The organism is uncultured Psychroserpens sp., assembly GCF_947501425.1.
In the GTDB taxonomy this organism is placed as follows: domain Bacteria; phylum Bacteroidota; class Bacteroidia; order Flavobacteriales; family Flavobacteriaceae; genus Psychroserpens.
Genome location: NZ_CANMVN010000003.1, coordinates 57,672 through 115,342 on the forward strand (window position 1 = coordinate 57,672; position 57,671 = coordinate 115,342).

Annotated in this window: 57 protein-coding genes (2 of these 57 cut by a window edge); 24 read left to right on the forward strand and 33 right to left on the reverse strand. The window is 33.7% G+C overall.

All coding sequences use genetic code 11. The features are described 5' to 3' along the window. Both Q0951_RS05175 and Q0951_RS05180 read left to right on the forward strand, forming a co-directional pair. A protein-coding gene (locus Q0951_RS05175; protein ID WP_299335113.1) for a cupin-like domain-containing protein crosses the window boundary here: on the forward strand, positions 1-147 show its 3' portion. 726 nt of this gene lie to the left of the window's left edge; only the last 147 of its 873 coding nucleotides appear in the window; the start codon falls outside the window, past its left edge; its stop codon occupies positions 145-147. Positions 148-229: 82 nt separating this feature from the next. Beyond that, the gene (locus Q0951_RS05180) at positions 230-2,398 is read left to right on the forward strand and encodes a DNA mismatch repair protein MutS (RefSeq protein WP_299335115.1); all 2,169 of its coding nucleotides are present in this window, start codon (positions 230-232) and stop codon (positions 2,396-2,398) included. On the opposite strand, the gene Q0951_RS05185 is transcribed toward Q0951_RS05180, so the two are convergent. Both Q0951_RS05185 and Q0951_RS05190 read right to left on the reverse strand, forming a co-directional pair. Beyond that, positions 2,395-3,981, reverse strand: coding sequence for a thiol-activated cytolysin family protein (locus Q0951_RS05185; protein ID WP_299335118.1), 1,587 nt, complete (start codon positions 3,979-3,981; stop codon positions 2,395-2,397). The genes Q0951_RS05180 and Q0951_RS05185 overlap by 4 nt on opposite strands. A 25-nt stretch (positions 3,982-4,006) precedes the next feature. Then, complete coding sequence (locus tag Q0951_RS05190) at positions 4,007-4,945, reverse strand: hypothetical protein (protein ID WP_299335120.1); 939 nt, start codon at positions 4,943-4,945, stop codon at positions 4,007-4,009. Between the two features lie 371 nt (positions 4,946-5,316). Here Q0951_RS05190 and Q0951_RS05195 point away from each other — a divergent pair, with 371 nt between their 5' ends. Both Q0951_RS05195 and Q0951_RS05200 read left to right on the forward strand, forming a co-directional pair. Continuing rightward, positions 5,317-7,131, forward strand: a complete 1,815-nt coding sequence (locus Q0951_RS05195) for a hypothetical protein (RefSeq protein ID WP_299335122.1) — start codon at positions 5,317-5,319, stop codon at positions 7,129-7,131. 22 nt (positions 7,132-7,153) lie between these two features. Further along, positions 7,154-7,573 carry a thiol-disulfide oxidoreductase DCC family protein gene (locus tag Q0951_RS05200; RefSeq protein ID WP_299335124.1) on the forward strand — a complete coding sequence of 140 codons (420 nt, stop codon included), beginning with the start codon at positions 7,154-7,156 and terminating at the stop codon, positions 7,571-7,573. A 792-nt stretch (positions 7,574-8,365) separates the two neighbouring features. Here the strand turns inward: Q0951_RS05200 and Q0951_RS05205 are convergent. The 7 genes from Q0951_RS05205 to aroC are packed head-to-tail and all read right to left on the reverse strand — an operon-like array spanning position 8,366 to position 15,028. After that, positions 8,366-9,526, reverse strand: coding sequence for a flavohemoglobin expression-modulating QEGLA motif protein (locus Q0951_RS05205; RefSeq protein WP_299335127.1), 1,161 nt, complete (start codon positions 9,524-9,526; stop codon positions 8,366-8,368). Continuing rightward, entirely contained in the window at positions 9,527-10,357 is an 831-nt protein-coding gene (locus Q0951_RS05210; RefSeq protein WP_299335684.1) for an N-formylglutamate amidohydrolase, read from the reverse strand. Between the two features lie 4 nt (positions 10,358-10,361). Then, a complete protein-coding gene (locus tag Q0951_RS05215; RefSeq protein WP_299335130.1) occupies positions 10,362-10,691 on the reverse strand; it encodes a hypothetical protein in 330 nt (109 codons plus the stop codon). Beyond that, positions 10,691-11,515: a sulfurtransferase gene (locus Q0951_RS05220; protein WP_299335133.1), complete on the reverse strand. Its 825-nt coding sequence runs from the start codon at positions 11,513-11,515 to the stop codon at positions 10,691-10,693. Before Q0951_RS05220 ends, Q0951_RS05215 begins: the two co-directional genes overlap by 1 nt. Continuing rightward, entirely contained in the window at positions 11,508-12,545 is a 1,038-nt protein-coding gene (gene gshB, locus Q0951_RS05225) for a glutathione synthase (RefSeq protein WP_299335134.1), read from the reverse strand. Before gshB ends, Q0951_RS05220 begins: the two co-directional genes overlap by 8 nt. A 59-nt stretch (positions 12,546-12,604) precedes the next feature. Beyond that, positions 12,605-13,930, reverse strand: a complete 1,326-nt coding sequence (locus Q0951_RS05230; RefSeq protein ID WP_299335136.1) for a dicarboxylate/amino acid:cation symporter — start codon at positions 13,928-13,930, stop codon at positions 12,605-12,607. 36 nt (positions 13,931-13,966) lie between these two features. Beyond that, positions 13,967-15,028, reverse strand: coding sequence for a chorismate synthase (gene aroC / locus Q0951_RS05235; protein ID WP_299335686.1), 1,062 nt, complete (start codon positions 15,026-15,028; stop codon positions 13,967-13,969). A gap of 189 nt (positions 15,029-15,217) precedes the next feature. Here aroC and Q0951_RS05240 point away from each other — a divergent pair, with 189 nt between their 5' ends. Then, positions 15,218-16,075: a UDP-2,3-diacylglucosamine diphosphatase gene (locus Q0951_RS05240; protein ID WP_299335138.1), complete on the forward strand. Its 858-nt coding sequence runs from the start codon at positions 15,218-15,220 to the stop codon at positions 16,073-16,075. On the opposite strand, the gene Q0951_RS05245 is transcribed toward Q0951_RS05240, so the two are convergent. Further along, positions 16,067-18,988: an FAD-binding and (Fe-S)-binding domain-containing protein gene (locus Q0951_RS05245; protein WP_299335140.1), complete on the reverse strand. Its 2,922-nt coding sequence runs from the start codon at positions 18,986-18,988 to the stop codon at positions 16,067-16,069. The genes Q0951_RS05240 and Q0951_RS05245 overlap by 9 nt on opposite strands. Positions 18,989-19,142: 154 nt before the next feature. Here Q0951_RS05245 and Q0951_RS05250 point away from each other — a divergent pair, with 154 nt between their 5' ends. Beyond that, entirely contained in the window at positions 19,143-19,625 is a 483-nt protein-coding gene (locus tag Q0951_RS05250) for a hypothetical protein (protein WP_299335141.1), read from the forward strand. A gap of 53 nt (positions 19,626-19,678) precedes the next feature. Here Q0951_RS05250 and Q0951_RS05255 read toward each other — a convergent pair whose 3' ends face one another. The 3 genes from Q0951_RS05255 to Q0951_RS05265 all read right to left on the reverse strand — a co-directional run bounded on the left by Q0951_RS05255 (position 19,679) and on the right by Q0951_RS05265 (position 21,961). Next, positions 19,679-20,194 carry a DinB family protein gene (locus tag Q0951_RS05255; protein WP_299335143.1) on the reverse strand — a complete coding sequence of 172 codons (516 nt, stop codon included), beginning with the start codon at positions 20,192-20,194 and terminating at the stop codon, positions 19,679-19,681. 82 nt (positions 20,195-20,276) lie between these two features. Further along, positions 20,277-20,756: a winged helix-turn-helix transcriptional regulator gene (locus tag Q0951_RS05260; RefSeq protein WP_299335144.1), complete on the reverse strand. Its 480-nt coding sequence runs from the start codon at positions 20,754-20,756 to the stop codon at positions 20,277-20,279. A 74-nt stretch (positions 20,757-20,830) separates the two neighbouring features. Beyond that, complete coding sequence (locus Q0951_RS05265; RefSeq protein WP_299335146.1) at positions 20,831-21,961, reverse strand: M14 family zinc carboxypeptidase; 1,131 nt, start codon at positions 21,959-21,961, stop codon at positions 20,831-20,833. A gap of 305 nt (positions 21,962-22,266) precedes the next feature. Between Q0951_RS05265 and Q0951_RS05270 the strand changes: the two genes are divergently transcribed. From Q0951_RS05270 to Q0951_RS05280, 3 genes are all read left to right on the forward strand, one after another. Further along, positions 22,267-22,653 (forward strand): helix-turn-helix transcriptional regulator, encoded by a 387-nt coding sequence (locus tag Q0951_RS05270; RefSeq protein WP_299335148.1) that lies wholly within the window; start codon positions 22,267-22,269, stop codon positions 22,651-22,653. 79 nt (positions 22,654-22,732) lie between these two features. Continuing rightward, the gene (locus Q0951_RS05275) at positions 22,733-23,119 is read left to right on the forward strand and encodes a hypothetical protein (RefSeq protein WP_299335149.1); all 387 of its coding nucleotides are present in this window, start codon (positions 22,733-22,735) and stop codon (positions 23,117-23,119) included. A 1-nt stretch (position 23,120) separates the two neighbouring features. Then, a complete protein-coding gene (locus Q0951_RS05280; protein WP_299335151.1) occupies positions 23,121-23,930 on the forward strand; it encodes a TerC family protein in 810 nt (269 codons plus the stop codon). Here the strand turns inward: Q0951_RS05280 and Q0951_RS05285 are convergent. From Q0951_RS05285 to ychF, 6 genes are all read right to left on the reverse strand, one after another. Beyond that, positions 23,927-26,593, reverse strand: coding sequence for a DNA gyrase/topoisomerase IV subunit A (locus Q0951_RS05285; protein ID WP_299335153.1), 2,667 nt, complete (start codon positions 26,591-26,593; stop codon positions 23,927-23,929). The genes Q0951_RS05280 and Q0951_RS05285 overlap by 4 nt on opposite strands. Next, positions 26,586-27,077, reverse strand: a complete 492-nt coding sequence (locus Q0951_RS05290; protein ID WP_299335155.1) for a hypothetical protein — start codon at positions 27,075-27,077, stop codon at positions 26,586-26,588. The genes Q0951_RS05285 and Q0951_RS05290 overlap by 8 nt, the downstream gene beginning before the upstream one ends. Before the next feature lie 20 nt (positions 27,078-27,097). Beyond that, a complete protein-coding gene (locus Q0951_RS05295) occupies positions 27,098-28,333 on the reverse strand; it encodes a retropepsin-like aspartic protease (protein WP_299335157.1) in 1,236 nt (411 codons plus the stop codon). 1 nt (position 28,334) lies between these two features. After that, entirely contained in the window at positions 28,335-30,194 is a 1,860-nt protein-coding gene (locus Q0951_RS05300; RefSeq protein WP_299335160.1) for a DNA topoisomerase IV subunit B, read from the reverse strand. A gap of 123 nt (positions 30,195-30,317) precedes the next feature. Then, positions 30,318-30,776: an SRPBCC family protein gene (locus Q0951_RS05305; protein WP_299335162.1), complete on the reverse strand. Its 459-nt coding sequence runs from the start codon at positions 30,774-30,776 to the stop codon at positions 30,318-30,320. Beyond that, positions 30,776-31,870, reverse strand: a complete 1,095-nt coding sequence (ychF, locus tag Q0951_RS05310) for a redox-regulated ATPase YchF (RefSeq protein WP_299335165.1) — start codon at positions 31,868-31,870, stop codon at positions 30,776-30,778. Before ychF ends, Q0951_RS05305 begins: the two co-directional genes overlap by 1 nt. Before the next feature lie 125 nt (positions 31,871-31,995). Between ychF and Q0951_RS05315 the strand changes: the two genes are divergently transcribed. After that, on the forward strand, positions 31,996-33,540 hold the full coding sequence (locus tag Q0951_RS05315; protein ID WP_299335168.1) for a hypothetical protein: 1,545 nt from the start codon (positions 31,996-31,998) through the stop codon (positions 33,538-33,540). Here Q0951_RS05315 and Q0951_RS05320 read toward each other — a convergent pair. The 3 genes from Q0951_RS05320 to Q0951_RS05330 all read right to left on the reverse strand — a co-directional run bounded on the left by Q0951_RS05320 (position 33,533) and on the right by Q0951_RS05330 (position 34,928). Then, on the reverse strand, positions 33,533-34,300 hold the full coding sequence (locus Q0951_RS05320; RefSeq protein ID WP_299335170.1) for a hypothetical protein: 768 nt from the start codon (positions 34,298-34,300) through the stop codon (positions 33,533-33,535). The genes Q0951_RS05315 and Q0951_RS05320 overlap by 8 nt on opposite strands. Before the next feature lie 69 nt (positions 34,301-34,369). Further along, positions 34,370-34,501 carry a hypothetical protein gene (locus Q0951_RS05325; protein WP_299335173.1) on the reverse strand — a complete coding sequence of 44 codons (132 nt, stop codon included), beginning with the start codon at positions 34,499-34,501 and terminating at the stop codon, positions 34,370-34,372. A 73-nt stretch (positions 34,502-34,574) separates the two neighbouring features. Further along, positions 34,575-34,928 carry a 4Fe-4S dicluster domain-containing protein gene (locus Q0951_RS05330; RefSeq protein WP_299335175.1) on the reverse strand — a complete coding sequence of 118 codons (354 nt, stop codon included), beginning with the start codon at positions 34,926-34,928 and terminating at the stop codon, positions 34,575-34,577. A 75-nt stretch (positions 34,929-35,003) separates the two neighbouring features. Between Q0951_RS05330 and Q0951_RS05335 the strand changes: the two genes are divergently transcribed. The 11 genes from Q0951_RS05335 (at position 35,004) to Q0951_RS05385 (ending at position 44,918) form a co-directional block, all read left to right on the forward strand. Next, entirely contained in the window at positions 35,004-36,065 is a 1,062-nt protein-coding gene (locus Q0951_RS05335) for an acyl-CoA reductase (RefSeq protein ID WP_299335177.1), read from the forward strand. Between the two features lie 106 nt (positions 36,066-36,171). Beyond that, positions 36,172-37,233, forward strand: a complete 1,062-nt coding sequence (gene serC / locus Q0951_RS05340; protein ID WP_299335179.1) for a 3-phosphoserine/phosphohydroxythreonine transaminase — start codon at positions 36,172-36,174, stop codon at positions 37,231-37,233. Between the two features lie 10 nt (positions 37,234-37,243). Beyond that, positions 37,244-38,194, forward strand: a complete 951-nt coding sequence (locus Q0951_RS05345) for a D-2-hydroxyacid dehydrogenase (protein WP_299335181.1) — start codon at positions 37,244-37,246, stop codon at positions 38,192-38,194. Positions 38,195-38,301: 107 nt separating this feature from the next. After that, on the forward strand, positions 38,302-38,937 hold the full coding sequence (locus tag Q0951_RS05350; protein ID WP_299335183.1) for a DUF937 domain-containing protein: 636 nt from the start codon (positions 38,302-38,304) through the stop codon (positions 38,935-38,937). Positions 38,938-39,143: 206 nt separating this feature from the next. After that, entirely contained in the window at positions 39,144-39,572 is a 429-nt protein-coding gene (locus tag Q0951_RS05355; RefSeq protein ID WP_299335186.1) for a DUF6146 family protein, read from the forward strand. Between the two features lie 27 nt (positions 39,573-39,599). Then, positions 39,600-40,097 carry a DUF6787 family protein gene (locus Q0951_RS05360; protein WP_299335189.1) on the forward strand — a complete coding sequence of 166 codons (498 nt, stop codon included), beginning with the start codon at positions 39,600-39,602 and terminating at the stop codon, positions 40,095-40,097. Continuing rightward, positions 40,097-40,429 (forward strand): hypothetical protein, encoded by a 333-nt coding sequence (locus tag Q0951_RS05365; RefSeq protein ID WP_299335191.1) that lies wholly within the window; start codon positions 40,097-40,099, stop codon positions 40,427-40,429. Before Q0951_RS05360 ends, Q0951_RS05365 begins: the two co-directional genes overlap by 1 nt. Positions 40,430-40,466: 37 nt before the next feature. Beyond that, a complete protein-coding gene (locus Q0951_RS05370) occupies positions 40,467-42,866 on the forward strand; it encodes a TonB-dependent receptor (RefSeq protein ID WP_299335193.1) in 2,400 nt (799 codons plus the stop codon). 55 nt (positions 42,867-42,921) lie between these two features. Then, positions 42,922-43,491 carry a type 1 periplasmic binding fold superfamily protein gene (locus tag Q0951_RS05375; protein WP_299335194.1) on the forward strand — a complete coding sequence of 190 codons (570 nt, stop codon included), beginning with the start codon at positions 42,922-42,924 and terminating at the stop codon, positions 43,489-43,491. Positions 43,492-43,606: 115 nt separating this feature from the next. Then, entirely contained in the window at positions 43,607-44,107 is a 501-nt protein-coding gene (locus Q0951_RS05380; protein ID WP_299335196.1) for a DUF4375 domain-containing protein, read from the forward strand. Between the two features lie 40 nt (positions 44,108-44,147). Next, positions 44,148-44,918, forward strand: a complete 771-nt coding sequence (locus tag Q0951_RS05385) for a CDP-alcohol phosphatidyltransferase family protein (RefSeq protein ID WP_299335198.1) — start codon at positions 44,148-44,150, stop codon at positions 44,916-44,918. Positions 44,919-44,921: 3 nt separating this feature from the next. Here Q0951_RS05385 and Q0951_RS05390 read toward each other — a convergent pair whose 3' ends face one another. Further along, complete coding sequence (locus tag Q0951_RS05390; RefSeq protein WP_299335200.1) at positions 44,922-45,206, reverse strand: hypothetical protein; 285 nt, start codon at positions 45,204-45,206, stop codon at positions 44,922-44,924. Positions 45,207-45,259: 53 nt separating this feature from the next. After that, positions 45,260-45,856, reverse strand: a complete 597-nt coding sequence (folE, locus tag Q0951_RS05395) for a GTP cyclohydrolase I FolE (protein WP_299335202.1) — start codon at positions 45,854-45,856, stop codon at positions 45,260-45,262. Positions 45,857-46,069: 213 nt separating this feature from the next. Between folE and Q0951_RS05400 the strand changes: the two genes are divergently transcribed. Then, positions 46,070-48,511, forward strand: a complete 2,442-nt coding sequence (locus Q0951_RS05400) for a DUF5916 domain-containing protein (RefSeq protein ID WP_299335204.1) — start codon at positions 46,070-46,072, stop codon at positions 48,509-48,511. Between the two features lie 50 nt (positions 48,512-48,561). Continuing rightward, positions 48,562-49,224: an ABC transporter ATP-binding protein gene (locus Q0951_RS05405; RefSeq protein ID WP_299335206.1), complete on the forward strand. Its 663-nt coding sequence runs from the start codon at positions 48,562-48,564 to the stop codon at positions 49,222-49,224. Positions 49,225-49,228: 4 nt separating this feature from the next. Here Q0951_RS05405 and Q0951_RS05410 read toward each other — a convergent pair whose 3' ends face one another. Next, complete coding sequence (locus Q0951_RS05410; RefSeq protein ID WP_299335209.1) at positions 49,229-49,684, reverse strand: hypothetical protein; 456 nt, start codon at positions 49,682-49,684, stop codon at positions 49,229-49,231. Positions 49,685-49,774: 90 nt separating this feature from the next. Between Q0951_RS05410 and Q0951_RS05415 the strand changes: the two genes are divergently transcribed. Beyond that, entirely contained in the window at positions 49,775-50,539 is a 765-nt protein-coding gene (locus Q0951_RS05415) for a TIGR02757 family protein (protein WP_299335210.1), read from the forward strand. A 141-nt stretch (positions 50,540-50,680) separates the two neighbouring features. Here the strand turns inward: Q0951_RS05415 and Q0951_RS05420 are convergent, their stop codons facing one another. The 8 genes from Q0951_RS05420 to Q0951_RS05455 form a co-directional block, all read right to left on the reverse strand. Beyond that, entirely contained in the window at positions 50,681-52,408 is a 1,728-nt protein-coding gene (locus Q0951_RS05420) for an efflux RND transporter periplasmic adaptor subunit (protein ID WP_299335212.1), read from the reverse strand. Next, on the reverse strand, positions 52,398-52,874 hold the full coding sequence (locus Q0951_RS05425) for a DUF305 domain-containing protein (protein WP_299335215.1): 477 nt from the start codon (positions 52,872-52,874) through the stop codon (positions 52,398-52,400). Before Q0951_RS05425 ends, Q0951_RS05420 begins: the two co-directional genes overlap by 11 nt. 14 nt (positions 52,875-52,888) lie before the next feature. Next, positions 52,889-53,680, reverse strand: coding sequence for a cation transporter (locus Q0951_RS05430; protein ID WP_299335217.1), 792 nt, complete (start codon positions 53,678-53,680; stop codon positions 52,889-52,891). Next, positions 53,681-54,412, reverse strand: a complete 732-nt coding sequence (locus tag Q0951_RS05435; protein ID WP_299335220.1) for a heavy-metal-associated domain-containing protein — start codon at positions 54,410-54,412, stop codon at positions 53,681-53,683. An 84-nt stretch (positions 54,413-54,496) separates the two neighbouring features. After that, positions 54,497-54,748 (reverse strand): heavy metal-binding domain-containing protein, encoded by a 252-nt coding sequence (locus tag Q0951_RS05440; RefSeq protein ID WP_299335223.1) that lies wholly within the window; start codon positions 54,746-54,748, stop codon positions 54,497-54,499. A 34-nt stretch (positions 54,749-54,782) separates the two neighbouring features. Next, on the reverse strand, positions 54,783-55,505 hold the full coding sequence (locus tag Q0951_RS05445; RefSeq protein WP_299335225.1) for an acetolactate decarboxylase: 723 nt from the start codon (positions 55,503-55,505) through the stop codon (positions 54,783-54,785). Between the two features lie 3 nt (positions 55,506-55,508). Next, positions 55,509-56,726 carry a TolC family protein gene (locus Q0951_RS05450; RefSeq protein WP_299335227.1) on the reverse strand — a complete coding sequence of 406 codons (1,218 nt, stop codon included), beginning with the start codon at positions 56,724-56,726 and terminating at the stop codon, positions 55,509-55,511. Between the two features lies 1 nt (position 56,727). After that, on the reverse strand, positions 56,728-57,671 hold the final stretch of the coding sequence (locus Q0951_RS05455; RefSeq protein ID WP_299335230.1) for an efflux RND transporter permease subunit. It continues 2,761 nt past the right edge of the window; only the last 944 of its 3,705 coding nucleotides appear in the window; its start codon lies beyond the right edge, outside the window — the gene reads right to left on this strand; the stop codon is at positions 56,728-56,730.

Consider the following 57,671-nt stretch of genomic DNA (forward strand, 5'->3'; position numbering starts at 1 on the left):
AATAATTTTGGATTTACGCCTATGGATAATATTAAAATGAAATCAGCCGAATTTGTAAAACGTAAACTTCATAGTGCAGGTTTATACAGCCCGAAAAACTGTGTTTGTCATTACGTAAACGAAAGTGGAAAACGCGTAAAACGTTAGGCTACAATTAACTACAAACATTTTATTTGTAAACCATTAATAAGTACCTTTGCATTCCTTAACTGCTATAGGTTAACTATTAATGATTAATATTCACGAAAAGACATTACAAGACATTGAGTTTCATGCGGTTTTACAACAAATTGCAGAGCTTTGTATTACTGATCTGGGTAGAATTGAAGTTTTAGAAATAAAACCTTTTACTACCAAAGAGTTGGTTGTACAGTCGTTACAATACACCAATGAATATGTCTCTTCATTTTATAATGACAATAGAATTCCAAATCATGGATTTGAACCCATAACTAAAGAAGTCAAGCTTTTAAAAATCGAAAATTCGTATTTAGAGACTAAAAGCTTTAAAAAGATTGCTTCAATAACATTGACCATAAGTGATATCCTCAAATTCTTGAAAAAATTTGAAGAATATTATCCTTCCTTGCACAAATTATCAATGTCTCTGGAAGTAGTTACGCATCTCGTTACTGAAATTGATGCCATTATTGATAGATTTGGAGATGTAAAAGATAACGCTTCAGACACCCTTTATCAATTACGAAAAGCTATAAACTCTGTTAGAGGAAAAATTAATCAAAGCTTCGCCTCTGCTTTAAATACCTATCACAATTTAGATTATCTGGATGATATTAGAGAATCTGTTGTAGAAAACAAACGTGTACTTGCTGTAAAAGCCATGTATCGACGTAAGGTCAAAGGTAGTATTATGGGAAGTAGCAAAACAGGTAGTATTGTCTACATACAACCAGAGCAAACCTTTCAATATGCTAGAGAACTCAATAATTTAGAATTTGATGAGAGCGAAGAAGTTGATAAAATTCTTAGAAATCTCACTGAATATGTCAGGCCATACACCTCGTTATTGGAGCAATACCAATTCTTTCTAGTCAGACTGGATGTCATTTATGCCAAAGCAAAGTATGCGCAATCTATTAATGCTATTCTTCCTCAAATTAACGATGAAAAAATCTATGAAGCTAAAGACGCCTATCATCCGTTGCTCTTTGTTTCAAACAAAGCTGAAGGCAAGAAAACGTTCCCTCAATCCATATATTTAAATCCAGAAAACAGAATCATTGTTATTTCTGGACCTAATGCTGGTGGTAAAAGTATTACTCTTAAAACCATAGGGTTATTACAAGTGATGCTACAAAGCGGTATGCTGGTTCCTGTTCATGAAAAAAGTAACATTTGCTTATTTGATAGGATTATCAGTGATATTGGAGACAATCAATCTATTGAAAACCATCTAAGTACTTATAGCTACCGATTAAAACAAATGAATTATTTTCTTCGGAAATGCAACAAGAACACCTTATTTCTTATTGACGAATTTGGTACTGGTAGTGATCCCGAACTTGGTGGAGCACTTGCTGAAACATTTTTAGAAGAATTTTATCATCGTGAAGCTTTCGGAATTATAACTACCCACTACTCTAACTTAAAGGTCTTAGCCAATGAGCTGCCATACATGCAAAATGCCAACATGATGTTTGACGAAAAGAGTCTAGAACCTATGTTCAAACTCATTTTAGGTCAAGCTGGAAGTTCGTTCACTTTTGAAGTAGCTCAAAAGAATGGTATTCCGTATAGCCTTATTAATCGTGCAAAAAAGAAAATTGAACGCGGTAAAGTTCGCTTTGATGCAACTATTGCTAAACTTCAGAAAGAACGTAGTAAATTAGAAAAGACAGAACGTTCATTAAAAGAAAACGAAAAGAAGAAACAATCTGAAGCAGACAAGCTTGAAGAAATAAATGCTAAGGTTCAAAAAAAGCTAGAAAATTATCAGGAACTGTATGACAGTAACCAACGCCTGATCTATCTTGGACAGAAATTCAATGATGTTTCTGAAAAATACTTTGAGAACAAGCGAAAACGTGAGTTAATGGCTGAGTTGTTCAAACTCGTACAAATTGAAAACTCAAAACGTAAAAAAGTTTCAGCTAAACAAAAAAGAGCTGAAAAAGCTAAAGAGCAACAAGTAAAGAAAGAAGCTGAAAAGAAAGTCGCAGTAATCCGACAAAAAAAGAAAGCAGCTAAGAAGAAACAGATAAAAGTCGAAAAACCAAAACCTATCTTAAAAGTTGGTGATCGCGTTAGAATGCATGATGGACGAGCTGTTGGTAGTATAGATAGTATTGAAAAAGGAAAAGCCATAGTAAACTATGGCATTTTCACAACTAACGTAAACTTAGATTTGTTAGAGTTGGTTGAAACAAAAAAAAACTAGTTACAACTCTCTGGAACTATTGAAGATGCTTGTCCCCAAATATTACCACCTGTAAATTTGTAACATCTTTCAGAATAGAGGTAATTAACGTACTCGGTGTCACTATCAGTAATGTAAATTGTATTCCATCCACCAGCTCCATATTGATATTGAAAATTTATACTTATATCATGCGAACCATTGGGCGGAGCTATACTCATCACATCGCCTTGATTTAGCTCATAATATTGAGTATACTCCATTTGATTTGTATTTTCATTTTGAGGCTTATATGCGAATCGAAATCTCGTATCGTGGAACGAATCATTTTCCACGGTAATTTCTTGATGAATAAATGGTCCGTTCATATCACAGTCGCTAACTGTATAATTTGATGTGTAACCTGCTTTTACTAAAGTATCATCCTTTAAATATCGAGCTTGAAAAGCTATTGGTATGCCTTGGTTATTCACACTATATACAGCATTTTCTCCTGTGAAAATATAGCTTAAAGAACCTGGTCCTGCTTCAAGGTTGTTTGTATAAATAGCTTCCGTCGAAATTTCTGCATTTTCTCCAACAGTTATAAGATCAATAGATGACGTGTCAATAATTTCTTCTATTTCATCATTAACACCATCAATATCACCAACTCCAGTAGCATACTCTAATACGACATCTAAATCAACATCTGGATTAGAATAATTTATAATTCTTAGCATAAGTATTTGTCCATAATCTACTGAACTGATATATGCAGGAGGATTATCTTCATCCATTAAGTTTTGAACTTCTTCAAGAGTTACGTCATCAGAAAAATAACCAGATGGATTTGTAGGATTGTTAACATCTACACTATAAAACACTTGCTTAATGAGCATATAAGCTACTTTTCTATCAGATGTAGTTTCAAACTCTAACTCATCAGAGAAGCTATCATTAGACCAATCTTCATGAGCTCCTAAACTTTGCCCAACTTGCTGAGAAGTATATGAATTAGCTACAGAAAAAGTTGATTTGAAAGTATTTGTATAACCGTCTTGATAGGCATTATTATTCCACCATGAGACAGCATTAGCAATGCCTTCTTGAACATTATTTTCAAATTTAGGATCCTCTATAATGATTGTTCCATTAGATCCCATATTAGGTAAATCTAAAGTTAAATTTACCGGTTTTCTAGCGATATCTATAGAATTAGGTGCTGCACTCTCCAGCAATTCTTGATTTATATTTACCAATGCTCCTGGATATATGATTTCATTCGTTGGCTTTAATATGGCTATTTTATCAAAATTTGAAGCCAGTTCATATTCACTATCATCACATGTAACTGTATTACCCAAATATGGCCATCCTCCATATTCTGTTTGACTTACAATAGTTAATGCACTTGATTCATTTCCTATTGGTTGCACATTAAGCATATTTGTTGAGTCATATATTAGTCCTTGAATATAATCATCAATGCTAGATGCTTCTGGATTTCCAGATGGATCATCACTATCATCAGTCTTACTACAATTTAGGACTACTAATCCCAATGCAAATAGAATAATGAATTTTAAATAGAAATGCTTTCTATTCTGTTTTAAATGTTTCATGATTTTGTTTTTGAATTGAAAATATTTAATCCCATTGCTTTAAAGAGGTACTCAAACCCTGTTGAAGTAATACTTTACCCAAAACAGTATCATCTAAAGTAGCGGTGTTTCCGTCGCCGTAATTGTAATTACTAGAGTTATCATTTTTAGCTCCAATTTTTAATGATGCATATAAACCTAGATAAGATTCTGAACTAGTTTTTGTGTTTGCGCCTTTTAAAACAAAATGATTGTATCCATCGTCGTGTTGAGGCAATATCTCTCCTACACTAGAGAAAGATGATTCTGCAGATGTTTCTGATAATTTCACACGATTATTTCCTGCATTGCTTGACCAAGAATAATATTTAAATGCAAAGAAATACTGATCAACTGACATGCTATCGCCATCGGCATTAGCAAAAGTCTTATCACCTTGTACTTGTTGTACAGCATTATTACTAAACAATTGAGTATCTGAAGCGCCACTTTTTGTAGTTTCAGCTAAATAATTAAATAGATCGTTGTATTGAGCTTCAGTAATCCATACCCATTCACCTGGTGAAGCATCTTCATAAGCAGTTCTTGTATTTCCATTTAAAAACGCCCAGATATCGTCAACATCTTGAATGGCTATTCTGTATTCTAAAAGCTCAGTTTCTGCACCATTACTTACTTCAATATTAATGTAAAGGAATTCATTCGTTTCAAAATCAAAAGCCAACCAATCACCTACACGAAGTTCATTTTCATTTATAATAATGGCTTGTGAAATGGTTTGCAATGTGATAGTATAAGTTAAAGTCCCTTCTAGACTAGAGTTGATTTCAGTAATAAAATCTCCACTTGAAGGGTATTCGGCAATATTAACCGTAATTAAATTGTCTGTTGGGTCGTTTGAATCTCTGTCATCTTCTGTACTACACGATACGATAAGTGTGATACAGAAAAAGAAGATCAGTTTTAAAAAAAGATTTGTTTTCATTATTATAAAAATTTTGTGGTTATGATTTTTGTAGCGACTTACAACTGGAAAAGTCTGCAGCCATTCCAGCGCAAGACACCACAAAATATTTATGTCATCAATTATTAATGACAATTCAAAACTAAGGTGAGATCAAACTGAAATCTAATTTTTGGCATGGACAAAGTATGGACAAGGCACAATTAATTATATATATTCTTAATAGAATCCGATACAGCGATTAAATTGTATTTAATTGACAATCAATTTTTTATAAGACTAAAGCAATATAACTTTCATGGACAAACTCTAGACTACAAAAATTGTAGTAAGGATTAATCAAGTCATTTATGTCGATTATTAATTATCTTAGTATTTTCAAAATTGACATTATGAAACATCATTTGATTGCTATTTTTTTTATGGTCTTTGTTAACGGATTCTTACATGCGCAAGATCCTATTTATATACTACCAAATGAACAACGAGAATTAATTGACAACGCAATTAAATGCTTAAAAGAACAACAAATTGATTGTAACTCATATTTTGAAAAAGCTTTAAGTATCTCTAATGAAACTCAAAACGATTCTATTCTAGCGCAAACGTATTTTGAAATATGTAATGCTTTAGATTTTTCAGGAAGCAGTAAGGACCATATTATTTATGCAAAGCGCGGACTTAAATTAGATGGCAAGAACCATCCCTTAGTAACCAATAGATTATTAAGAGAATTGGGGTATGCCTTTTCAAAGTCAGGAAAAATAGACAGTCTTATACCTATTTATGAAACAGCAATTTATTGGGCAGAGTATGCAAATGACAGTAGTGAAATTGCAATCAGTAGAATTAGACTAGCTAGCTCTTACAGACGATTGGGTAATATTAAGAAATCAATTGAATTGTTATTAGATACTCGGGTTTTTGTTAAAGCAAGTAATGATGTTCATCGAGAAAGTGGTTTGCTTTTTACACTGGCCAACGCCTATAGTGCTAATAAAGATGATGAGTTAGCAATTTCAAATTATGAAGAAGCTGCTGAAGGGTTTCTAAAAGCTGATGATGAACGAATGTATGCAGCGAGTTTGATTAACTTATGTATTGTTGCTAATGATATTGGGAAACATAAATTATCGCTTGAAAAACTTCCAATAGCCATTGATATATTTAAAGAAAGCGAACCTAATAGTGCTCTTTACGGGAAAACGCATTTAGGTAGAGCTCATTACCTAAATGGAGATTTCGAAACCTCAATCAGTATGTTCGAAGACTGTCTTAAGGAATCTATCAGAGTTGATAATAAAATTTTGGAAAACCTTAATAGAAAATTTTTAGCTCAGGGTTATTTAGAAACTAATCAACATCTATTAGCGTTACCACAAACAAGAATTGTTTATCAAGATGAAAAAGAACGTGGTGTTTCTGACGCATATTTAGATGCATTAAAACTGCATGCTAAAACTTTAACTTTAAACAATAAAGCTTCAGATGCAGTTCATGTTTATCAAGAGTATATCTCAACCAAGGATTCCATTTTTACTATTGAAAAAGAAAAAGAAATTGCTAATATGCGTGAGCGCTATGAAACTGAAAAAAAAGAAGCACAGATTGTATTATTAGAAAAAGATGTTAAGTTAAGTAAAACTCAAAAAACCTTATATGGCATAGGAATGTTTTCTTTTTTAACAATTGCAGGTCTACTCTATTTTGGATTTACACAGCGCATAAAAAAGAACAAAATTGAACGTGAAAAACAAGAAGAGTTCTATAAACAGGAAATTGAATTTAAAAAGAAAGAACTCGCTTCTCAGACCTTACACCTAGTTCAAAAAAGCACATTTATTCAAGAGTTGAAAGAGAATTTGGAAAAAATCAAACAATCTCCTGAGCTGTTCAAAATTGAGTTTAGACGTTTAGTTATGTTGTTAAAAAAGCAAAATGCTGAAGATAAAGACTGGGAGGTTTTTAAATCTTATTTTTCTGAAGTCCACAACAATTTTGACAAGAAAATAAAATCTATTGCAAACGATATTACTGAAAAAGAAATCCGACTAGCGTCTTTTTTAAGAATGAATTTATCTACAAAGGAAATCGCCTCTATGCTCAATGTTTTACCTGATAGTGTTTTAAAATCAAAGTATCGTCTAAAAAAGAAGTTGCAACTACATAAAGATGACGATTTAACGCAATTTTTAAATTCCTTATAGATCTATCTTGTATTTTTGCAATGTGATAGAAACTTTAGCAAAAGATAAACAGTTGATATTATTTGATGGTGTTTGTAACCTCTGCAATTCATCAGTACTCTATGTAATCAAACACGATAAAGACGATCGATTTAGGTTTGCTCCTCTACAGAGTGACATCGGACAGCAAATTATCAGCAAATACAATCTTGACACCTCTAAAACAGACTCTATACTACTCTACTCCAATAACAACGGACTTGTAATTAAATCTACAGCTGCATTAAAAATAGCAAGACACTTGGGATTTCCACAAAATCTGATGAGTATATTCTTTATTGTACCTCCATTTATTCGAAATTGGGTATATGATTATATTGCAAAAAACCGTTACGAATGGTATGGCAAAAAAGAAGCATGTATGATTCCTACTCCTGAGTTAAAAGCAAAATTTTTAGCATAGAAAAGTCCTTACGGGAATAAGGACTTTAATAATTAACAACTAATTAAAACTAATTTAACTCTAAAATAATAATTTAATCAAGAGGGATTATCTAAGTATAGATTATTGATTAATAGCACATTATTTGATATAAAACTACTTCTTTAATTAAAACTCCTATCAAAATATCGGTGTAAACCCAAAAAAAATTGATTAAAAAACACGACGTGCAAAAATCATCTATGAGATGCACAATTTGATTACTTTTTTCCTGAACTCACTCAATCGAGAGGTTAACTCATTCAAAATATCACTTCACTCAAACCCTGTTTTATAATTAGCTGGTGAGCTATAGTTTTATCAAAAACTAAAACCTCATCATCATGAAACAGTTCAAACTATTCTTTATAAACGAGTATTTCAGAATATGACAATAAAAAGGGATTTTTAAAATGGAATGTAAGGCTGGATGCTAATCATAAAAAGACCTATACATTTTCATACAAAGTAAAATACCCTAAATATAAACGTGTTAATTTATAATCATGGCTCAATCAAAAGGTAGTTTCACTCATTGAAAACACCATTTTCCTCAAAATTGGTTTTAAATACAAGCAATGAAGACTAGCTTTAATGTAAATTAATTAAAGAGTTAATTTGCTGAACTGAAAGCCTTAAAGCAAAATGTTTAGCTTGAGCCCAGCTTCTGTTAGTTGGGAACAGATCAAGTTCTCTTATGATGTATAGGTCTAACAGCATAGGAGTTTCAGAATTAAATTTCTGATAAAACCATATCGCTTTAAGGCTTTCTTATTATTTCAAACTTTTAAGAATGAAATCTAAATTCTTATTTGAATTATCATTGTTTACGTAAGAATCTGTAAAATGCTTAGAAGGTATCGCTAAACCAAGTTCCTGAAGTTTTTTAATGGTATCCACATAATCCAGAGTGACTTTACCAGTAAGCAAGACATCTAGATCTCCTCCATTCTTAGCATAATTATAAACACGATTAATTCCACAGAGGTATTGATGGTCTTTTGTAAACCCTCCTCCTCGATGTACACGCAAGGTGATTGAAAACGCTTTGTCTCTATTGAGTTTATACTGACTATATAACAAGTCAAATGTATCTGAAAAGTTATACCCTTTATTCAGAGAATCTACAGCAATAACACGATAAGCTAATTCTTTAAGTCGTTTCATGGTTAAGCATCCAGACATATATTCAGCATAAACAGCTAGTCCTTCCTGAGTTTCTACATTGTTTGGAAACCCATTAGAAAACACCTTTAAAGGTTGTGCCAGCCCATTGAAAGTAGTCACCATATGCACACCAATTTCATGATTGGTCAACACCTTTAATTGATTCTTGCTAAACTTATGATTTTTACTTAGCACCAAAGTTTGGGTATTGTTTAATACCATAGCCGCAGCAGAAAGATTGGTGGACAGCTTAATGTTATAATCAAAGTCATAACGTTTAGAATACTCCTTAAAATAATCTACAGCATCTGTTGCTGAATATATAGGCAACATTTCCTCGTCAAAATCAGTGTCGTCAAAACGCAAGATGAACTTAGCATTGTCAATTTGCTTTTCTGTAGGCGTCCCAAAACTTTTAAGGCTGTTAAAGTAAAATTTACGACCCTTATTAATCGTTTCTATGCATTCAATTAAACCAGAATACTCGTAGATGACATCTTGATACAGTTGTCTAATATCATCATCTGTAATACGTTCTAAACGTTGAGAGAAAAATAAGCGATGTAACTTATAACCATTGAATTTGATTTTAGGATATTTAAAAACGGGCTCGTAATTAAATTTTGAGGAAAAAAACTGTTTTTTTTCTCGTTGTATATTCAACGGATTGATATAGTTAAGTACCTCAATATTTTTAACCAATCGATTGAGATTAGCATCAATATCGAATAGATCTTGGTATTCGTCAGTACTTGTAATTTGTGGCATTTATTTAGCGTATTTTTTATAAAAATGAGCCGCATGCTCAGGCAATTTTATTCTTAGCTGTGCTTCAACACTGGCAACAACTTCCGGATAAATAACATAATCGTATTCATCACAATAGACCTTAGCAATTTCGGTTGCCAAAACTAAGGTATTTCGAAAGTTTTTCGTAATAAATTTCAAGAAATATCCATTGCCATAAAAGGTATCATTAATTTTAGCTGTCGATTTGATCTCATGCGGAAATTTGAATTCAGACAACCACTGCCTCCATAATTCAATATCATCACCAAACCGGTCGTTATCAACATTTGAGGTGCCTAAGTTCCAGGTAGGCACTTCCCTATCCCAGCGTTTCCAATTATAACTGTGCATATCGTACACAATACACACACCAAATTTTTCTTCCAATTTAGAGATTAACGCATGAGTGACTTTATAAAAGTTATAGTGTTTCTCGAGGCTTTTTGCTTTCATCTCTTCGGAAAGTGGCTTATGCCATAACTCTTTTCCCCATGCAGTTTCAAAAACAGCATCTTCATGTGCTCTGTTAAGATCATACTCAAAGCGTGAATCACATCCAGCAATAACAATGGGATGTGATATGATCATATGCTTAGTTTCGGGATCTTCTTCGTACCAACGTTCATATTCTGTATGCATGCAATTGTCCCAAAGCTCTTTTCTAAATTGATGTCCGTCATGTATAGCTCCACAGGCATAATGTACGTACTTATCAATCTTTAGCGTTAAAGAATAATCCTCAGCTACAGCATGAAAAATCTCTTCATTCTGGATTTTAGAAATTATAGTGTCAATTGACAGTCTTTGTATCATATCAACTTAAAATTTTCTTTAACTGATTATATATAGCCAATTCTATCTTATCCATCTTACCATCAGCAAAAGCCATAAGCTTGATATCTGCGAAGAGTTCTTCAGGTTGACTGCTGTAAGTGGGTTCGTTATTTACAGCATCAACAATTTTAGTGATACTCTGATAATCATTATCTGCATCAAATTCTTTCTTAACATGGTTATAGGTATTATCATCAACACGAGATAGGATATAGGCTTTCTCGTTGTTTGTAACTTCTAGGTCGCTGTGGGCTACATATAATAAGATGTAAGCAACCAATTCACTTTTTGTCCAATGATTTATTTCCATTATTCGTATGTTAAAGTTCCAAATTCTGTCCATGACCCATCATAAACAGAGAGATTTTCGTAATTTAAAATTTCAGCTGCTAACGCAAGAATACAAGCAGTAATTCCTGAACCACAAGAAAACGTTAGTGCTTTATCTTGTAATTCAAAAGTATCAAAAATCGTACGTAATTCTTCGGTAGATTTTAAACAATAGCCATCAAGTAGTTCTGTATAAGGCAGGTTAGATGAGTTTGGAATCGTTCCGCTTCGTAATCCAGCTCTAGGTTCGGGAACAATACCCTGAAAACGTTCTGTAGAACGCGCATCTAAAATAGTACAGTGCTTATCTCTGGCAATATCCAGAATATGATGAAAGAAACGAATTTTATCAGATTGAAAATGAGCTGTAAAATCACCTATTTGCCAAGTATTTATTGATAAGTCGCTAACAGTTTGAAAATCTAATCGTTGCCACTCTGGTAGTCCACCATCTAATACTGCAATATTATCAAAGCCATAACATTTGAATAACCACCATACTCTCGGACTCCAATAAATCCCTTTATCATCATAGACCACAATAATAGAATTATTGTTTATTCCAAGCTTACGAGCTTCACTTTGAAACTGATCAATTGAAGGGAACGCATTAGGAAACTCATCTGTTGTATCGCTGAACTTACCTTTAATATCAAAATATCTTGAATTCGGAATATACACAGAAGGGTCGCTCTTGTCTTTTTTGACACTGGCGTCAAGTATGACCAAATCGTCCAGATGACGATTTTTATACAGCCAGTGGCAACTCACAACAGTCGATACTAACTGATTTATATTAGGCATCTTGAACTGTTTTTCTTAGTCGTGTTCGTCTGTCAAACGCTTGTAGTTGATCGACAACTTTACTTTCTAAAAAGTCGATTACACGTTCTTCAACTTTTATTTTAGACTTATAAACTTTATTGATGTAGGTAATTCCACCAGGTGACATCACATTAACTTCAACCAGCTTACCTCCTATAACATCAATACCAACGAAGTACAAACCATCTTTCACTAATTTAGGTCCGATTTGTTTACATAATGCTTTTTCAGCTTTAGTCAAGCTGTGTTTTTGAACTGAGCCTCCTGCAGATACATTTGAGCGATGGTCATCACTTCCTGGAACACGCTTCATAGCACCAACGGGTTCACCGTTGAGTAATAAAATTCGAACATCGCCTTGATCTGCTCCTTCAATATAATCCTGAAGAATGACATAGTTTGATGTGCCATCACCACTTGTAATATAGAAATCTAACAATGAATTGATATTGCTCATAGCCGATTTTTCAATCAGGATAACACCAGATCCTCCAAAACCATTTAATGGTTTCAATATCATTTTATCAGCCTTAGATTCTTTGATCTGCTGAATAAGATAATTCTTGTTTTTTGATACGTGAGTGTTAGGTATGATGTTGCTATGTGCATCTCCAAATGCAGCTGTATATAATTTATTATTTGCCTCTCGCATACCTTGAAGTGAATTGACAATAAATACATCATCTTTTACAGAATCCAAAAAGTTAAGCATAATTGGATCTAGCGGAGGATTAGCTCTAAAGAAAATCGCATCAAATCCAGCCAGAGGCAGCATTTCCTCACGGAGTTTTGCTTTATTATAGAACGCTTTGAGTGTTGATGGTACTTTCTCCATCCGTCCAATAACTGTGCAGAATGCATTAGTAACACTATCACGAATTGTTAAGTTTGCAGGTGTACACATAGCAACGCCATGTCCTCGTTTTACGCATTCTTTGATCAATGCTAAACTAGTATCATTTTCCGGGTCTATATCCTCCCAGGGATACATAATAAAACATACATTCATAGTCAGTTATTTTTAGTTGGTCATTTTATAAATTTAAAAAGAATAATCTTTTTTTGAAACTATTTCACTGCCTCGTAATGATCATCCCATTCTTTAGGTTTTGGATCATGTAGCTTATCTAACGATTTCGCCACCATCATAGACACTGTCGCATCACCAGTAACATTAACCACAGTTCTACACATATCCAAAGGTCTGTCAACAGCAAAAATTAACGCTAGACCTATAGGTAACAATTCAGCTGGAAAACCAATAGACTCCAATACAATTACAAGCATTACCATTCCAGCACTTGGTACAGCGGCACTACCAATAGATGCTAATAATGCTGTTGCAATAATCACTAGTTGATTGGTAAAGGTTAGTCCCTCAGGCCATATCACTTGCATGATAAAAACAGCAGCAATCCCTTGATACAAACTAGTACCATCCATATTAACAGTTGCTCCTACTGGTAACACAAAACCTGAAACCTCTTTATCTACACCAATATGTTCTTCCACACGTTCCATAGTTACTGGAAGTGTAGCAGCACTAGAACTTGTTGAAAATGCTAATAATTGCGCTGGAGATATCTTATTTAAAAACCAAAGAGGTGATTTTTTCGTGAATACCTTCACAAGAATTAAATAGAATCCAATCATCAAGGCTAATCCTGCAACCACGCAGAAAGCGTAATTAAGAAGTTTTAGTAAAATTTCAGTATCGTCAAAAGCAATAATAACGTTTGCCATCAAAGCAAATACCGCATAAGGCGCAAATAACATGATAAGATCAACCATTTTCATGACGACCTCATTAAGCGAATCAAAAAATTTGACTAGAGGTTCAGCTTTTTTCTCCGGAATAAGCAATAGACAGATTCCAACAAATAAAGCAAAGAAAATAACCTGAAGCATTTTAGCTTCTGCGAAAGAGTTAAAAATGTTACTAGGAAAAATATCAACCAATGCTTGTAAAGGTCCAGCATCTTTAGTAGCGGATGCTTTTTCTAATTTATCAATTACTCCTGCGTCATTTTCATATTTCATTTTAATTTTTGCAATGGTATCTTCAGACATACCTGCACCAGGTTTTACTGTATTTACTATAGACAACCCAATAATAATGGCTACGAGTGTTGTCCCAATATATATGATTATGGTTCGTAATCCCATAGATTTAATCTTGGAAATATCCTTCAGATCTGAGATTCCTTTTATTAATGAAGCCAATATCAATGGGATTGCGATTAACTTCAATAGGTTAATAAAAATGGTCCCAAAAGGCGATATCCAATCGGTCACAAATCCTTTTCCTCCATCTACAGTATTCATTATAAATCCGAAGATGATACCTAAAATCATTCCTATAATAATTTTCCAATGCAATGGTATTTTTTTCATATATCTAGTGAAATTAAAGTCTAATATTTATGGAGTCTATTTATACATTTTGTTCAGCAAATAAAAATCAGCCAAAACCAGAGCAGCCATAGCTTCCACAATTGGTATAGCTCTGGGTACTACACAAGGATCATGTCTTCCTTTGCCTTGCATTTCTACAATATCACCCGATGTATTTAAAGCATCTTGTTTTTGAATAATAGTAGCTACTGGTTTGAATGCTACCCGAAAGTAAATGTCCATCCCGTTGCTGATTCCGCCTTGAATTCCTCCAGATAAATTAGTTTTAGTAGTTCCATCTTCATTGAACAAATCGTTATGCTCACTTCCTTTCATACGAGCACCACAAAACCCACTTCCATATTCAAAGCCTTTAACTGCATTTATGGATAACATTGCTTTACCGAGTTCGGCATGTAACTTATCAAAAACGGGTTCTCCTAATCCTACAGGTACATTTTGCAGGACACAAGTAATCGTACCTCCAATAGTATTTCCTTCTTTTCTAATGTCCTTAATTTTGGAAATCATTTGGTCTGCTGTGGCTTTATCAGGACAACGCACATCATTACTTTCGGTTTTAGAAAAGTCTAGGTCCTGATATGGTTTTTCTAAAAAAATCTCACCTACCGATGATGTATAAGCATTTATGTTAACAGTATGTAGCAATTGTTTTGCAATGGCTCCAGCCACCACTCTACATGCAGTCTCTCTGGCAGAACTTCGGCCTCCTCCTCTGTAGTCACGAACTCCATATTTTTTTTCGTAGGTATAATCTGCATGGCTAGGTCTGTACACATCTTTGATGTGTGAATAATCTTTTGATTTTTGATTCGTGTTTTTAATAACGAATCCGATAGGCGTTCCTGTGGTTTTACCTTCAAAAATTCCTGATAAAAATTCAACACTATCAGGTTCTTTGCGTTGTGTTACTATTGCCGACTGACCAGGTTTGCGACGATTCATTTCATTTTGAATGGCTTCAAAATCTAATTCTAATCCTGCAGGACAACCATCAATAATTCCACCTATTGCTATACCGTGAGATTCACCAAATGTGGTGAGTTTAAAAATTTTTCCGAAGGAATTTCCTGCCATGTATTCAGATTTTACGCTAATGTACTTGTAAAAATAGAGAAACAAAAACAGAATCCCATAAAGCATCGCATTTCCGCAGTAAAAACGCATAACAATTGCTTAACAATTTGCTGATTGTTTGTTAATTAGCTCAGTTACTTTTTTCAATAACATATTATTTTCTTTGCACTATAAATTTGATTATAGCCATTGAAAACAAAGCGAAAAGTAGAAATTGCTGTCATTTCGGATGTCCATCTTGGTACTTATGGGTGTCACGCTAAAGAACTTCTGACTTACCTCAATAGCATTGAGCCTAAGACACTTGTTCTAAATGGTGATATTATAGATATTTGGCAATTCAAAAAACGTTATTTTCCAAAATCACATCTCAGCGTTATAAAAAAGGTCATGGATATGGCTGCAAATGGCGTTGAAGTCATTTATATCACAGGGAATCACGATGAAATGTTAAGAAAATTTAGCGATACTACTATTGGTAACATTTCCATTGTGGATAAATTAGTATTACAACTTGATGGCAAAAAAGCATGGTTTTTTCATGGTGATGTCTTCGATGCGTCAATCCAGAATGCTAAATGGCTTGCTAAATTAGGTGGATATGGTTACGACCTGCTTATTCTACTAAACCGACTGATTAACTGGTATTTACTCAAAATCGGAAAAGAACGATATTCGTTGTCAAAGACCATAAAAAATAGTGTAAAAGGTGCTATCAAATATATAAGTGATTTTGAAAAAGTAGCTTCAGAATTAGCTATAGAGAATCAATATGATTACGTCATCTGCGGTCACATCCATCAACCAAAAATGCAGATTATTGAAACTAAACTTGGACAAACAACCTATCTAAATTCTGGAGACTGGGTAGAAAATTTCACAGCTCTAGAATACCAATTCAAACGTTGGAAAATATACAATTACAATACAGATAAACTAAGAGCATTCTACGCTGATAGGGAGATTAAAGATATGGATGTTAAAGATCTAATTGCTGCAATTACTGTGGTGGAACAAAAAAATAAAAAATCAAAAGATTCAGACTAAAGCCTGACGTAAAACACTAACAGGATGAAGCGCCTCGCGCTGAGTTCCATCTTTTATTTGGTGCCTGCAGCTTGTACCATTCGCTGCAATTATAACATCCTGTCCTGCTCGTCTAACTGCTGGAAAAAGTGTCTGCTCTCCTATTTCCATACTAACTTTATAATGTTCTTTTTCATAACCAAAACTACCAGCCATTCCGCAGCAACCACTAGGGATTAGAGTGACTTTATAATTTTTAGGCAAACTTAATACAGTAAAACTTGACAACTGATTAGCAATCGCTTTCTGATGACAATGACCATGAAACTTAATAGTCTTCTCTGCTGTTGTAAATTGTTCTGATTTGATATTGCCAAGTTTTATTTCCTCTTCAATGAATTCTTCTATCAGATACGTGTGCTTTGCAATTTTTTCTGCTGAAGTTCTATCATCAGCCAATCTTAAATATTCATCTTTAAACGTATAAATAGCCGAAGGTTCTAAACCAACAAGTGGAGTGACCTCTGAAATGACATGTTTAAACACAGATACATTTTCGTTGGCAAGTCTTTTGGCTTCTTCTAATAATCCTTTTGATAAAAACGATCGGCCAGATTCTGAGTGACCAATTATATTGACCTTGTAATTTAAAGCGCCTAAAAGTTCAATAGCATCTTGTCCTATACGTGTATCTAAATAATTAGTAAACTCGTCATTAAAGAAAAATACTTCTTTTATGAAATTATTTTTATCACCTTTATTTTTAGAGTTTTGAAATATCTTATCTAAACTTTTACTTGAAATTAAAGGCAAGTGTCTTTTTTGAGCTATTCCAAAGGATTTCTTTAGAATTGAAGATGTAATTTTATTAGTAAACACAAAATTAGTAAGCCCTGGAATTTCACTTCCAAACGCATTCAAACGGTTATTATATGCAAATAATTTAGTCCGCCAACTTACACCGTTTTCTTTCTGATATTGATACTGAAACTCTGCTTTCAAGCTAGCAACATCAACACTACTCGGACACTCACTAACACAAGCTTTACAACTTAAACACAAATCAAAAACCTCCTTTAGTTCCCTGTGGTCAAACCGATTAGCTTTTTCAGAATGCGTTAAAAACTCACGTAAAGCGTTAGCTCTGGCTCTTGTGGTGTCTTTTTCGTTTCTTGTAGCGCGATAACTCGGACACATGGTCCCGCCAAATTCAGGCAACTTTCTGCAGTCTCCTGATCCATTGCACTTCTCAGCTTCCCTTAATATTCCCAGCGACTCTGAAAAATCGAGAACTGTTTCTATATCTGGCTCTAAGCGATCAGGTTCATAACGTAATGATTCATCCATAGGAAACGCATTTACTATTTTCCCTGGATTAAATATATTTTGCGGATCAAAAGCTGTTTTAATACGTCTTAATATCTCATAATTCTCATCACCTATCATCAATGGAATAAACTCAGCTCGTACAATTCCATCTCCATGTTCTCCACTCATAGACCCATTGTAACGCTTCACTAAATGCGCTACATCTGTAGTTATTTTCCGAAATAAAACTACATCAGCTTTCTTTTTAAGATTTAGTATTGGTCGCAAATGTAACTCTCCAGCTCCAGCATGCGCATAATATACAGGCTTTTGACCATAGCCCTCCATAAGTTTTGAAAACGCCTTGATATAACTTGATAAATCTTCAATAGCTACAGCTGTATCCTCAATACATGCTACAGTTTTTTTATCTCCAACAATAGTTCCCAATAACCCCAATCCAGCCTTTCTTAGATCATTAGCTTTATTGATCTCATTTCCTTCAAGTATCGGATTAGCATAACTAAGTCCCGATGACTGCAAATCAGCAATTAAGGCATGAGTTATATCAGCTAATTCTTTTGTGTCATCAGACCGCAGTTCGCACATTAAAATAGCTTCCGGATCACCTTCAATAAAAGCTCTGTTATTTTCTTGTGTTTTATTATGTTTCGTTAGATCCAGAATGGTCTTATCCATCATTTCACAAGCATACAAATTATGCTGCATAGCCAAAGTAACAGCCTCTAAACAAGTATCTATTGATTTGAAATGCGCAGCCACCATAATACACTCTGATGGAGGAAGCTGGTCTAATTGCAATGTAACTTGTGTAGTAAATGCTAATGTTCCTTCACTACCAGCTAAAAGCTTACACATATTAAACCCTTCTTTTGCTTCGGAAAACACCTCAGTATTTACCAACTCATCAATAGCATACCCTGTATTTCTACGGTGAATTTTAGGCATAGGGAATTGCGATCTTATCCGATCCTGAACTTCAGCAGGCGATAATTCATTTGCTATAGTTTGATATAAGCTTCCTTCTAAAGTTTTAAGCTTGGTTTTTTTCTGAAAATCCTCAGAAGACAAGGCATTAAATACCACTTCACTTCCATCGCTTAAGATAGCATGCAGTTCCAATACTTTATCGCGAGTCACGCCATATTGTATAGAGGTTGTTCCAGAAGAGTTATTTCCTACCATTCCTCCAATCATACAACGATTAGATGTAGATGTATTAGGCCCAAAGAAAAGTCCGAAAGGTTTTAAATAACTATTCAACTCATCTCTAACCACACCAGGTTGCACAGTAACTGTTTGCTGTTTTTTATTAACATCTATAATTCTGTTGAAGTATTTAGAAACATCAACTACAATACCTTTACCAACGCATTGACCAGCAAGCGAAGTCCCTGCCGTTCTGGGAATCAATGAAGTTTTGTAAGTCTTAGCGAATTCAATGAGAAGCTTTAGATCTTTATTGTTTTTAGGAAGCGCTACAGCTAATGGAAGCATCCTGTAAACTGAAGCATCTGTAGCGTAAAGTGTTCGCATTAACTCATCAAAAAAAAGCTCTCCTTCTAACTGAGAGGCTAAAGATTTTAAATATGAAATGCTAATCATGTATTATGGATAAGTCTGTTCATAAAACTAAAAAGAAATTTAATAAAACATCTTTTTTGGCGTTATTTTTGTAAAGTTAATCCGAAATAGAAATATAAATCCTTTTCAGGATTGTTTTTCTAAATTAATTAATGACAACAAAAACTTAAATTTTATGAAAAAATTATTTTTAGTAGCATTAGCCTTTATTGGCTTTTCAACAGTTTATGCGCAAGACATTTCAGACAATGCAATTGGGATTAGATTAGGCGATAGCGACGGATTTGGAGCTGAGATCTCCTATCAGAGAGCTCTTGGAGACAATAACCGATTAGAACTAGATCTTGGCTTGAGAAGCGGAAATAATTACGATGGCTTTAAACTAACTGGAATCTACCAATGGGTATGGAATATTGACGGAGGATTCAACTGGTATGCTGGTGCTGGTGGTGGTGTTGGATCATACAGTTTTGATAATGTACCACAAGGTGTTGATGACAGCGAGACTTTTTTATTTGTAGCAGGCGATATAGGAATAGAATATAATTTTGATATTCCGCTACAACTATCTTTAGATGCAAGACCTGAACTTGGTTTTGGCGATTTTAGAGATGATCTGGATTTCGATATTGCCTTAGGTATCAGATACCAGTTTTAAAAAACAGCATTCATAAAAAAAGCCACTTCATTAGAAGTGGCTTTTTTTATACATCATAAGTAACGCTCCTTAATAACTTCACAGTGATGATTCTCATGACCTATTGTTATAAATGCAACAGCTCTCGGCGACAAACTACTATTACTAGCTGTGCCAATTTGTCTTAACATCTCATCAGACATACTCTCAAACAAAATAATACTTGCTAATCTTACCGCTTTGTATTCATTCATCAAACTATACATTGAACGGTTATTAGCTTCACATGTCACCACATACTCATCCTGATCATATCCAGGAAACAACGTCTTATCCTTTCTAGCTATGCAAAGTGCGCGATAGGTAAAAATACGCTCAGTATCAATTAAATGTTGAATGATCTCTTTTACGGTCCACTTTCCTTCCTCGTATCGATATTCTAATTTATCTTCTGGTATTGATTCTAAAAATGCAATGGTAGTATCTCCATTTTCCTTTAAACCTTCATTAATGGTCAAAGAGCCTGCTTTTTGAATATAGGTCTGATAGTATGGATTAAATTCATTATTTGACAAATCATCTTTAGTCATAGCGAAAAATTTGATTAAAATTAACAAAAAACCCTTCATCAATTATCTCGACAAAGGGTTGATCTTATAAATGTTAAAATAGTTATAGTTCATTAAATATAGTATGCATCAAGCGCTTTTTATCATTGATGCTTTCCTCTAGGCTAATCATAGTCTCTGTTCGGTAAATACCTTCAATGTCGTCTAGCATAAATATAATATCCTTAGCATGTGAGGTGTTCTTAGCCCTTACCTTGCAAAAGATATTAAACTTACCAGTAGTTATGTGCGCTACAGTAACATAAGGAATCTGAGCAATACGCTCTAACACAAACTTAGTTTGCGATGTGTTATTTAAAAACACACCAACGTATGCAATAAAAGAATATCCCAGCTTTATGTAATCTAAAGTTAGAGAAGAACCACGAATAATACCAGCTTCTTCCATTTTCTTAACTCTGACATGTACAGTTCCTGCAGAAATCACAAGTTTTTTTGCAATATCCGTAAACGGGATTCTCGTATTATCGATCAACATGTCTAATATTTGGTGATCAATTTCGTCTAATTTGAATTTAGCCATTTTTCAGTTTTTCATAAATTAATTACAAAAATAACGCATTTTCTTTAAAGATAATGCACAAAAAAAAGACTTTTTTAAGGTTTTAGTAAGAATTTTTCATTATTTATCATTACGAAATCGATTTCGTTAGCCTCAGATATTGTAGTATTATTCTTTCCGAAGACTTGATAACCTTTAGCATCAATCTCTTTATGAGCATAAAAATTCTTCAAATCTGAAATTTTTTCAATTTTAGGAACAAAATTTATAGAATTCTCTTTCAAAACTTCTTGAAATTGAACAGCAACATCCAATCCGTTAGTGTTTCTGATAATAATATCATAAAACTTTTTCTGATTCTCAGGAATATCAAAATAAGACTCATAGTTAACACCTGTTAATGTATTAAGTGCAATACAATCCAAAGCAATCACCAAGGACTGAAAAATAAGTGCACGTGTTTCCTCTCTCATATAGTCATTAGCCGCATGACCAGCTTCAAAAAGAACAGTTGGAACACCTTCAGATTGAAACGTATCCCCAACACAATTTAGATTAAAGCTGTCGTCATAAACTCCAACCCTATTCTGAATCTGACGTTGCAGGTTTTTATTCATAGCTATAATAATCTCCATTGCTATCTTTCTTGTGGTAGTCAAACTTCGTTTAGCGTCTTGTGCTGGCGCTAAAAAGGACACTGTAGCAGAATTTGGAGTGTGGCCTGCGCTAAAAATTGTGCGCTGACCATGTAGATTGAAACAAAAATCAGGCTTAAAGGAATCAAAAACAGCTCGCAATACTTTACTTTCAGGTTGCGATAGCTCCTGAGCATCTCGATTAAGGTCAATAGCATTTGCATTTAACCTTGTGTAAGCTTTTGCACCATCTGGATTTAAAATTGGAATTACCTTAATAGTACAATGCTCTAAAATACAATCAATGGATTCATTGGTATTTGCAACCGCATTGAACAGATCAAAAATTGCCTTTGTTGTGGTACTTTCATTTCCATGCATTTGCGACCACATCAAAATCTTTTTATCTCCAAACCCAAAAGTGACAGAACGAATCGGAATACCATTTACAGATTTTCCAACGTCTTCAATTTGGAATTTCTCATTTAATTTTTCCAGAAGAGGAGCTATAGAATCGTAGTGAATATATCGCCCAAAAAGAGAGTCTTCTTTAGAGGAATTAAACAGTGTTTTTAAAGTTTTAATCTGCATGAATCTAAATTGATATTGACAAAGGTAAACAAATGATAATTTACAAATGTAAACATGCGAATCCTTAAAAATGGAATGCTTTTGATTACAGTTGTATACAGATCTAAAAGCATTTGACGCATCGCATTGAAAAATATTCAATATAAAACAAAAATATATTTTAAATAATTAAAATTCAGTATTTTAAAACATTTTATATAAAGCTTTAATTGATTTTATAAAAGCGAAACGTAATTAGTTTTAGTATAAGTGCAGTAATATGTTTACATTTGTAACGTTACAATGTTATCTATTTTGAGTTTACAATGATAAACAACGAAGAATTCACGAAACGACTCCAAAAAGTCATCGATTTCTATGGTGAAAGCGCCTCATCTTTTGCTGAAAAAATTGGTGTTCAACGCTCTAGTATTTCGCACATATTATCAGGTAGAAATAAGCCAAGTTTAGACTTTGTCTTAAAGGTACTTTCCTCCTTTCCTGAAGTAGAATTATATTGGTTGATGAATGGTAAAGGACATTTTCCATCACTAAAAAATGATGTGCAAGACATAAAAGTTTCCGAAGACAAAAAACCAAATAATCCAAAAGCAACTCAAATTTCAGAAACTCCAAAAACTGAAGATAAAGCCATTGAACGTATTGTGATTTTTTATAAAGATGGAACATTCAAAAATTTTGAGCATTCATAATTTAAGAATGCCATTTTTTAGAATCGTCAATGTCTCATAATTAGCCTTTGGTTTTGTAATTTTGTACAAAACTGTTGTAATGCGAAAAATTCTAGTCCTAATTTTACCTCTATTATATTTCAATTGTTACCAAGCAGAACGTAACTGTTCTAATTTTAAAACAGGAACATTTGAATTCACCTACACTATAGATGGTGAGGAAAAAACAGGCACTTTTGTTAGAACCAATGAATTCAATATTGATTATTTTGAAAACAAAATAGACTCTGCTTCTATTAGGTGGATCAATGACTGTGAATTCATTCAGAAAAAAATTAATCCAAAAAATAAGAATGAGGAAAAGGCTATACATATGAAAATTGTTAGTACAACCGAAGATTCTTATACTTTTGAATATCAACTGGCTGTTAAAGACCCTTATAAAAAGAAACGCGTTGAACGAGGAACAGCTAAAAAGATAAAATAAGATGCTAGACTTTTTACTAACTGGTGATGCCATCATGGCATTATTGACTTTAACCTTTCTAGAAATTATTTTAGGAATAGATAATATTGTTTTTATTTCGATTGCAGCCAATAAACTGCCTGAGAATCAAAGAAGCAAAGCCACAAACATAGGCCTAATATTAGCCATGGTGCAGCGCATCATCCTTCTGTTCTTTGTGTCGTTCCTAGTAGGTTTATCAAAACCTTTTTATAATATCCAGACCAGTTGGTTTGAACTTCATATCAGTTGGCAAGCACTAATTCTGTTTTTAGGTGGCTTATTCTTAATATACAAGAGTACGTCTGAGATAAGAGAAAAAGTATCGTATCCTGAACATGATGAAGATCAGGTGAAAGGTAAAAAAATTAAGAGTTTATCTAATGCTTTAGTACAAATCATGATCATTGATTTTATTTTCTCAATAGATTCGATCCTAACAGCTGTTGGTATGACCAATGGATTGCATCCAAACCACAATTACACTTTGGTATTGATGATTATCGCAGTAATGATTTCCATTGCTATAATGATCATTTTTGCAAATCCTATTAGAAAATTCATAGATACAAATCCGAGTATTCAAATGCTAGGACTAGCCTTTTTGATCTTAATTGGTTTTATGTTGATTACCGAAGCTGCGCACTTATCAGATACTAAATTCTTCGGAAATGAGGTTGGCGCTATACCAAAGGGCTACTTATACTTTGCCATTGCCTTCTCACTATTTGTTGAGTTCCTGAATTACAGAATCAATAAGAATTTGAAAAAGCGAGCAGAAAAAAACAGTTAGAACAATGTAATCTGACCTTGGTCGTCTAAATCGGCTTCATCGTCTGTATCAGATGGTTTACCTGAACCTTTGGTTGTTCCATCAGAAGCATTATCAGACGCTGAAGGCTCTACAGTTTCATCAACGACTTCAATCTCTTCAGCTGGTATTTCCTCAGGCGCTTCATAGGGTAGCGGATCTAAGAGATTAACCTGATTGATCTTTTCTTTAGTCAATTGATTACCTAAGGCATTGATTCCTTTAATTGCAATAAACTCTTCCAGCTTAACGGTCTCGTTATCTTTTCGGTCTTTGCCTCTCTCTTTTTTGAATTCAATCTCTGCTACTGGTTTCCAATCGGTAGATACAATCTCTAATTGAGAATCAGGATGCTCAGAAATAAAAGATTCTTCTTTACCTTCGTTTTCAATTAAGAAACGCTTTACATAGTATAATTCTTTTTCTCCATTGTAGTACACAACAGAAATTGGCTTTTTTGGAATCCATTTTTCCAAAACAATCATATCGCTATCAAAGTGTGTACTTAATTCAGGAAGTATTGTTTTAACAATTCCAGACTGAGTGATGATTAATAAACGGTCTTCACCTCTAAACTCTCCTATCAACTCACCTCGTTCATCAACGTTAAGTCGCTGTACAGTGTCATCAAACCAAATCTTACGTGGTTTCAATGTTGAAACCCCTTTCTCTTTGAGTTCAATTTTTTTGACAGCATATTTAGTCACTACATTTCCTTTTGATGCTCGACCCTTTATCAGGATATCTGCAAAATCTAAATCCCATTTCAGCTTCTTAATACTTCCTACTTGTCGTAAAGAGATAGAAACCACTTCAGCCTCACCATTTGGATTTGCAGAGAAATACCATAGCTTAGAACCTTTATTTTCATTTGTAAGGTCGTACTCCTTATCTCTAGTCATTGATGTTACTGCAAAACGCTTTACATAGGTTGGCCCTTTGGTTCCATCACGATATATCATATTATAAATCGTACGCTTATCCTTTTTCTTAAACACGGCAACATGAACGATATCTTTACCTATAAAGGTTTTGCTATCGACTTTAGTCACCATCATTTTACCATGATTGGTAAACACTATAATGTCATCTATATCACTACAGTCACAGACATATTCTTCTCGTCTTAGTGACGTACCGATAAATCCTTCGGCTCTGTTGACATATAGTTTTGTATTACGTATCACAACTTTGGTTGCATCTACATCTTCAAAGGTTCTAATCTCTGTTTTACGTTCGCGTCCTTCACCATATTCCTTTTTCAAACGCTGAAAATATGCTATGGCATAGGCAATCAAATTAGCCAAATGATGTTTTACCTCAGCAATTTGATCTTCCAAAGCGTCAATTTTCTGCTGAGCTTTATCGATATCAAATTTTGAAATACGCTTGATTCGTATTTCGGTTAATCTGGTAATATCTTCAACAGTAATAGCACGTTTTAAGTGTTTGATATGTGGCTTAAGTCCTTTATCTATAGCACTAATTACTCCATCCCAGGTTTCTTCTTCTTCAATATCACGATAGATTCGGTTTTCAATAAAGATGCGCTCTAAAGAGGCAAAATGCCATTGCTCTTCAAACTCACCGAGCTTTATCTCTAATTCACTTTTTAGAAGTTCAACAGTATTATCTGTTGAGCGTCTTAGCATTTCAGACACACCTACAAACAATGGTTTATTGTCTTCAATAACACATCCTAGAGGAGAAATTGAAGTTTCGCAGTTTGTAAATGCATATAATGCGTCAATAGTTTTATCTGGTGAAATTCCACTTGGCAAATGCACTAAGATTTCGACATCTGCAGCAGTATTATCCTCAATTTTCTTAACCTTAATTTTTCCTTTATCATTTGCTTTCAGAATAGAATCAATTAAAGACGATGTGTTTGTACCAAAAGGAATTTCAGTAATAACCAAAGTGTTTTTATCTAATTGGGAGATCTTTGCACGCACTCTAACTTTTCCGCCTCTCAATCCGTCATTATAATTGGATACGTCTGCAATTCCAGCTGTTGGAAAATCAGGCACCAAAGTAAAGCGTTTGCCATTGAGGTGCTTTATAGACGCGTCTATGAGTTCAAGAAAATTATGTGGTAAGATCTTAGTAGATAGACCAACGGCAATTCCTTCTCCTCCCTGAGCCAATAGCAAAGGAAACATCACAGGAAGATTGACAGGTTCTTTTCGGCGACCATCATAACTAGCCTGCCATTCTGTAATTTTAGGATTATAGATTACATCAAGAGCAAATTTAGATAAACGTGCCTCAATATAACGAGATGCCGCTGCACTATCTCCTGTGAGAATATTTCCCCAGTTACCTTGTGTATCAATCAACAGGTCTTTTTGCCCTATTTGAACCATGGCATCTGCTATACTGGCATCACCATGTGGATGGTACTGCATCGTATGACCAACAATATTTGCTACTTTATTATATCTGCCATCATCAAGATCTTTCATAGAATGCATGATACGGCGTTGTACAGGCTTAAAACCATCTTCAATAGCTGGAACAGCACGTTCCAGAATTACGTATGATGCATAATCCAAAAACCAATCTTTATACATACCAGTTACTCTGGTAATACTCTCTTGTGGTTCGTCTTGATTGTCTATAATATCAGTATTATCTTCACTCATTAATCTGCGCTGATTTTTTATTCATTTTAATCATTTTGCCCAATGATTGTCTTATGTAACGTCTTTTTTTTCTTGGCACAAGTGTCACATTAAAGGTACTCTTAAATTTGTGTCCGTGACTATCTTTTAAATATAAAGTTAATGTCTTATAAATAATAAAATTATTAAACTTAAAAGCATACAATTGTTGCTTTTCAAACTCAATTCTATGTTCTCTGTAATTAAGTTGTTCTGACAACAACAATCCTCTGTTAATTATTACAACTTTAAGTCCGTCGCTATCGTATTCAAAATATTTCGATATAAAATGGACTAGAAAAAATAGTGCAGCAAAACCAAATGCAATTAACAAAAAGGTCAATGTTGGATTACTGGTTACATCGTGAAACGCTTTAAATACTGTAGCCAGAATGACAGCCAGAACGATCAGTATAAAATATACTGATATGATTGTGTTTTTGACTTTTGAGTTATTTGTTCGCATAGCTTTTATTTCCTACACAATTAATTTTGTTTGATATTAAAGTTATCCAATATCTCGGTGAGTTCTTTTTTGGATGCTGAAATATCTACAATTTGTCCATTGGCTGACTTCACCTTCAATTCTATTTGCTTTAGTGCTTCTGTTTTTGATGTCTTAGTGATATAGTCGCATAGTTTATCTGCAGTAACTTCCTCTCCATTAACCGATAAAATCTCATCACCATAATTAATGAGTTTTTGAAGCTCCTCATCCCAAACATAACCAATAACAATTTTGTTGCTTTTAATAGTTTGTGTATAACCTAAATGAGGTGTATTGATGTCGTAAGATTTAGTTTTAGGCTTAAAATAAAACCGTTTATTTCTAAAATCTATGGTCATAACTCCATAGTTTAGTAGCTCTGCCCCAATTTTAGAATTATCATCTTTTGTGGTATGTGTTACACAATTATTAATTTCAAAATTATTAATAATTAGTTTTGGCACATGCAATCTCAATTGATTATTTACAGGCACTTCCCCAAATAGACTAACAGATGAAGCGCCATCACTTTGTCCAATTTCATTAAAAATCTCTTTGGACTTAAAAATGTTATAGTGGTTTCTAGATATATCATATAAACCTCCCATTCCAGTATCGATCAAAACCATTTCTCTTCCAGCCTCTTTTCCTTTAATCTGAATCCAAACATAAGGACTACTTTGGTTACCAACCAATTTAAGTTTTATTGATGTTTTTCTATCTAATTCGAGTCGTTTAGACTTATCAGTAAGTTTAATTAATTGTTCTTCAGCATTAATCTGGAGAATTGAGTTTCGAAGTAAATTACTACCTATGAATCCATCAATGCCAAAACATTTAAAAATTTCGCTTCCATTAAGATCGTAAACCAAAGCTGTAGAATTTACGAATTCAGTTTTTCCAAGTTTTAAACTCTCTACAGAAACAACATCTAAATTTTGTTTTTTTCTATTAGCATCGTTTGTTGGAATTGTAGTTATTACTTTAGGCTGAATGGCTTTAAAAACTTCGTAAGATATAATATTTGGTGCACCAGTATCCAATAAGAATCTATAGGTTTTATCTTCGATTTCAACTGGGATTATTATTTTATTCTTTTCGAATTCAAACTCTATTTCTTCGTAATAGTTTTTTCCATTAACACTCCCCTTTTTTAAACTACTGTTTTGTGCAAACACAGCTAAAGAGCATGCAATAATTACGATGTTTAATACGACCTGAATTCCTTTTCTCATTCTAACTATTGTCTTCAACCAAGTCTAACTCTACTTTCAGGTTTTCAATAATAAACTCTTGACGTGTAGGCGTGTTCTTTCCCATGTAGAATGACAGCAACTCTTCAATAGACATGTCTTTATCAAGCATAACGGGATCCAAACGAATATCTTCACCTATAAAATGAACAAACTCATCTGGTGAAATTTCACCAAGCCCTTTAAATCGTGTGATTTCAGGTTTTGGTTTTAACTTTTCAATGGCGTTGCGTCGTTCTTCTTCAGAATAGCAATAGATAGTTTCCTTTTTATTCCTAACTCTAAACAATGGTGTTTGTAAAATATACAAATGACCTTCTTTTATCACTTCAGGAAAGAATTGCAAAAAGAATGTTATTAGCAATAGCCTAATGTGCATACCATCAACATCAGCATCAGTAGCGATTACAATATTATTATAACGCAAATCCTCTAGAGATTCTTCAATGTTTAAAGCCGCCTGAAGAAGGTTAAATTCTTCGTTTTCATATACAATTTTTTTGCTTAGACCATAGCAGTTAAGTGGTTTCCCTTTTAAACTGAAAACGGCTTGTGTATTAACGTCACGAGATTTAGTAATACTTCCTGATGCCGAATCTCCCTCAGTAATGAACAAGGTTGTTTCGAGATTTCGTTCGTTTTTAGTATCGCCAAAATGCACTCTACAGTCTCTTAATTTTTTATTGTGAAGACTGGCTTTTTTTGCTCTATCCTTAGCCAGCTTTCTAATTCCTGAAAGTTCTTTACGTTCGCGTTCTGCTTGAAGGATCTTACGTTGGATTTTTTCAGCAGTATCTGGATTTTTATGAAGGTAGTTATCTAAATAACGTTTCATAAAATCGTTGATATACGTTCTAACCGTTGGCAGGTCACCTCCCATATCTGTTGATCCTAGTTTTGTTTTTGTCTGACTTTCAAAAACAGGCTCCATAACTTTTATAGAAATGGCAGAGACTACAGATTTTCTAATATCTGATGCTTCATAATTTTTTCCGTAGAACTCGCGCAGTGTTTTAACCAAAGCCTCTCTGAATGCAGCTAAGTGTGTACCTCCTTGTGTTGTGTTTTGACCGTTTACAAAGCTGTGATACTCTTCGCTGTATTGTGTTTTACTATGCGTTAAAGCAACTTCTATATCATCTCCTTTTAAGTGAATGATGTCATAGAGTCTATCAGATTCGTTGATATTATCTGATAACAAATCTTTAAGTCCGTTCTCACTATAGTATTTTTCTCCATTAAAAACTATAGTCAATCCAGGGTTTAGATAGACATAGTTTTTAAGCATCTTAGCAACATACTCATTACGAAACTTATAATTTTTGAAAATACTATCATCAGGAATAAAGGACACTTTAGTTCCTTTACGCCTTGAGGTATCATCTAGTAATTCCTCATTGGTAAGATTACCTTGTTCAAATTCAGCAGAAGCTGATTTTCCATCACGAGTCGATTCTACTCTAAAGTAGTTAGATAAGGCATTTACCGCTTTTGTACCTACTCCATTTAATCCAACCGATTTTTTAAAAGCTCTAGAATCGTATTTTCCTCCAGTATTCATCTTAGACACAACATCTACTACTTTCCCTAAAGGAATTCCACGACCATAATCTCTTACGATTACTTTATTTCCCTGAATTGAAATTTCGATGGTCTTGCCTGCTCCCATGACGTATTCATCAATGGAATTATCAAGAACTTCCTTAACCAGAATATAAATACCGTCATCTGGTGATGAGCCATCACCTAATTTACCAATATACATTCCTGGTCGCATTCGGATGTGTTCTTTCCAATCGAGCGAGCGTATATTATCTTCGGTATATTTGGTTTGTTGCGACATAAATGGATGAAAAATTTAGATAGAATGCTAATATAACACAACGTTGTAAAAAATGAAATAGGGATTACACAAAGTAATTAACAATAAAAGCCCAATTTTGTTGAGAACATTACGGTTTTATTACTAAAGTCGTATTTCTTCTGCTTTTACCTTCAAATGTTCATTCCTAATCGATAACAATTTAGTCATATAGCGCTTTAGAAACAAACTATTGGCTAATTTTCCGAAGACTCCAAAAGGCGATTCAAAATAAAACCTATCAATCATCACAGTGTCACCATTTTTAGTTTGAAAACGATGCTCATGTCTGAATGATTTGAACGCACCGGAAACCATTTCATCAACAAAATAGTAAGGTGCATCAAATTCGGTTATTTTGGATGTTAGTTTTTGTATAATTCCGAAGTGTTTAGCTTCCCATGTCACCCATTCTCCATGTCCGATTAATCCTGAGGTTTTTCCAGCGATAGCTTTTTCACCAGAATGCGCCATAGAAGCTTTATGAAAATCAATATCACGAGACAAATCAAAACACGTTTGTAGATCAGCTTTAATTAACGTTTTGATTTCAATAAGTGGCATTATACGTTAAATAAGAAGTGCATAACATCACCATCTTTAACGATATAATTCTTTCCTTCTACTCTCATTTTCCCTGCCTCTTTAACCTTAGTTTCGCTTCCGTAGTTAACATAGTCATCATAAGCAATAACCTCAGCTCTAATGAAGCCTTTTTCGAAATCGGTATGAATAACTCCAGCTGCCTGAGGTGCAGTAGCACCAATATCAATAGTCCAGGCACGAACTTCTTTAACACCAGCTGTGAAATAGGTTTGCTGATTTAACAATTTATAAGCAGATCGAATTAACTTAGAAGAACCAGGTTCATCTAATCCAATATCCTGAAGAAACATCTGGCGCTCTTCATAATCATCGAGTTCGTTAATATCGGCTTCTGTACCTACAGCAAGTACTAATACTTCGGCATTTTCATCTTTAACTGCATTTCTAACATCATCAACGTAAGCATTTCCAGAAACTGCACTTCCTTCATCCACATTACACACATACATTACTGGCTTAGCCGTAATTAATTGTGCAGGTTTTACAAACTCTTCAAGCTCATCATCACTAAAGTCTAAAGCTCTAACTGATTTTCCTGCTTCAAGACCTTCTTTTAATTTTAACAATACAGCTTCCTCTTTTTGAGCTTCCTTATTTCCTGTTTTTGCTGCACGTTTTACTTTATCTAGTTTCTTTTCAACTGTTTCCAGATCTTTTAATTGCAGCTCCATATCGATAGTTTCTTTGTCGCGAATTGGATCAACACTACCATCAACATGTACAATATTATCATTGTCAAAGCAACGCAATACATGAAGAATGGCATCAGTTTCACGAATATTTCCTAAGAATTGGTTTCCTAGACCTTCACCTTTACTTGCTCCTTTCACTAATCCTGCAATATCCACAATCTCTACTGTAGCAGGCATAACACGTTCAGGGTTGACCAATGATTCTAATTTTTGAAGTCTTGGATCTGGTACATTTACCACACCAATATTAGGTTCTATGGTACAAAATGGAAAGTTAGCACTCTGTGCTTTTGCATTAGACAGACAGTTGAATAAAGTCGATTTTCCTACGTTTGGTAGTCCTACAATTCCTGCTTTCATATTCTCGAAATAATTGATTTAATACAAAAATCAAAAGTTTGGTTTTTGCGATTGCAAATATAAGTTTTGAAATTGAATAAATCTTGTTATTATTGTTAGAAATAATGCTGACTATCTTTTTGCCAATGAAAAAACTACTTACCTACTTTACAGCTTTTACAGTTTCACTAATAATTAATGCTCAAGACCAACAAAACCTATCTGTTGTTTATGGCTCTGTATTCAAAAATGATAAGCGTGAAATCCCTGTAGATATTGTAGGAAAGGATGATAACGGCTATTATTTACTGTATTCTGAAGGTCGTTTTGGTCAAGGTGATGACATGTATCTGCGGAAATTTAATTTAGATCTTACACCTTCCGGACAGGAGATTAATTTAAAAAGTGAAACCTATGATGGGAAGTTCAATTCTTTAGGATTAGCAAAAATTAAAGAGGATATAGTCCACTTATTCTATGTGCTCAATAGTGAAGGCAAAACCTATTATCATCAAACGGTAAGTCTAAATGATTTCACTTTAGGAAAGAAAACAAAAATCACTACAATATCAAATGATACCAAGAAGGCTATTAACTCTGTAAGCCGCTTTATCATTAGTGAAGATGATGAGCTCATCACCATGTTTTACACTATTCCAAACAAAGGAAAAGAACACACCAAGTTTAGAATTCAAACCTTTGATTCAAATTTCAATGAACAGTCTAATAGATTTTATGAATTTCCGTTTGATAACAATGTGCTTTCAATAAGAAATGTATTCACTAATGATGACAATGAACTCTTCATCATCTGTAAGAAATATGATAGCAAAAAAATTCTTTATGAAGATGATAATTTTGGCTATGAATATTTGATTTACAAGGTGAAACTGGACGGACTTGAAAAACTGGCAATGGTAAGACCCAATGAAGTTCATATGAGAGGGTTAACACCAACATTGGTCAACGAGAATGAATTACTGCTTACTGGTTTGTTTTCAAAAGTCGATAAGTATTCAATGACTGGAATATATGCGACGAAAATCGATCTTCAATCTGGACATACAATCTATTCAAAATATAATAAATTCTCTGCCGAATTCTTTTCTCAACTCTTTAAACCTGGAAAGAAAAAAGATAAAGCCATAGTAAAATACAATCAAGGCAAACGTGAAGACCCAAACTACGTATTAAAAAAGGCCATACCTCTGGAAAACGATGAGCTTTTAGTGCTTGCAGAACAAATGCGAACCTACAGTTACAATTACGTAACAACCTACTATCATGATAATATTGCTGCCATCAAACTAGATAATACTGGTAATGTTGTTTGGACAAACAAAATTGGAAAACGACAAGAGAAAGTCAACGTGCCTATCTACAATTCGTTTTATCCAACAATGCGAGGCGACAAATTGTTTTTACTTTATAATTGCAATATCAACAATCTAAATCATAAAAACGGTAAGCTATCCAAACCATTCAACACTTCGGAATATGCCTTTATTGCTACTGTTTTGGATGATGACGGAAATTACAACAGACAAATTATTAGTACCAAAGAAGCTCTCAAAGGCGTTACAATCAGACCCTTATTATACAACTGGGAAGATGAGAATACCTTACTGATGTTTGGACAAGATATTGATAATCTTAAAAATCAGAGATTTATTAAAGTGAGATTTAATTAGAATACTGTCTTGCATATTTCACAATAGCAGTCTTAACTAAGGTATCCTGTGTTTCCTCTAATATATATTGCTTCGGAAATCCAACTGAATCCATATAAATGCTAGTAGTATAGATAGGTTTAACAACATCTGGCTTATGATATTGTTCAGTTTTTACATGTTCTAAAATATCTTTACTCCATGAGTAGGTCCTAGAGGTTTTATTATATTCAAATGCTCCTTCAGGATGATCAACAGTTGTTCTAATCGTTTTGAGTAGCAAGTCGTTTTCAGAATATCTATATTCAGTCTCATCTAAAAAATCAGGATGATCCATTAATTGCCCTTCATCTAAAACACCAATTCGCGATTCGATTTTTCCATTAACAATGTGATATTTATAAATAATTGACCATCCAAAATTGGAAGTTTTAGTTTCAAAAATTGAATCATCAACTCTAATCCTTTCGTAATCAAAGACCTCTAGATAATCGGTAAACTTATCATATTGGTAATACAAGCCTAATGAATCAAAACCCATCGTATTTGTACAACACATAAAGCTTTTAAAACGCTGTCTAATGATATTTTCTCCATTAGAAATAAAGTAATTTAAAGTATCTCCTTTTTCCAGAGTATTCATTTTACCATATTCAATCACCTCAAAAACTGAATCAATTTGTTGTTTTACCATGAGGTGTGGAATATGACCAATATAATCAACCTGAAGGAGTTTTAGTGAAGTCTCTTTTTGTTCAGAACAGGAACACAGTAGTAACAAGTAACTAATTAACATAAATGGTTTCATGTAAAGTCAACAGAAAAACCACTGGCTTATTGTAGATAAGAACTAAAATTTAAAAAATGCCATTTTGATTAGCATCACGATAACCCAAATAAATACGATTCCAACAATGGCTGTTAACGTACAACCCAAATGTTTCCAGAAGCCTTCGTAGCCTTTTTCATCTCTCTTCTCCATAATTGCAATCTAAATAAAAAATCCCAAGCAATAAAGTTTGGGATTAAGTTTATAATCTAGAATTAAATTTGTTTTAATCCTCTGGATGCATAAAGCGTTGTTTTCCCAGAAGCTCTTCTACAGTCTCTACATGATTTTCATCAGGCACACAACAATCTACAGGACAAACTGCAGCACACTGTGGTTCTTCATGGAACCCTTGACATTCTGTACACTTATCGGGAGCTATGTAATAAATCTCATCACTTATGGGTTCTTGTGTTTCATCAGCATCTACTTCAGTTCCATTAGGCAATACCACTTTTCCAGTTAAACTGGTCCCATCTTTATATCTCCAATCATCTGCGCCTTCATAGATTGCTGTATTTGGACATTCTGGTTCACAAGCACCACAATTTATACATTCATCTGTTATTATAATTGCCATAGTAATTCTTCTTTTTTATTGCGTAAATTTGCAAATGCAAAAATAAAGCCAAAACATCGTATAACCAAACACAAAATGGATTTACAACAAAGAATTAACGCTTTTGTAAAATTAGGCGAATTTTTAAGTCAGTTTTCTACTGATGGAATTACAAAAAAAGACCATATTAATCATAATGATTTGTTTTTTGATGGCTTTAAACATCAGATGAAATTAGCAGAAGAACACAATGGCTGGTTTACAAAAGAAAATATACTGTTTGCATTAAACGGATGGTCTAATCAACTCACCGAAAGCAATTTAAACAACTGGCTCTCCAAATATAAATTCGATATAGAACAGCCAAAAGTTATTGCTATTATCATGGCTGGAAACATCCCATTGGTAGGTTTTCACGATTTTTTATCGGTCTTAATTTCTGGTCATAAAGTTTTGGTTAAACAGTCTTCTAACGACAAACATTTATTACCTTTTTTAGCTAAATATTTAGAGCATGTGGCTCCAGAGTTTAAAGATAGAATTGTTTTTACTGAGGGCAAATTAGACAACTTTGATGCCGTCATTGCAACAGGAAGCGACAATACAGCTAGATATTTTGAATACTATTTTAAAAACAAACCTTCAATTATTAGAAAAAATAGAAATTCTATTGCCATATTAAAAGGAAATGAAACTCATGAACAGCTCAAAGCGCTCTCCGAAGATATTTTTAGATATTATGGCCTAGGCTGTAGAAATGTATCTAAGCTTTTTGTTCCAACAGACTATAATTTTGACAGCTTCTTCAAAGCTATGTACGATTGGAATCCTGTGATCAATCAAGCCAAATATGCTAATAACTATGATTACAATAAAGCCGTGTATTTGATGAGTGAATTTGACATGCTGGAAAATGGATTTCTAATGATAAAGGAAGACGAAAGTTTTTCATCTCCAATCGCTACAGTATTCTATGAACACTATAGTTCAGAAGACAATCTAAAAAAGGTATTACACGACAAAAAAGATAAAATACAATGCATTGTTGCAAACGATTTTTCTGAAAATGAAATCAAATTTGGACAAACCCAATTACCAAATCTATGGGATTATGCAGACGATGTTGATACTATTTCGTTTTCGTTGACAATCTGTTAATAAAATATCATTTTAATACTCTGTTTTTTCTCAGAATTTATCACCTTTGTGAGAGACGAAAAGACAACCTAATTTCCGTATTCTTTGGAAATAAATACATACAAAAATGAAAAGACATAATTTTAGTGCAGGCCCTTGTATCCTACCTCAGGATGTACTTAAAAAAGCTTCAGAGGCAGTCATTGATTTTGATAACGGATTATCGTTATTAGAAATATCACACAGAAGCAAACCCTTTGTTGATGTGATGGAAAATGCCAGAGCATTAGCACTTGAGCTACTAGGTCTTGAAGGCAAAGGTTACAAAGCTTTGTTTCTTCAAGGTGGAGCAAGCACTCAGTTTTTAATGGTTGCTCTCAATATGTTAGAAAAACGTGCAGGTTATTTAAATACTGGTACTTGGAGTGATAAGGCCATTAAAGAAGCACGCATTTATGATGACATCTATGAAGTAGCGTCTTCTAAAGATGCAAATTTCAACTACATTCCAAAAGGATACGATATCCCAACAGATTATGACTATTTTCACTGTACATCAAACAACACCATTTTTGGAACTCAAATGAAAGAGTTTCCAAACTCACCTATCCCAATGGTTTGTGACATGAGTAGCGATATTTTTTCACGTCAGTTAGATTTCTCAAAGTTTGATCTCATCTATGCTGGTGCTCAAAAAAATATGGGTCCTGCTGGTGCTACACTAGTTGTAGTAAAAGAAGACATTTTAGGGAAAGTGTCTCGAAAAATCCCATCAATGATGGACTACAAGGTACATATTAGCAAAAGTAGTATGTTCAATACACCTCCAGTTTTTTCGGTATATGTATCTATGCTTACACTACAATGGCTAAAAGATTTAGGTGGAATTCCCGCTATTGAAAAAGAGAATGAAAAGAAAGCACAATTAATCTACTCAGAAATTGATCTTAACCCATTGTTTAAAGGGTTTTCTACTAAATCAGATCGTTCTACTATGAATGCAACATTCACTCTTGCAAATGAAGACCTTAAAGAAACCTTTGAAACTATGGTTAAAGAAGCAGGAATAAATGGATTAAACGGTCACAGAAGTGTTGGTGGCTACAGAGCATCAATGTATAATGCATTATCTCTAGAAAGTGTTGGTGTATTAGTGGATGTAATGAGTGAATTAGAACGTAAAGCATAAATAAAATTAAATGAAAGTATTAGCAAACGACGGAGTTTCAGAAAGCGGAATTAAAGCATTAGAAAATGCAGGCTTTGAAGTTTTAACAACTACAGTTGCTCAAGAACAATTGACCAATTACATTAATGAAAATCAAATTGATGTGCTTCTTGTGAGAAGCGCAACAACAGTTCGTAAAGATCTAATTGATGCCTGTGAAAATTTGAAAATCATCGGACGTGGTGGTGTTGGTATGGATAATATAGATGTCGACTATGCTCGTAGCAAGGGTTTGCATGTTATTAATACTCCTGCTGCTTCTTCACAATCTGTAGCCGAATTAGTGTTTGCTCACTTATTTGGTGGTGTTCGTTTTTTACATGACTCTAACAGAAATATGCCTTTAGATGGTGACACAAAATTTAAAGCTTTAAAGAAAAACTATGCTAAAGGTGTTGAATTAAGAGGAAAAACTCTTGGTATTATTGGTTTTGGTAGAATTGGAAGAGAAGTTGCTAAAATTGCTTTGGGTATTGGAATGAAAGTTATTGCCAGTGACAAATTTGTTGGAAAAGCAACGGTTAAAGTTGAATTTTATAACGGGCAATTTATCAACGTAGAGATTGAAACTGAGCCGATGAAAGATGTACTTCAGCATGCCGACTTCATCACTTTACACGTACCTGCTCAAAAAGAATATGTTATTGGTGAAAAACAATTTAATTTAATGAAAGATGGAATTGGGATAGTCAATGCAGCTCGTGGAGGTGTTATTGATGAAGTAGCCTTGATAAAAGCTATAGAAAGCGGAAAAGTTGCATTTGCTGGCCTTGACACTTTTGAACAGGAACCTACGCCTGCTGTACAAGTCTTAATGAATGGAAGAGTTTCTCTTACCCCACATATTGGTGCTGCAACTAACGAAGCTCAAGATAGAATTGGTACTGAATTAGCAGATCAAATCATTAGTATCTTGAGGTAGAAAAAATAAAATGTGACCTTATCGAAAAAAATGAGTCCTATCTATACGTTAGGACTTTTTTTTGTAAATTGAAAGTTCAATTTTATTAATCTTATATTAAAAATATTATGTCAGGAATTTTAGACTTATTAAACAGCGACCTCGGAAAAACAATTATTAGTGGAGTATCGGGATCAACAGGTGCAGATGAAAACAGAACAGGTAGTGTTCTTACAATGGCTTTGCCAGTATTAATGAAAGCCATGGAGCGAAATGCTTCAACACCTGAAGGTGCTCAAGGTTTAATGGGTGCGCTTAGTAGTAAGCATGATGGTAGTATCTTAGATAACCTTAGCGGTTTATTTGGTGGTGGAGTTGATCAGGAAGTTAAAGAAGATGGTGGGAAAATTCTTGGTCATGTTCTAGGTAACAGACAACAAGGCGTAGAGAAAATCATAGGTGAAAAATCTGGATTAGATGCTGGTTCTGTAGGTAACATACTTAAAGTTGCAGCTCCTATTTTAATGGGTGTTCTAGGTAAACAAGCTAAACAAAACAATGTAAGTTCTCCAAACGATTTAGGAGGTTTACTTGGTGGAATGCTTGGTGGAAACGAAGCTAAAGAAGAGCAAAGTTTCTTAGAAAAAATATTAGATGCTGATGGTGATGGAAGTGTTATTGATGATGTTGCAGGTATGGTATTAGGTAGTGCAAAGAAGAAAGGTGGACTTGGTGGTTTACTAGGAGGTCTTTTCGGAAAATAAAATCACATAACTATTATGTCTAAAAAAAGTCAAGCTACATGTTTGGCTTTTTTTTGTGCGTTTACTCAATCAAATCATAGGTTTACTCATTTCCTGTTTTCAACAATCAATACTTCGATTACTTTTGAAGCATCTGAAATTTTAGACATTTATCTAATGGCTCTAGACCCTTAGGAATGATTTTTGTAACTTTAAAATAAAAAGCAATGAGACGCACTATTTACCTTTTACTTTTCACATTTGCTCTATTGAGTTGTGGTACTTCTAAAACTAGTTATGATTCCTCTGAATCTGATACACCAGAAGAAGATATTGTTAGAATTGCTAATGATGATATCGAATATGAAATTATCATCATAGAACCTGGATTTAACGGCTGGCTCCAAAGTATCGCAAGACCAGAAGGCTATTACTCACAAAACTTTATGGAAGCCAGAAACATGATTTATGTTCGTGAATGGAACAGAAGAGTTCTACAGGCTCTGGAGTATGATCCTAACCTATATGAAATGCAAATTGACTACAAACCTAATATTGATTATGGATATGATGTTAATTATAAATTATATAACTATTTCATATACTTTCAATTAACTCATAAGCAACAATTAGGGTCTTGGATTCCTAGAATTTAGAGTATCTTTGCATTGCAAAATAAAGCGATGCTAAAAGACTTTAAATCCAACTGGGAAATACATCATAATTGGCAACTTATCTTTCCTTTATTGGGAATTATAGGACTTGCATACAGTTCATTTAAATTAGCATTACGGTTAACCAGCTCATATTCAATAGTTATGTCCATTGGTTTAGCAGTAATCTTTTTTTTGGCGCTATTAAAATTAACCCTCCTTATCTTTAAAAAATTAGAAAATAAGTGGATTGTTGACCATAGGTGGGAAATGATTCGAATCTTTATTGTATTTGCTATTACAGGAACGTCTTCTGTTTTTGTAGGCCGACCAATAATGAAACTTATTGGAATTACTAAAGAAAACTTAAACCCTGTTATTTATTGGGTATTATTTATTATCATTGGACTTATTTTCTATCAAATTCTTTTAGTAACTTTCGGTTGGCTTTTTGGACAATTCAAATTTTTCTGGGAATTTGAAAAGAAAATGTTGAAACGCTTCGGATTAGGAAAGTTTTTAGATTAATGGCACATACTGAGTATCACATATCGAAACGACTCATCACACTATTACTTGCATTTGTTTTAGTGTTGCCTTCTGTTGTGAAATTTTCTCATGCGCTCAGTCTGCACGAACACGAAATATGTATTGGTGAAAATCAAACACATCTTCATGAAATTGATCTCGATTGTGAATTCTTTAAATTCAAAATCAATCATAATTCACTTGTTGTGTTTAACAATTACGATATCGATTGTCCAACACCTGACAACACTTTAATTACTGAATATTACTTATACTTAATAAGTCATCAGCAAGATACTTTCTATCTCAGAGGCCCACCTCATTTAATGTAAACACAGGTTAATATCTTTTTACATTAAATAAAACATAATGAAACATTTTATTGTAAGCTTGTTTATTCTGAGTTTCGGAATAATTCATGCTCAAAACTGTTCGTTGACGCTATTAGGAGAAATTAAAGATTTTCATGATGCCACTCCTATTGCGTCTGCTACTATATACATTAAACATCTTGATAAGTACATCGTATCAGATTTTAATGGCAAATTCAAAATAGAGGACCTCTGTGAAGGTGAGGTAACACTTGTCATTTCCCATATTGGCTGTGAAACTAAGACCGTTACGGTTATGATGACTGGAGATCAATTTAAATCTATTGATCTGGAACACCATATCGAAGAACTCAACGAGGTTGCCGTTAAAGGCTCTGCCATTAGAAAGGAAAGTAAGACCGCACAGGAAAGCGTGCTTAAAACGAAAACTTTAGAAAAGTACAGCGCGCTCAATCTTGGAGATGCTCTAAAAGAGGTCTCAGGTGTATCGTCCATTAATACAGGAAATGCTATTGTAAAACCAATGATAAATGGCATGCATAGTAGCAGACTATTGATATTAAACAACAATGTACGTTTGCAGGATCAGGAATGGGGAATTGAGCACGCACCAAACATAGATATTAACGCTGCCAATCAAATTTCGGTAATCAAAGGTTCTGGAACATTGGCTTATGGTGGAGACGCTATTGGTGGAATTATCGTGATAAATCCTTCCAGAAATATTTTGAAAGACACCTTATTTGGAAAAACAATAGTCGGTGCTCAAACCAATGGAAGAGGTTATAATATCACTAGTAGTTTAAATAAGAGTTATGCTTCAGGTTGGTTTGCTAATGTACAAGCGAGTTATAAACGAAATGGTGATTTCAAATCGCCTGATTATTATCTTACTAATACAGGACTCAAATCTATTGGTGTTTCTGTTTCAGCTGGAAGAAAACGTTTTGAAAGCGGATTTGAATTATTTTACAGCTATGTAGATAATGAAATTGGAATTCTAAGAGCGTCTCACATAGGAAATGTAAACGATCTGGTTACTGCCATAAACACTCAGGAACCTCTCGTAGTTGAAGATTTTAGTTACGATATTAATTCTCCAAAGCAAGATGTAAAACATCACTTATTAAAAGGATTGTATTATAAGCGATTTAAAAATTTCGGAAAAGTTACTGTACAATACGATTATCAACGAAACCAAAGATTTGAATTTGATATTCGCGTAGGTGATGATAGAGATAAAGCTGCATTGGACTTAAGACTTCAAACACATACATTAACAACAGATGTTGTACTTGATGCAAAAAATGAGTACCGACTTAAGTTTGGGCTATTAGGACGCTATCAGGATAATTTTGCTAATCCTGATACTGGTGTAAGACGATTAATTCCTGATTATGAACGATATGATTTAGGAGCTTACCTTACTTCAGAATGGGATGTCAATGAAAATTTACTGCTAGATGCTGGAATTCGCTATGATTTTAATAGAATTGATGCTAAAAAATTCTATCAAACCAGTAGATGGAACGAACGTGGATATAATGAAGATTTTGCCTCAATAATCATTGAAGATTTAGGTACGCAATTGCTTACCAATCCGGTTTTTGATTATCATAATATCTCATTTGCAACAGGATTGAAATACTTGTTAAATGAAGATAGTTTTGTGAGTGCCAATTATGCCTTGGCAAGCAGACCGCCTAATCCATCAGAATTGTTTAGTGATGGATTACATCATTCTGCAGCGCGAATAGAATTAGGTGATTTGAGACTCGATCAGGAGTTATCAAATAGAGTCTCTGGAAGCTATAGTCTTAAAAAAAATGGCCTAAATATCTTAGTAGAGGCATTCTATAATCACATAAACGACTTTATGTATCTACAACCTGTTGGAATTGAACAAACCATAAGAGGCGCATTTCCTGTGTGGAATTACCAACAAACAAATGCGGCTTTGTATGGCGTTGACCTCTCTTTAGATTACAGATTATCTGATGCATTTAAAGTCGCTAATACATCGGCTTTCATCAAAGGAAATGATCTAACAAACAATACGGCGTTAATTGATATTCCATCATTTACGACTATAAATCAGGTTAAATATGTAAATCCTAAATGGAATGACTTTTCAGCAAGCCTAAAAAGCGAATGGGTTTTTGAACAAAATAATTTTCCAGATTATAATTTTGAAACCTTTATCGCTTCAGCTAATGAGACCGTTCTGGTAGATATCAGCACGCCACCACCAGCTTACCATTTGCTTCATTTTTATAGTGATGTGAATGTGCCTATTTCAGAACACACAAACCTAAATATTGCGCTCAGCGTTAACAATATTTTTAATACAAATTACAGAGCTTATTTAAACCGACTACGTTATTTTGCTGATGACTTAGGTAGGAACGTAATGTTACAATTACAATTAAATTATTAAATAAACTTTTACAAACTCAAATATTATGATGAATACATCTTTAAAAACAAAAACCATGAAAACTTTAAAATTATTAATCTTTACATTATGTGTTTTACCATTTGCAGTATCATGTTCTGATGATGACGACACACCACCACCAGTAAATGAAGAAGAGGTAATAACGACCTTAACAGCTACATTGACACCTGCTGGTGGCGGAACAGCCATTACATTACAAACAAGAGATTTAGATGGTGATGGTCCAGATGCACCAGTAGTAACAGTTTCAGGCCCTTTAGCTGCCGGAACAACATATAATGGCTCCTTAGAACTTTTAAATGAAACTGAAAGTCCTGCTGAATCTATTAATGTAGAAATTGAAGAAGAAGATGACGAACACCAGTTCTTCTTCCAGGCTACAAATAGTATAGCAACATTTGCATATGTAGATTTTGATGGCGATGGTAATCCTGTTGGATTAGAATTTACATTAACCACAGCTGCTACAACTGGTACTGGAAATGTAACTATTACATTACGTCACGAACCTGCTAAAGATGCTGCAGGTGTAAGTGATGGTGATATTAGCAATGCAGGTGGAGAAACTGATATAGAAGCAACATTTGCTGTTGTGGTACAATAAACCTTCCTCATAAACTTTAAAAAATCCTTTTCATTGATTTGAAAGGGATTTTTTATTGCCATAGAACTATAAAATCATACTATTCAAACTACAGAGTATTAGTCAATCTAATAAGTTGTATTTTTGCAAAATAGATTCGGAAGAGATTATGACTGAAATAGACTATGCTTTAAACCAAAAACAAGATACTGAAATCATCGAACTTGTTGGAACAGTATTATGGAATAAAGCGAGTGAAACATCCAGCTTTACCGAACTATCACAATACGAACAACACTTTATCTACATAGATATCTTTGAAAGTGAACTGATTAATGGAGGGATTTTCGATTTCTTTTACAATACCTCTGGAGCTTATGCTCACCAAGTTCTGGAAGCATATCAAGCTATTAAGGCTGATGAATCGGCAAATCTGGTGCATGAGGCACTTAAAAGCTTTCCTGAATTACCTGTTCCAAAAGATATTTTGATGAGAAGATCATTGATGAAAAATATTGATGATTCTATAGAGAAACAATGGGAAGCTTTAGAAGTATCATTTCTGAATTCCAAAGAAGATATTGTGTCTTTATTAATTGATTACATCAAAGTTCATAAAACGTATTTTGAGTATTAATCTGGTATATTCCACAACACCTTATTCCACATGATTACGCATGTCAAAATTACCAAAAGCACACAAATTTATTGATCTTTCAGATTATGGAAGACCACTAGCGCGACTAATTGCCATGTCGCTAAAAAGTACCAGTTTTACTCCTATCCATGTCACAATTGCATTTATTATTTCAGGAATAATAGGTGTCATTTGTATTATAAATGGTGCGTTTTGGACAGCTGCCTTATTTCTAATTCTTAAATCTGTTCTGGATGCTGCAGATGGTGAACTTGCCAGAATAAAGCAAACACCTTCCTATACTGGACGCTATTTAGACTCGGTTGCTGATATCATCTTAAATGGTATCATATTAATCGCTATATGGCACATCAGTAATTCTAATATTTGGATAACAGCATTAGCATTTATAGGCATTCAGCTTCAGGGCACCTTATACAATTACTATTATGTGATTTTGAGAAATAAGTTCAATGGAGATACCACAAGTCGTGTATTTGAAAATGAAACACCTCAAGCTTTAGAAGGTGAAAAGCAAAGTCATGTTAATATGCTATTTGGACTGTATAAATTTCTCTACGGAAGTTTTGATAAAGCTATCTATAGCTTAGATAAAACTGCTTCTCAAGATAGAGCAACACCTAATTGGTTAATGACTGCTATTTCTACTTTTGGATTAGGATTTCAATTATTACTTATTGCTATCTTACTGGTTCTAGAACAAAAGGATTATATCATTCCTTTTTTTGTAGCATATTCTACTATGATATTTGTTTTTATAGGCATTAGAAAGCTACTTTGCAGTAACTAGCTTTTAATTGATATCTATAATAGTCTCCTCAGCTTTCTTTTCCGAAGAAAACACATAGGTGTAAATCCACATCAATGTAAATGTTGGAATAAAGTCAGTTCCCGGAATGATCTCTTCAATAAATGAGAATATTCCAGCAAGTTTACCTGTATTCCCTTTATAAAGTCTGGTCATTAAAAATCCTGAAACTGGAGCCCAAACAATATCGATAAATGGAATCATACCAATAGCATCAAAGATGATACTTAGGACTAGTTTTTTTTGTTTTGAGATTGTGTTTAATGTCATAATTTGTTTTGTAATTCTTTAATTATAAATCAAATAGTGTTCCATAATCAAAACTATGACAGTTTTTCACTAATGAGCTTTAAAAACTCGGTTCGTGTTTCAATGTTCTCGAAAGCGCCTCTAAACCCAGAGGTAGTTGTAGTTGAATTTTGCTTTTGCACACCTCTCATCATCATACACATATGAGAAGCTTCGATTACAACAGCTACACCTTCAGGCTTTAAGGTGTCATTGATACAATCTAAAATCTGTTCTGTCAAACGCTCCTGCACTTGTAGTCGTCTGGCAAAAACATCTACAATTCTTGGTATTTTACTTAACCCAACAATATGACCATTAGGAATATAAGCAATATGTGCTTTCCCAAAAAATGGTAAAATATGGTGCTCGCACAATGAATACAGCTCAATGTCTTTAACAATTACCATTTCGTTATACGATTCTTTAAACATTGCACTTTTCAATATTTCTGCAGCATTCTGACCATAACCTTGTGTCAAAAACTGCATAGCTTTAGAAGCACGCTCAGGTGTTTTCAGGAGTCCGTCGCGCTTTGTGTCTTCACCAAGATCTTCAATAATCTTCTCATATCGTTTTTTAACATCATCTGTAACCTGAATATTATATTCTTCAAATTTCTGGTAAGGCATTGTATTTTAAAATTAAATTTTAATAAATGTAGGTAAAATAATTCATACATAATCAGAATAATTAATTATCAAAAGATTAACAGTAGTGCTATTATTTTAACGTTTACTTATGAAAATTCAGCGTGTAGCATAGGTAGTTTTGTAGACCTATCTATAACTAATAACTATAAGTGCTTTTACCACTGGTATCAGCCAACTAATAAAAATCATATAATGCAATTGCGTTCTGCTTTAACACTACTAGCTGCCTTCATTTTTTTACACATCAATGCGCAAGAAAAAAAGACGTTAAATATCACGCGTACAGAAAAAGCTCCTAAAATAGATGGTATATTAGATGATGACATCTGGAAAAATGCTGAAATTGCTACTGATTTTATACAGTTTAGACCTGAGATGGGAGTTACCTTATCCCAAAATGAACGCACAGAGGTTAAAATGACTTATGATGATGATGCAATTTACGTAGCTGCTTATTTATACGATAATCCAGATGAGATTATGAAGCAATTAACAGCTCGTGATAATTTTGGACAATCAGATTTCTTCGCACTAGTATTAAACCCAAATAACGACGCTCAAAATGACACACAGTTTTTTGTGTTTAGTTCTGGTGTTCAGGCAGATGCTTTAGCCTCTCCTAGTATTGGTGAGGACTTTAGCTGGAATGCGGTTTGGGATAGCGCAGTAAAATTGCATGATGACGGATGGTCATTAGAAATGAAAATTCCTTACAGAACTTTACGTTTTGATAATCAGGAAGCTCCAACATGGGGATTACAGTTTCATCGCCATTTTAGAAGATTTAGATCACAATATACTTGGAACCCAATAGATGTCACCAAAGGTAATATTGGATTATATCATGGAGAATTAAATGGTCTGGAAGGTATTGAACCTCCTACCCGACTTATCCTTTATCCATTTGCAACGGGAATTGTAAATTCTTTTGATGGTGAAACAGAATCGGATGTAACCTTCGGAATGGATGTAAAATATGGTATTACAGAAAATTTCACATTAGATGCCACTTTAGTACCTGACTTTAGCCAAGCTGGTTTTGATAATGTTGTTCTTAATCTCGGACCTTTTGAACAAACCTTCTCTGAGCAACGTCAGTTTTTTACTGAAGGTGTCGATCTATTCTCTAAAGGAGGACTCTTCTTTTCCAGACGAATTGGTAGCGCTCCAACTGGAGAGGTAGAACTTGCCGATAATGAAACTATTGATCGTCCTGATGAAGTTAAAGTTTTGAATGCCATTAAAATTTCCGGACGAACTAAAAATGGTTGGGGACTTGGTATTTTTAATGCCATAACCGAAAAAACTTCGGCACGAATCACAAATGAAGACACTGGTGAAACTCGTGAGGCTGTAGTAGAACCTTTTACCAATTATAACATTTTGGTTGTAGACAAACAGTTTAGAGGCAATTCGTCTTTAAGTTTGATCAATACAAATGTGATGAGAGAAGGCAGTTTTAGAGATGCCAACGTCACTGCTGCAAGAGCAGATATTGTGAATAAGAGAAATACCTTTCGCTACGTCGCTGAAGCTAAAGTAAGTCAGGTGAATTATCAAAATATAGATTCTGAAATAGGTACAAGTACGTTTTTATTCCTCGGAAAAGTTGCTGGAAATTTCCGTTACAGCTTTGATCACAGTTATGCAGATACTAAATATGAGATCAATGATCTCGGACTCCAGTTTAGAAATAACTTTAATAATTTTGGTGCTGACGCCTCTTATCAAATCTTTGAACCTAAAGGCAAACTCAACAATTACCGCGTCAATGCTTTTGTTAATTATCGTATGTTAGCTAGTCCTGGTGTTTTTGCAAGATTTAATTTTGGAGGTGGTTACAGAGCGACAACGACAAAGTTAGATGCTTATGGTTTCAGACTTAATATAGAACCTGGAAGGCAATATGACTTTTTTGAATCTCGTGATGGCAGACCTTTTATTTTTGAAAATTTCGTAAGTACAGGTGGTTGGATCTCATCTAACTATAATCGTGTTTTTGCTATCGATGTAAGAGCTAATATCGGTACTTTATTTGAAGATGGCAGAGATCTGTTTACCTATGATTTCGAAATTAGTCCACGTGTTCGTTTCAACGATAATTTTCTTATGGTTTATCGTATCAACTTCAATCATAGAAATGGAGATCGTGGTTATGCCACTGCTGTAGATGATGAGCCAATATTTGGAGAACGCAACCGACAAATTGTTACTAATAGTATTTCGGCAAATTACACATTTAATCCTTTTAATGTATTGGCTTTAACCTTCCGTCATTATTGGGATACTGTCGATTATGATTATGAAATGTTTACGCTTCAGGACAACGGTAGATTAACATCAAACTCTGGATTTAACAGAGATAATATAGGAGGTGATCCAAATATTAATTTTAGCACCTGGAACATCGATTTGAGTTATTCATGGCAATTTGCTCCAGGAAGCTTCTTAACGGCACTTTACAGAAATCAGCTATTTAATTTTGATAATATGTCTGCGGCATCCTATGGTGAAAGTCTAAATAATCTATTCGAGCAACCCATTCAAAATACATTCTCATTACGCTTACAGTATTTTATAGATTATAATAATGTCAAGTCGATGTTAAAAAAGAAAAACAAATCCAATTCTTAAATTGTCCATGACCGCATAAAGTATTAAATTGAACACTTTATAAATTGTGCATGATATCAGCTAAGAACATTCATAAATATTACGGAGACTTACATGTATTAAAAGGTGTAGATCTCAATATCAAAAAAAGCGAAGTGGTTTCTATTGTAGGCGCTTCTGGAGCTGGAAAAACAACTTTACTTCAAATTCTTGGGACCCTTGATCAGATAGAATCAAATACTGCAAGTGAATTGTTTATTAACGACACACCTGTTGCTGAATTGGGAGATAAAGACTTAGCGAAATTCAGAAATAAACACATTGGTTTTATTTTTCAGTTTCACCAGTTATTACCAGAATTTACAGCTTTAGAAAATGTGTGTATTCCTGCTTTTATCTTCGGAAAATCGCAATTGCAAGCAGAATCAAGAGCTAAAGAATTATTAGATTTCCTCGGACTTTCCCATCGTTATGACCATAAACCTAATGAACTGTCTGGTGGTGAACAACAACGAGTGGCTGTAGCCAGAGCTTTAGTAAACAATCCTGAGATTATCTTTGCTGACGAACCTTCTGGGAATTTAGATAGTGAATCTGCTGAAAATCTCCATAATCTGTTTTTTAAATTGCGTGATGAGTTTGGTCAAACCTTTGTCATTGTCACGCATAATGAAGAACTGGCAAATATGGCCGATCGTAAACTGACGATGGTTGATGGAAAGATTGTTGGGTAAACTATTACTCTATAGTAATCAAACTACGATACTCGATTTCCACACGATTTCCGAAGGTAAAATCAAAATAATTGGCATCGCCTTTCTTACCAGTAACCTCTAATTTAGCACGACCAGTTTCGAGTCCGTTTTTATCAAATACCTTGGCATATACGATATCGTTGAAATCTTGGTCAAATATGATATAGAGGGTTAATAAATTATCATTTCCGCCTAAAGGATTATCTTCAATACTAAATTTACCAGTGCTCAAGCCTTTCTCCTGTAGATCTTTAGATAACTCTATTCGACTTTCTAAGGTCTTATCAATGCCTTCAGAAACACCTTCGATAAATTCGGTTGCCGATTTGCCTACTACTTCACCTCCAGCATTAATGGTATCTTTGGTTTTATCCTTAACGCGTTGGCATGAGAATAGTGTGAAAATTGCTAATAATACAATGTAGATTGGTCGTTTCATAAAGCTGGATTATACCTACAAATCTAATCATTTTATACTATTGTAACAACTGACAAAGAACCGTAAATTTGCATAACTAAAACATCACTTTTGAACAGAAAAGAGCTTAAAGAATTTTTAGATACCAAAGTCGAACAATACAATCACCCTAGATTTATTGAAAGCGATCCCATTCAAATACCACATCAGTTTTCAAATAAAGAAGATATTGAGATCTCAGCGTTTTTAACAGCTACCATAGCCTGGGGAAACAGAAAAAGTATCATCAATAATGCCACTAAAATGATGAATTTACTTGGGCAATCTCCTTACGATTTTATTCTAAACCACAAGGATAGTGACTTAGTGAAGCTAAAGCCATTTGTACATCGTACTTTTAATGGTGACGATTTTATTCAGTTTATCAAAAGCTTAAAGCATATCTACACTAAACATAACGGATTGGAAGCTGTGTTTTCAAAATATGCAGAAAGCAATAGTCTTCAGCTTGCTATTCACAAGTTTAAGGAACATTTCTTTGAGATTGAGCATTTAGAACGCACCAAAAAGCATGTGAGTGATCCTTTAAAAAATTCTGCAGCCAAACGTATCAATATGTATTTGAGATGGATGGTAAGACAAGATTATAACGGAGTTGATTTCGGGATTTGGAATAGCCTCTCTCCCAACCAACTCTCTTGTCCGTTAGACGTCCATTCCGGAAATGTAGCACGCAAATTAAAACTGCTAAAACGCAAACAAAACGATGGTAAAGCACTTGCTGAATTGGACAATGCTTTACGGCGTTTAGATCCTAATGATCCTGTAAAATATGATTTTGCGCTATTTGGCTTAGGTGTTTTTGAAAATTTTTAACAAACCAAGCTCATTAGTACTGCTATTGTACGTATCAACATATCTTTAAACTGAGCTAATGACATTTTATCATATTCCTAATATAACATCTGCTAATAATTTAATATGGAAAAAAATTAATCATACAGAGAGTTTAACAACTTACTCTATTATTTGTTCAATACTTCCACACTTCAACATTACATCACCAAAATATGGATTTAGAACTTGTTCTTCCTTACTTATCCAAAATGCACCATTGTTATTGTCAGCCATTGGGCAAAACTGCACAAATAACTTGTTATTCACATCGTCAAAGTTTCTAACCATTTCTATTAGCTTATCTGAAATCATTTGAAACTGTTTACGCTGATGTTCCAAACTCATATTTTCATTTATACCTTTAGATATTTTATGTAGAATAGACCAATAATTATACGTTTGTTCTCTTTGGTTTACAGGTATTTCTTCTAATGCTTTTCTGAATGCCTCACTTTTAGATGAAGCCATCGATACATCAGACTCAATTAAGGCATCTTTCAGATTGATATAAGCGTCAATAACAGGCTGAAAAGATTTTTCAACGGTACTATTAAAATCAACTTTTTCTGCCATTATATCCATCTTATGACCTTCATGTTCTGTCATGGTTTTACCACTTTCTTTATTCATCATCGACTTTTTACCTTGAAGCTGTGCTGAAGCATCAACGGTAAATGTACCATTAGTAACAATCTCATCACCATCCTTTAGACCATCAATCACATCATATTGTTCACCGACCTGTTTTCCTAAAACAACTTCTTGCATTTCAAAAATCGGTTCGTTAGGATTAGTTTTTAAATACACTACTGAACGTTCACCTGTCCACAATACAGAAGAAGTTGGAATAGTTAATTTTTGTTCTGAATCAGAGGATATGTTTTCAATAATTCCTTCTACAAACATACCTGTCTTAAACTCTCCATTTCTGTTGTTTAATACAACACGAAGGTCAACGGTTCTTGTCTTTGGATTCATCATTGGGTCAATAAAATCCACTTTCTTTTTAAATTCTTTATTTGGATAAGCGTTCGTAGTAACGGTAATTTCTTGTCCCTTTTTAAATAGTTCTATCTGGTTTTCATAGATATCAAATAATGCCCAAACAGTATTTAAGTTAGTTATCTTTAACAATGCCTGACCTTGTTTTACGTAATCACCTTGTTCTACTAACTTTTGCGATACCGTCCCTGAAACAGTAGCATATATTGGAAAGTTTTGCTTTATATTTCCTGATGCTTCAATTTGATTTATTTGACTATTTGAAATTTTCCATAATTTCAATTTATTACGGACTGCTTTATATAATTCAGGTTGTGATTCTTTCATTGTAGAAGCCGTAATTAACTCTTGTTGTGCTGAAAACAATTCAGGTGAATAGATAGTTGCCAATAACTGACCTTTACGAACTTTTTCTCCGACTGAACTTACATTTAGTCGTTCAATCCTTCCTGAAAAATAACTTGCCTGAACTACATTGGCATCTTCATTTTCAGCAATCTTTCCTGATAGCTTAATTGTAGCATTATCAGTTGTATTATTGCCAACAACAGAAGTTTGAATGTTTGCTAAAGCCATTGCGTTTTTTGATAACTTAAATTCATTAGCGTTCAATCCAACAGAACTTGTTTCGGCAGGAATTAAATCCATGCCACAAATCGGACAATCGCCAGCTTCAGGTTGCATAATCTGTGGATGCATAGAACATGTCCACATTTGTTCTGATTCAGAAACTTCACTATGGTTATGCTCTGCATTGTCATTAGATGAACCACCAAATAACAACCATCCTAAAAGCAAACCAACTGCTAATATTCCGAAGTAACTAAGAATTTTATTATTTTTCATCTTCAAGTCGTTTTATCATTGCTTTCATTTCTGCTATTTCTCTTTTTTGTGCTTCAATAATATCATCTGCCAATTTTTGAACTTCTGCATCTTCAAAATTTGCATTAGAACTTGTGAGAATGGCTGATGAATGATGAGGTATCATAGCCTTCATCCATTGAATATCTCCGATAGGTGTCTGTGTTCTCAATCCGTAAAGACAACCGAAAAATACGATGAATGAAACACCAATAATTGAATAGTTAACTTTAGTATTCTTATACATATTCCACATAAATAATAGCATTGAAATTGCCATAGGCGCAACCATAAGTAAAGTCATATAAGTTCTTGTTGTACTCAATAAAACATGGTCTAATTCAAATACATTTAAAAACATAATAGCATACATCATAATAAATGATACTAACATCATTAGACCAAATTTCTTGTAGTTTGATTTTTTTATATTGTTGTGATTTTCCATAATATTTAATTTGATTATTTACTTAATTTTAAAATTCTGATTGCACCTTGAATGACTAATACGAAAACTATTATTCCTATTACTAAATCTGGTAATCCAGAACTGAATTGATTTACTAATACGCCTGCTACAATTACTCCAAGATTTATGATAATGTCGTTAGATGTAAAAATCATACTTGCACGCATGTGGGCTTCTTTACTTTTTGATTTTTGTAATAGATATAAACAGACACCATTGGCTATTAATGCAAATATTGAAACAATAATCATTGTTGAGAACACAGGTAAAGCCTCGAAACCTAAAAATCTACGTACAACTTCAATAATTCCTAAAACAGCAAGTGTAATTTGAAAATAACCTGCATACTTTGCTATTCGTTTCTTTTTCAAAACACTTCCCCCAACTGCTATCAGACTTAACGCATATACAAATGAATCTGCTAACATATCTAAGCTATCAGCTACTAATCCCATTGATTTTGAAATTAGCCCTGTACTCATTTCAATAGCAAAGAACACAAAGTTTATGATAAGTACAATCCACAATAACCTTGATTGTTCAGCTTTAGATTCAACAATAATTTCATCCGTTTCATGGGAACTAACTAAACTTTCATTTAGATTTAATTCCTTTATTGAATCGCTAATAATAGTTATGTTACTGACATGATATACAGTTAGGGTTCGCTCTTCTAAATCGAAATCAAGTTGATTAATGCCATCAATATCTGAAAGTTTCATCTTAATTAGATTTTCCTCTGATGGGCAATCCATTTTTGATATTTTGAAAACTGATTTTTTCATTTAAAAGATTAGCATTAAACTCGCCATAACTATCATTATAGCGTTCTCAATAAAGGTGGCTTCTGTCATAGGTAACTTTAAGGCAGTACCTAAACAAGCACATCGAATTGATTTTTTATCTAAAAGTGTTTTTGTAACTCCAATGGTGGTAATTCCTAATACAACAAGCGTTATGATTAAAGCAATATTTACTTCAAATCGCATTAAGAACATCAACCCTAAAGCTGTTTCAATGAAAGGGTAAATCCAACCATAAGCAGGAACTTGTTTTGCCAATGGGTCGTACATTCTAAAAGATTCTGGAAATCCTTTTAAGTCTAACATCTTGAAGAAACTGAACACGATGTAGAACAAGCCCATAAAGTCTAACATAACTTCACTCCAATTCCAATTTTTAAAATGTAGTAATATACTTGCTACTGTTATATAAAACAGAATAAGCAATAATGGTTTTAGCTGTTGTAACTTGCTTTTTTCTTCTTCTGTTTCAAAGTTTGATGATTGCGTAGAAGCAAAAACGTTCTTCTGTTCTTTTTCCGTAATGGCATATTTAGAGGATAAAGCCTTTTGAAGTTCGGGAACTTCAATATGGCTATTCATAGTAACTATAGCTTCTTGGTTTTCAAGATTAACTTCTACATTAGTAACTTCTTCTATACTACCTAAACTATTTTCAACAGATGCTTTGCAACTGCCACAGGTCATTCCTGTAATTTTATATGTGTGTTTCATGTCTTTTTACTTTTATCAATTATATATTAACTTCCATTAAAGAAAGGCAACACTAAAATTTAATGTTGCCTCTTTTGCAACTAATTAGTGTTCATGTCCATTAGCGTTATGGTCTTCGTTCTTTACGTAATCCATTCCGCATTTTGGGCATTCTCCTTCTTCATCGCTACCACTTCCTTCACAATGCATTGGGCATACGTACGCGGAAGCATACTCTTTCTTTTCTGCCTGATCTGTTTTAGTAGTTGTATCGCCTTTTTTGTTGTCTTTACACGATACTGTTGTAAGCATAAGACTTACTAATAAGATTCCTAAAATTGTTCTTGCTGTTTTCATTTTTAATTGAATTTATAGTTAATATTAATTGAGTTTATTGTTTTGGTAATTTGATTTGTACTTCGCTTATCACGACATTATCAACGTGTCCTGCTATGGAATCATCAGTAGTCTTAAAATGCATGTGCATATTGGTTGTATGATGTGTAAAAATTGCCTTATGCTTTGTGGAATAAAAGCCTAAAATCAGGACATCACTATTGGTTAATTTGCCATTTAAACCTGCTTCTTTATGCTTCTTGTGGTTATGAACCATATCGCCATCTTTCCAATTAATGACGTGCCAATCTAAAGACGATACAGTTCCTTCAATTAGGAAAGGAAAAGGCTTTTCTGTATCAACATTATTAGCTTGTGCCAACTCAAAAATTTTAGCTTCTAATTCTGATTTAGTTAATGCATCATTCATTTGAAAAGTATTCCATTCTTCGATTTGTGCATAGACCAATAATGAAGCATTAACGTCATAAGAATCATTAATTTTTATAGCATCATTAACAACTAAACTATTACTCGCTTTACTGTCAAAAATCTGTATTTCTCCTTTGAGATTTTCTATTGCTCCAAGAGCGTAAAAATGTTCTTTATTAGATAAACTATCCAAGCTAATTGTTGACGAAATATTCCCTGACATAATTGTTCTTAAAGCACCTGAATGATTAACTTCTGTGTTTGAAGTTTTCTTTTCATTAGATTGACATGATAAAACAACTAATGTTGTTACCATTATGGCTATTTTATATATTGTTTTATTCATGGTTTACTTAGTTAAATAGTTAATGATGGTTCTCTGTAAATAATAGCTTCTGATGGCTTCTATTTGGCTTATTTGAAACTTTAACTGCAATTCTTGAATATCCAAAACATCATTAAAATCAATCGTTCCTGTTTCGTAACTTTTGACCAAAATAGTTTCAGCATCTTTTGCCTGTTTCAAATTTTTGACTTGTGTATTGTAGCTTATTCTTGCAGAATTAGTCTTTTTTATAGCTTCGTCAAGCAAGGTTTCTAAAGTGTTTAAACGACTTTCTTTTTGTGCTAAAATCTCCTGTTGTTTCAACTCATTCTGTTTCGATTTCGATTTATACTTGTTGTTGAAAATTGGAATTGAAAGACTTACCATCGGCATAACAATATCTTTTCCGTTATCGCTGAAATCCATATTAGGTCTTTCAGAAACTGCTATGTAATCCAATCCAAAACCCAACATTGGATTACTCTCTTTTTGGTTTAATAATTCTGATTGTTGTATAGATGTGAAAAGTTTATCATATTTCAATAATTCAGGGTGCAGAGCTAAATTTTCAGAATCAAATAGGTCATTTGCAGATGGTATTATTAAATCATTTACGACAATTACTTCTTTGTTTTTATCTCTGTTGAGTAGCTTATTAAATTTGGTTAATTCAGCTAAATAATCCTGTTCTAAGACTTGCTTTAACTGCTCCAATTCATTCTGTCTCATTTGTAAACGCAAAACATCTACTGTTGATGCTTTACCTACTTCTACAGAGGTTAACGCTAATTTTTCATAGGTTTTCAGTAATGCAATATTTTCATCTAAAACAGTCTGTTTTTCAATTAGAGCATACAGATTATAGTAGGATTGTGATACAGACGCAACCAATTTTCTTTTTGCAATGGCTATATCTTCATAAATAGCATTAGATAAAGAATTGATGTAATTTTCTCTTGCTGTAATTTCTCCAAAAGATGGTAACATTTGCGTTGCCGAAATCTTAAAACGTTGCGCTCCTGTCCGAGTTTCAGGTTCACTCACAAAATAACCAACTCCTAATTGGGTATTGGGTAATGTGTTTGCTTCGTTTACTCGCTCTGTTGCTACTTGATACTTTAATTCAAAAGTTTGAATTTCAGGATTATTTGCTAATGCTTCATTAGTTAAAACTTCCAACTGTTGTGCATTAGAAATGCTAATCATTGAAGCCGTAATAAATATAATATATAGTCTTTTCATCTTACTGCTTTTTTAGTTGTAATTCTTGTCTCCAACTGTATAGAACAGGAACAACAAATAAGGTTATTAAAGCGATAACCATACCACCAAAACTTGGTATCGCCATTGGAATCATAATATCACTTCCACGTCCTGTTGATGTCAATACAGGTAATAATGCCAATATGGTTGTTGCTGTGGTCATTAAACAAGGACGAATACGTTTTGTTCCTGCTTCAACTACAGATGCTCTTACCTCTTGTTTGGTTTCAGGTGTATTCCTGTCAAATGTTTGGGTTAAATAGGTTGCCATCACAACACCATCGTCAGTTGCAATTCCGAATAGAGCAATAAAACCAACCCAAACGGCAACACTTAGGTTAATTGGGTGCATTTGGAATAAATCTCGAAGGTTTTCTCCAAAAAAGTTGATGTTTAAAAACCAATCTTGACCATACAACCAAATCATTATAAATCCACCTGCAAAGGCTACTGCAATTCCTGTAAATACCATAAACGAAGTGGCAACTGAACGAAATTGAAAATAGAGTATTAGAAAGATGATAAGTAAAGCCAATGGCACTACTACTGAAAGTGTTTTTTCAGCTCTTATCTGATTTTCATACGTTCCTGTAAATTGATAACTGATACCTTTGGGAACAACTAATTCTCCTGAATCTATTTTTGATTGTATTAAAGCCTGTGCATTTTCAACAACACCAACTTCTGCATAATCATTAAGCTTATCAAACAAGACATAACCAATTAAGAAAGTATCTTCACTTTTTATGACCTGTGCGCCTTGCTCATATCGAATATCAACCAACTCTCCTAATGGAATAGGATTCCCTTTCTCGACAGGTACATAAATATTCTTTAAGTCCGTTGGATTTGCTCTAAGTTCTCTTGGATAACGCACACGAACACCATAGCGTTCTCGACCTTCAACTGTTTGGGTTAATACCA

Coding starts and splice junctions, on each gene's coding strand:
- Q0951_RS05275 (WP_299335149.1), top strand. CDS start 22,733: ATGCGAAAAATTCTAGTCCTAATTTTACCTCTATTATATTTCAATTGT.
- Q0951_RS05295 (WP_299335157.1), bottom strand. CDS start 28,333: ATGAGAAAAGGAATTCAGGTCGTATTAAACATCGTAATTATTGCATGC.
- Q0951_RS05390 (WP_299335200.1), bottom strand. CDS start 45,206: ATGACATTAAACACAATCTCAAAACAAAAAAAACTAGTCCTAAGTATC.
- Q0951_RS05370 (WP_299335193.1), top strand. CDS start 40,467: ATGAAACATTTTATTGTAAGCTTGTTTATTCTGAGTTTCGGAATAATT.
- Q0951_RS05305 (WP_299335162.1), bottom strand. CDS start 30,776: ATGCCACTTATTGAAATCAAAACGTTAATTAAAGCTGATCTACAAACG.
- Q0951_RS05425 (WP_299335215.1), bottom strand. CDS start 52,874: ATGGAAAATCACAACAATATAAAAAAATCAAACTACAAGAAATTTGGT.
- Q0951_RS05255 (WP_299335143.1), bottom strand. CDS start 20,194: ATGACTAAAGATGATTTGTCAAATAATGAATTTAATCCATACTATCAG.
- Q0951_RS05230 (WP_299335136.1), bottom strand. CDS start 13,930: ATGAAAAAAATACCATTGCATTGGAAAATTATTATAGGAATGATTTTA.
- serC (WP_299335179.1), top strand. CDS start 36,172: ATGAAAAGACATAATTTTAGTGCAGGCCCTTGTATCCTACCTCAGGAT.
- Q0951_RS05440 (WP_299335223.1), bottom strand. CDS start 54,748: ATGAAAACAGCAAGAACAATTTTAGGAATCTTATTAGTAAGTCTTATG.
- Q0951_RS05450 (WP_299335227.1), bottom strand. CDS start 56,726: ATGAAAAGACTATATATTATATTTATTACGGCTTCAATGATTAGCATT.
- Q0951_RS05270 (WP_299335148.1), top strand. CDS start 22,267: ATGATAAACAACGAAGAATTCACGAAACGACTCCAAAAAGTCATCGAT.
- Q0951_RS05410 (WP_299335209.1), bottom strand. CDS start 49,684: ATGAAACGACCAATCTACATTGTATTATTAGCAATTTTCACACTATTC.
- Q0951_RS05445 (WP_299335225.1), bottom strand. CDS start 55,505: ATGAATAAAACAATATATAAAATAGCCATAATGGTAACAACATTAGTT.
- Q0951_RS05405 (WP_299335206.1), top strand. CDS start 48,562: ATGATATCAGCTAAGAACATTCATAAATATTACGGAGACTTACATGTA.
- Q0951_RS05285 (WP_299335153.1), bottom strand. CDS start 26,593: ATGAGTGAAGATAATACTGATATTATAGACAATCAAGACGAACCACAA.
- Q0951_RS05325 (WP_299335173.1), bottom strand. CDS start 34,501: ATGGAGAAGAGAGATGAAAAAGGCTACGAAGGCTTCTGGAAACATTTG.
- Q0951_RS05430 (WP_299335217.1), bottom strand. CDS start 53,680: ATGAAAAAATCAGTTTTCAAAATATCAAAAATGGATTGCCCATCAGAG.
- Q0951_RS05355 (WP_299335186.1), top strand. CDS start 39,144: ATGAGACGCACTATTTACCTTTTACTTTTCACATTTGCTCTATTGAGT.
- Q0951_RS05220 (WP_299335133.1), bottom strand. CDS start 11,515: ATGCCTAATATAAATCAGTTAGTATCGACTGTTGTGAGTTGCCACTGG.
- Q0951_RS05375 (WP_299335194.1), top strand. CDS start 42,922: ATGAAAACTTTAAAATTATTAATCTTTACATTATGTGTTTTACCATTT.
- Q0951_RS05435 (WP_299335220.1), bottom strand. CDS start 54,412: ATGAAACACACATATAAAATTACAGGAATGACCTGTGGCAGTTGCAAA.
- Q0951_RS05345 (WP_299335181.1), top strand. CDS start 37,244: ATGAAAGTATTAGCAAACGACGGAGTTTCAGAAAGCGGAATTAAAGCA.
- Q0951_RS05185 (WP_299335118.1), bottom strand. CDS start 3,981: ATGAAACATTTAAAACAGAATAGAAAGCATTTCTATTTAAAATTCATT.
- Q0951_RS05215 (WP_299335130.1), bottom strand. CDS start 10,691: ATGGAAATAAATCATTGGACAAAAAGTGAATTGGTTGCTTACATCTTA.
- Q0951_RS05290 (WP_299335155.1), bottom strand. CDS start 27,077: ATGCGAACAAATAACTCAAAAGTCAAAAACACAATCATATCAGTATAT.
- Q0951_RS05265 (WP_299335146.1), bottom strand. CDS start 21,961: ATGCAGATTAAAACTTTAAAAACACTGTTTAATTCCTCTAAAGAAGAC.
- aroC (WP_299335686.1), bottom strand. CDS start 15,028: ATGGCAGGAAATTCCTTCGGAAAAATTTTTAAACTCACCACATTTGGT.
- Q0951_RS05280 (WP_299335151.1), top strand. CDS start 23,121: ATGCTAGACTTTTTACTAACTGGTGATGCCATCATGGCATTATTGACT.
- folE (WP_299335202.1), bottom strand. CDS start 45,856: ATGCCTTACCAGAAATTTGAAGAATATAATATTCAGGTTACAGATGAT.
- Q0951_RS05190 (WP_299335120.1), bottom strand. CDS start 4,945: ATGAAAACAAATCTTTTTTTAAAACTGATCTTCTTTTTCTGTATCACA.
- Q0951_RS05360 (WP_299335189.1), top strand. CDS start 39,600: ATGCTAAAAGACTTTAAATCCAACTGGGAAATACATCATAATTGGCAA.
- Q0951_RS05350 (WP_299335183.1), top strand. CDS start 38,302: ATGTCAGGAATTTTAGACTTATTAAACAGCGACCTCGGAAAAACAATT.
- gshB (WP_299335134.1), bottom strand. CDS start 12,545: ATGAATGTATGTTTTATTATGTATCCCTGGGAGGATATAGACCCGGAA.
- Q0951_RS05385 (WP_299335198.1), top strand. CDS start 44,148: ATGTCAAAATTACCAAAAGCACACAAATTTATTGATCTTTCAGATTAT.
- Q0951_RS05300 (WP_299335160.1), bottom strand. CDS start 30,194: ATGTCGCAACAAACCAAATATACCGAAGATAATATACGCTCGCTCGAT.
- Q0951_RS05260 (WP_299335144.1), bottom strand. CDS start 20,756: ATGGCTAAATTCAAATTAGACGAAATTGATCACCAAATATTAGACATG.
- Q0951_RS05205 (WP_299335127.1), bottom strand. CDS start 9,526: ATGCCACAAATTACAAGTACTGACGAATACCAAGATCTATTCGATATT.
- Q0951_RS05365 (WP_299335191.1), top strand. CDS start 40,097: ATGGCACATACTGAGTATCACATATCGAAACGACTCATCACACTATTA.
- Q0951_RS05245 (WP_299335140.1), bottom strand. CDS start 18,988: ATGATTAGCATTTCATATTTAAAATCTTTAGCCTCTCAGTTAGAAGGA.
- Q0951_RS05335 (WP_299335177.1), top strand. CDS start 35,004: ATGGATTTACAACAAAGAATTAACGCTTTTGTAAAATTAGGCGAATTT.
- Q0951_RS05420 (WP_299335212.1), bottom strand. CDS start 52,408: ATGAAAAATAATAAAATTCTTAGTTACTTCGGAATATTAGCAGTTGGT.
- Q0951_RS05180 (WP_299335115.1), top strand. CDS start 230: ATGATTAATATTCACGAAAAGACATTACAAGACATTGAGTTTCATGCG.
- Q0951_RS05400 (WP_299335204.1), top strand. CDS start 46,070: ATGCAATTGCGTTCTGCTTTAACACTACTAGCTGCCTTCATTTTTTTA.
- ychF (WP_299335165.1), bottom strand. CDS start 31,870: ATGAAAGCAGGAATTGTAGGACTACCAAACGTAGGAAAATCGACTTTA.
- Q0951_RS05250 (WP_299335141.1), top strand. CDS start 19,143: ATGAAAAAATTATTTTTAGTAGCATTAGCCTTTATTGGCTTTTCAACA.
- Q0951_RS05330 (WP_299335175.1), bottom strand. CDS start 34,928: ATGGCAATTATAATAACAGATGAATGTATAAATTGTGGTGCTTGTGAA.
- Q0951_RS05315 (WP_299335168.1), top strand. CDS start 31,996: ATGAAAAAACTACTTACCTACTTTACAGCTTTTACAGTTTCACTAATA.
- Q0951_RS05195 (WP_299335122.1), top strand. CDS start 5,317: ATGAAACATCATTTGATTGCTATTTTTTTTATGGTCTTTGTTAACGGA.